Raw genomic sequence first — 57,671 nt, 5'->3', positions numbered from 1 at the left:
GATCATGCCCCAAAGGCACCAAAGGTGAGCAAGGCAACACAAGCTGGAGATGGAATACAATTTGAAATTCACGATCACAAGCAATCAGATGCATCCTATTATGCCATTTATCGTTTTGATGGGAAGAAAAAAGGAAATATAGATGACTCAACGAACTTACTTGCCACAGTGCATAAAGAAAATAAACGTCAATTGTTTAATGACCCCAGTGTAGAAAAAGGAAAGACTTACACATATGTTGTGACTGCCTTAGACCGAACCCACAATGAAAGTAAACAAACTAAACAGATTAATATAAACGTAAAATAATCTTCAATAAATAGCTTTACGGTTCAAGTGGCGCATGTCAGTGAACAATGGACGTAAGATATATATTAAACAATATGTTAGAAATGGTCTTATCTTAGTATCATATACTGTTCATGCTAAATCAGGATTATAAAAGAATCGAAGTAGGTGGAATGATGATGTACATAGTTGGATTAATGTCCGGAACATCATTGGATGGAATTGATGCCGCACTTGTTCGGGTGGATAATAGTGGACTCGAGACTGAACTGGAAGTGATTGAGTTCATGACATGCCCTTTTCCAAAAGATATTGAAAAAGAAATTATGCAGTCTTTATCTGCGGACACATCCAATGTGCAGTTAATATGCAGTTTGAATTTTAAATTAGGAAAATTATTTGCCAATGCGGTGAAGGAAGTTTGTCATAAAGCTAGATTTCCAATTGATAAACTGGATCTTATAGGATCCCATGGCCAAACGATTTACCACCAGCCTTTAAAAGAACAAAATTATATACCCTCCACTTTGCAAATTGGGGAAGCCGCAGTAATTGCTCACGATACAAACACACTTGTAATCTCTAATTTTCGTACGATGGACATGGCAGCTGGTGGACAAGGAGCTCCTCTTGTTCCTTTTACCGAATACATTCTATATAGAAGTGAAGGGAAGGGAAGATTATTTCAAAACATAGGGGGCATTGGAAATGTAACCGTCTTACCGAAGCAAGCTTCGCTTAATGACATGTATGCTTTTGATACAGGGCCTGGGAATATGATCATTGATGAAGTATGCCGCCAATTGTTCAATATAAACTATGATGAAGCTGGTAACATAGCTAAACAAGGAAAAATTAATGACGAACTTTTATCTTATTGTATCAGTCATCCTTATATTATGACCCCTCCGCCAAAATCAACTGGCAGGGAATTGTTTGGCAAGCAATATGTAGTAAAACTATTAAAGATGTTTGAATCACTTCCTAGTCAAGATATTTTAGCAACTGTAACGATGTTTACAGCAAAGTCCATTGTGGAGAACTATCGAAATTTCATCTTTCCAAAGACCAATATTGAAGAAGTGATTATTGGCGGCGGTGGCAGCTACAACAAAACGTTATTAAATATGATTCAATCACTGCTTGGAAATTCCATACAAGTCTTGACTCAAGAAGATTTGGGATACTCTTCCGAAGCGAAAGAAGCGGTGGCCTTTGCATTGCTTGCAAATGAGACCTTCCATGGTAATACAAGTAACGTTCCCAAGGCTACCGGAGCTGACTCCAATGTCATCCTTGGAAACATGACCTTCCCTCCTTTACATCGGATTAGCAAATAAACATAAGATAAATTAGGTTTAATAAAAGCCTCCCTTCCCCCTTGGATTTCTTAGGGGGTTTTTTCATTTGATCCGTCATAAATTCACTATTATGGCAATCACCCAGTATGATAGCGATGCCCCCCGTACATAACGTTAAATGGACCACCCACTTGGTTTATTTATTCTAAAGCAGCTATTTGAAAAAAATAACGTCACGATTGGATTTTCCATTGAAGGTATGTATGCTTTTTAACCATTGGAAAAGAGCAGAAGGCACATCAATATTTGATGTGCCTTCTGCTCTTTTTGAATACCTGAAAATCATGGTGGACTATTCCATTCTATTTATTTACTTGCCTAGCAGCATGGAGACATACTTCACTTCTAAATATTCATCCATGCCGTAGTGTCCCCCTTCCCTGCCTATACCACTTTCCTTCATGCCTCCAAATGGTGCTTGGGCAGTGGATGGGGCACTGTCATTAATACCGACGATTCCATATTCAAGACTATCCGAATAGGCAACTGCCTTATTTAATGACTCTGTATACACATAAGCTGCCAGGCCAAAATTCGTGTTATTGGCCCGATCGATCGCCTCTTGATCGGTTTTGAATGTACTGACCGGTGCAATTGGCCCAAACGTTTCTTCCTGCATGCACAGCATATCATCCGTTACATTGGAAAGTATGGCTGGTGCGATAAAATAGCCTTGTTTTTCATCGACTTTTGAAGTTTTATGGATGATGGCCCCTTTACTTGCAGCATCCTCTAATTGATGTTGGACTTTTTCAACTGCGGCTCCATCTATCAATGGACCAAGGTCGGTCCCTTCCATACCATTTCCAACCTTCAAAGTTAAAACGGCTTCTTTAAAAGCTTGTAAAAACGGCTGTTCAATTGTCTCATGGACGAATATTCGGTTCGCACAAATACATGTTTGTCCCGCATTCCTGAATTTCGATTGAATCAAACCGTTTACTGCTTCTTCGATATTCGCATCTTCAGCAATGATGAACGGAGCCAATCCACCGAGTTCAAGCGAGACTTTCTTTACTGTTTCTGCCGCCTTTTTCATTAAATGTTTCCCTACAGGAGTGGAGCCAGTAAATGTGATCTTTTTAACACGTGAATCATTCATCCAGACGTCTGACACATCTCCCGGTTTTTGTGTTGTCACAATATTTATCACACCGGCCGGAATGCCTGCTTCCTGGGCACTTTCAACTAATAGCAAAGCGGTCAAAGGCGTTTGTTCCGCTGGTTTGATGACCACTGTACACCCTGCAGCAAGGGCTGGCGCCACTTTCCTCGTGATCATGGCAGCAGGAAAGTTCCACGGGGTAATGGCAGCGACGACACCGACTGCCTGCTTTTGCACTAAAATACGTTTTGAAGCAACAGAGGCTGGAATGATCTCCCCATAGTTACGCTTTGCCTCTTCAGCAAACCATTTCACGAAACTTGAAGCATATTTCATTTCACCTTTTGCTTCGGCCAATGGCTTTCCTTGTTCCAGTGTCATGATCGTTGCGATTTCATCCAGCCTGTTCTCAATGATCGTGTACCACTTCTCAAGTAATTCCGCCCTATGGTAAGCACTGGTTTTCGACCAAGTCAGAAAAGCAGCTTGAGCTGCATCCACAGCAGCCCTTGCCTCTTTTTCGTTAGCGTCCGGAACATAACCCACAGGCTCCAATGTTGCTGGATTTTCCACTACAAAATGACGCTCTGTATGAACAGGTTCTCCATTTATATAAATTGGCCATTTTTCCACTACTTTTTTCATCCTGCTTTAATCTCCTCTTCTTCTACATGATCTGTAAAAGTCTTATCATTCTCGCCTTTGAAAAAGTCCTTGCCATATAGAAGGACACATAATAGAATTCCCGCTGCAAACGCCATTCCAGCACCTTTTATAACAAGGATGGCAGCGACGACCCCTGCAATTCCCAGGTCGCGTTGGCTCTTGGCCTGCATCACACCGACCCGTACGCTAACATACCCTTGAACCAAAAGCGTTAGGGCCAAGGCCACACCGAGAATCGGTTCAACCAAGCTGACTACCGGCAATAAGAATAACCCTGTATTCGTACCCCAACGGAACGAGCCAGCACCGCCGAAGAAAGAATTCATCGCTTTCTTGCCATTTTTGAACCGTTCCACAACCACGACCTGCATGGCTGCCCACAACGGACCGCACATTGTTATATCAGGTCCGATAAAACTCATGATCACATTTCGGCCGCCAAAAATTAAATGAGCTCTGTTTGGATTATAGTCCACTTTTTCATCCTCCCTGACCTCATCGGATTCAGAAAGCAACGCTTTTGTTTTCAGCACATCCCCGAATACAACTAAATAAGTGGCAAAAACAGCTGGAATCGCACTTAAAAAGAAGGTCAAGGCAGGGAAACCTAAACCGAACACAGTATAGTCCGACCAAAGCGTAGCAAAGTCCGGACTGCTGAAACCCCATTGAATATCAGGCCATTTTGCTTCACCAAAAATAGGGGCTACAAAAACAGCAAGCAAGATTGCTGGCAATATCCCTAAATTGCCTATGAATACCCAAATTTTATTTCGCATTTTTAATTTCCCGAAATTTTTTGAAAATAGTAAGTAAAAGGCAAATCCGATGCAAATGCTTATTGTATAAGGAAATAAATCGAACTTTCCACCCACTTCGAAAATGGATACGACAGCACCAATTCCTGCCCCTAAAATGATGCCCGATTTAATTGCATTCGGCACTAATCGTACGACCTTACTCGCAAGTCCGGTCATTCCAAGCACTATTGATAAAATACCTAATGTTAATTGAAATGCAACGAGTGCATAGACTCGATCAGGTCCTTCCGGAAATTGCCCGACGAACAATACAAGCAGTGGAACTGCAGGTGTAATCCAACCTGGTATTACTGGGTCCCCGAGTAAATGATGTGCTAAATACAATAACCCATTCAAGACAACGACGGCTAGGGCTACATCAAAAGGCATCCCCAGATGGTCTGCAAGCAGCGTTATCGCTCCAAGGTCAACTGCACACATCAATAACCCTTGAACATAGTCAGGCCACTCAAAACGATAATGGACAAATGGAAGTCTAATCTTAAAAGGTCCCGCAGGTATATACGATGTTTCATCTCCGTAGCGACGGTTTTTCCATTTCATATTGTTTCCTCCACTTAAAAGCCATAGGCTGAACGGTAAATTTTTTCGATATCCCGAACGTTTAATGCACGGGGATTATTGCGAAGTAAACGGACTTGTTTGATGGCCTCAGCAGCCATTTCACTTAAAGCCGATTCAGGAATGTCAAATTCTCTTAGTGACTCAGGTATACCTACGTAACGGCATATTCTGGTCATCGCTTCTATAGCTTTATCCGCTGCCTCATCGTCATTTAAATGATTGACTTTCTCTCCAAGTGCTTCAGCAATGTCTCGGAACCTTTCCAAACATGCAATTTTATTCCACTTCATGACAAATGGCAGTAATAATGAATTGCTGACTCCATGCGATAGATGGAAGCGGCCTCCAAGAGGATAAGCTAAGGCATGGACAGCTCCAACACCTGCATTTCCAAAAGCTAACCCTGCCATTAGGCTTCCCGTGATCATGGCTTCACGTGCATCCAGATTATCTGGTGCAGCATAAGCCTTTGGTAAATTTTTTGCGATTAACTTCATGGCACCAATTGCCAAAGCATCTGTAACGGGCGAAGCAAATTTGGAAATATAAGCCTCCACCGCATGGACAAGTGCATCCACTCCGCTCGCAGCCGTCACACTTGGCGGGCAAGTCAGCGTCATGACAGGCGATACGATCGCTACATCCGGTAAAAGATATGAACTAACAATTCCCTTCTTCACCTGTTCTTTTTTGTCCGATAAAATCGAAATATTCGTCACTTCAGACCCGGTTCCGGCCGTCGTCGGTATGGCTATTAAAGGCAGACCCGGAACTTCAATCAAATTCGTACCGAAATATGTCTCGATGCTACCCGAATTTGTAGCCATGACGGAAGAGGCTTTCGCAATATCCATCGCACTACCCCCGCCTACCGCAATCAGTCCATCATGATTTCCCTCCCTGATAGACCGTACACATAGCTCAACGATTTCAATTTCCGGTTCAGGATTCACATCCGAGAAAATACCGTATGCTGATGAAAGTAGATCCTCAACCTTTTGCACTACCCCGGCATCCAGTAAAATTTTATCTGTAACTATCAACGGATTCTTCATCCCTAATCGCTTGACCTCATCAGTCAGCTGCTGTAAAGAATCTGATCCTGTCACCAATTTGTTAGCCATTGAAAAAATAGAAATATTCATGGTCATCTCCCCTTTCATGTATTTACTAATGCAGGAATCATGCCAAAGTGAAAACGCTTAATATAAAAGGGGGGGTAGCCTTTTTTTCGTGGATAACAATAGAAATCAGAGTAGAAATCAAATCAAAAAAACTAATTCGATTCGTTTTCTAATCGAATGTGAAATTTTTTCATTTTTTGCACTAAAGCGCTTTGACTGATATCCAATGAGATGGCCGCAGCCCTTGTAGTCCCATATTTTTTCATCGCATTCAGGATCAGGGATCGCTCCAGCTCGGAAACGGCATCCTTCAATGAATGTTTTGTAGGTTTTTTTGATATGACCGGCTGGATGAAAGATGGTAAATTAGGCAAATCAATCGTATCGTCATAAGTCGTGACGACCAGTCGCTCTGCAAGGCTCGCGAGCTCACGTATATTACCAGGCCACGAATAGTTCGTCAGCCATTCATAGCATTCCGGTGTCATCTTTTTCTTTTCATTATATTTTTCATTGAATTTTTTCAAATACATTTCCAAAAGTGGGATCGTTTCTTCCTTTCGCTGGCGTAAGGGCGGGACTTCAAATGATACGATATTAAGCCGGTAATATAGATCTTCGCGGAAAGATCCTTCTTGAACGAGCGAGGCAAGATCCCGATGGGTGGCTGTAATTAACCTGACATCCACCTCTTTCATTTCGGTAGAACCTACTCTCATGAACTTGTTTTCTTCTACCACTTTCAAAAGTTTCACCTGTAACTCTAAAGGTAAATCCCCAATTTCGTCCAAAAATAACGTGCCACCATTCACTTTCTCGAAAATCCCCATTTTCCCATTCTTAAGGGATCCGGTAAATGCCCCTGGTTCATATCCAAAAAGTTCAGATTCCACCAAGCTCGCAGGGATCGCCCCGCAATTTAATTCAAGGAAAATCTTTTCCTTCCTGGAGCTTTTGGCATGTATGTACTTGGCGATTAAACTCTTCCCTACTCCCGTTTCCCCCTGTAACAAGATCTTCGCATCCGTTTTAGCTACTTTATCTGCCAGTTTAAATAAGGGAGTTGTTGAAGGCCCAATGATTATTTCTTGTAAATTGACCTGTTCCGAGCCAGGCAATAATTGAGAAATAGGTTGGAAAGATAGCTTTTGACTGTCAATCGTGTGCTTCATCCGGATTAATTCAGTTATATCCCTTACACTATTTATGACAAATATGACTTCGTTCTGTGGCGATAGAATAGGTGTGGCCGAAACGATAATCTTTCTTCCATTTCGGATTCTTTGCGTCAAAGTAACTTGATTCTTCGTCAGGATAGAGTCCAATGAAGCGGATACGGATATCATACCCTGCTCAATTAAATAACTCATCGGTTTTCCGATAATTTCCTCTTCTCTTATTCCGGTAATACGCTGGTAAGCTTGATTGATAAATAATGTCGTTCCAGCACCATCCGTGATATATACGCCATCATACAGGGCATTAAATACAACCCTGCATAAATCACTCTCAAAGAATGCTTGAAATTGTTCATATGGTATGGAGTAATTGCGTAAATTTTGCAGTGGTGCATTCACAGTAATGAAATGGGAAATGGGCTTCGTCAAATCACTCTGTTGCACTGCCGCAGATAACGCCTCTATTGTCAAAAATCCGATGAAAACTTCTGAATCATCCAAAACTTCCACTTCTGTGCTTCCTATGGGAAAACATGATATTGCTTCCTCCACTGTCATATCCGAATAAAACTTAGTCATCAATATCCACTCCTAACTGATCCCTTTATGATACTATGTATAAATGCTAAACCGATAAAACAAATCAATCCATATATGCTATTTCTGATTAAAGCGATAAATATGCACCGGAATGACACTTTAATCATACCAATGGTGTTTTTTATGCTCAAATCCATTTTCCATCGCCAAAGGAAAAATCCCCCTTTTGTTGTACGAAAAAGCCAGTTCCTTTGGATGCTCAACTCTCCATTATTTGATAGAAACCATATCTAAGGAGTTGAAGATGTTAATATGTATTCCGCCCCTCTTTCCACATATGGCTTTTTTACAATTAGTCCGTTGATTTCCGCTCCAGGCGCCCGCTTTCCGCGGGCGGTCCGGGAGCCTCCTCGTCACTTTTGCGCCTGTAGGGTCTCCCTTGGACGCGCTTTTCTAAGCAGGAGTCTCGCACACCCACTCCAATCAACTTTGTTTTAACATTTAGACAAAACTATTTAGACTATAATCTTTTTAAAATAGAAGGATTAAGACCTGAGATGATGAGGATGCTTTTTTAACATATTTCTATTCAGCGAGACCAACTAATGCAAGCGAACCATTTGGTTCGTAATATTTAGGCTGCCATTGATTAACCTAAAGGGGATCGGATTTTTTATTTCCGCACCTTTTTGTTACAAACCAAAAACCTAATCCGTATTTGGATTAGGTTTTTGGTTTGATTAAAGAAAGTAAGTTGCTTCATATCCAATTATGCTTAATTTGGGAACCAGCCTACAGGTTTTACATCGAGATTAATGTTGATTTGTTTAATTTCCTGGTATTCATCCAAGCCGTATTTTCCTAAACTGCGTCCGATCCCGCTCTGTTTGTAACCGCCCCATGGCGCCTCGACATATGTTGGATGATAATCATTTACCCAAGTGATGCCTGCCCGTACTTTCTTGATCACGCGCAATCCTTTTGCGCCATTGTTAGTGAAGACGCCGCCTGCAAGGCCGTAGTCAGTATCATTTGCAAGTTTAATAGCTTCTTCTTCATCTTTAAACTTTTGGATGACAACGACTGGACCGAAGATTTCCTCTTGTACGATGCGCATGTCAGGTGTTACATCGGTGAAGACAGTCGGTGAAATGAAGTATCCTTTGTCAAGGCCTTCATCAACAAGACGGTAACCGCCTGCTGCTAGTGTCGCACCTTCCTGTTTGCCAATTTCAATATAGTTCAAAATGCTATTCATCTGCGCTTCACTGACAATTGCCCCCATGTTGCTGTCTTCTGCAAGGCCAGGTCCTACTTTGATTTTATTTGCGCGTTCCACATACTGTTTTACATATTCATCATAAATACTTTCTTCAACTAGAATGCGGCTACCTGATGAACATACTTGGCCGGCACCGAAGAAGATGCCAAATAATCCGTAATCGACGGCTGTTTCTAAATCTGCATCTGCAAAAACGATGTTAGGTGATTTACCGCCAAGCTCAAGGGAAATTTTCTTTAAGTTGCCCGCGGCCGCTTTCATGATAGAGCGGCCAACATCCGTACTTCCCGTAAATGAAACAATGTCAACGTCCTTGCTTTCTGCAATTGTTTGACCGACAACAGTGCCGCGGCCCATCACCATATTAGCCACACCTTTAGGGATGCCTACTTCCTCTAGGATTTCAAATAATTTCATTGCTGTTACAGGTGTCAATTCAGCCGGTTTATAAACAATGGTGTTACCTGCCGCAAGTGCCGGTGCGATTTTCCAGACACTCATTAAAAGAGGGAAATTCCAAGGTACAATTAAACCGGCTACACCTACTGGCTCACGAACAACCATCGCCTGCACGGGAGCGGGAACTTGGTAAGTTTCACCTTCTGGATGAAGGATTAAGCCAGCGTAGTAACGGAAACACGCCGCGGCATCAGCAATATCGAAACCCGCCTCTGCTTTAAGTTTCCCGTTGTCCATTGTTTCAAGAATCGTTAACTCTTCCGCACGTTCATCAATTTTATCCGCAATTTTATATAGGTAGGAAGCACGCTCCTGTGCTGTTAGGCCTGACCAGATTCCACTTTCGAAAGCTGCTTTCGCAACTGAGATTGCATTTTCTGTATCTTCCTTTGTGGCACGCGGAGCCCTTGCAATGACTTCCTGTGTTGCAGGATTAATTACCTTGATTACTTCATTTGAAGATGCAGACTGCCATTTACCGTTGATGTAATTTTTCAGTTCTAAAACTGCCGTTTCTAAAATTGTCATGTTTTATGCCTCCGGTTTTCATTTTTTTTATTTAACCTATACGGTATCTTTAAAGTTTTAAGACAAGTCTGCCGTCCTTCGCACGTGAGCAGCATGTCAAGATTGACTTGCGTGTTTGACGGTTTTCTTCGCTAAGGAAGTTATCCCGGTGAACCACTTCACCTTCCGCAACATCTACCTCACAACTTCCGCACCCGCCTACTTTACAAGAATAAGGTGCATCAATTCCTTCCCTTAAAAGCGCATCAAGCAGAGATTCACCTTCATGAACGTGAATGGTCCGATCGCTATCTGTAAGGTCGACAATGAAAGGATCTTGAGGCCCATCATTTTTTGTCCCAAATAATTCGAAGTGAATCGCATGTTCCGGATAACCATATGAACTGGCAGCTTTTCGATACTCTTGTACCATCTCGAGAGGTCCGCAAAAGTAAACATGTGTGCCAATGCGATGATCCATCATCGTCTCAGGCATCATTCTGTGTTTGTCTTCTGCCTGCGAAAAATAAAAGGTGCATTGATCAGGATATTTGGCTTTTAACAAATCATAAAAAGCACATAACTCCGGTGTGCGTGCTGCATAATGGAGTTCGAAGGTTTGCCCTTCGGCAGCCATGTCTTCCATCATTGCCAGAAATGGGGTGATGCCGATTCCAGCTGCATAAAAGGCATGATGCTTTGCTCGAAAGCTGAGAGGGAAGTTGTTTTTAGGGAAACTGACTTCCAGCCTGGAATCTAACTGTACATGATCATGCCAGAAAGCGGAGCCCCCGCGTGACGCCCCATCTCGCCGAATGGAAATGGCATATTTTATACGGTCCCTTGGGTTGCTGATAAGGGAGTATTCTCTCTCGAATATCGTATCCCCGGCCGGCATGAATGTGGTCAAATGCGAACCACCTGTAAAAGCAGGCAATGGTTTTCCATCAACTGGTGTCAACTCGAATTGTTTTACGAATGGAGTTTCTTGAATGATCTTGTTTACTTTCATTTGAATATTTCCTACTACCCGCATGACGATCAGCTCCCTACTTCTTCTTTTCCGATTAGGATGAATGGGTAACCAATATAACCTTCCCGTACTATAGAATAAAAAGGTCCTATTTCAAGACTTGCACTGCAATGGTCACATTCTGCAATCTTTGCTTCTTCTTCGACTTCCGACACTTCAAAACATTTCATGCAATATACGTACCGCCGTTTAGGCCCGATAATCACCGTCTGGATCTCAGCTTCAGATAGGCCAGCTTCCACCCCGAGCGAGAAGATCATTACGGCATTGTTCCATGCAGCCGCAATATAAAATTGGGTGCCCATCTTTTGTGCCAAGATGAATCTCTTAATCTCCTCTTTATCTTCCATTCCATTAATGGAAAGACATTCAACAGGCACTGTTCCTGCGATTTCAGAAGTGAAACGTTTCGCCTTTTCATATCCAGCTTGATCAGAAATGATGACAAACTTTCTTCGTTCATTCCGAGGAGTAAATTGATTTACGATCGTAATGGATTTATCAAACAATACTGGACTATTGTACATGCCCTATCCTCCTACTTTTTGTTTAGATTCGCTTTTTGTTTTTCATCAATACGCTTCAAATATTCGACCGATTGCGGAAGAAAAGGGGCAATTCCTTTATATTCAGCCATAGGTTCCGGAATATCCTGCAGTACGCTATATGTCAGATCAAACCACTCCTGGCGCAATGTCAAATCCTCCAGTGGCAGGAACTGTGTATTCAATACGAAAAGAATGGCGTTGCTTCGCGGCATGTTATAAAATTTTTGTTCTTCAACACGCAAACGTACTAGTTTACCTGCATTTTCCGGTGTTATCTCAGAACGTTGCGGTCCCCAGACATCCATCGTTTCATAGTTGACATCCCAACGGTCCGCCATCAGGTTCCAGTTGATGCGCGTCCATGGCTTTCCAGGCTCAATGGATAATAAAAACTTACGAACGCGATCTGCCAGTTCATCGCCTTTCCGCGATACAAATGGAACGGGTGCATGGATCTCATCAAAGGACATGCCTTTATTCCAGTTAGCTGAGAAGAGTGCGGCGTATGAAACTTGCCCCACTTCCAAATAGAAATTACTATCGCGATGAACCATTAAAACAAAATCATTGTGGAAATGGCGGCCTATATAATCCAGCGGCTCATTTGGAAGCGTGGTGGCATCGCCATAAACGAAAGAATCGGATTCCCCGAAAATGTGGTTCTTGAAAGTCCAGTTGTCTCCATCTTTAATGACCTCGAAATGCTCCGGATAGCGATCAGCTGCCATGTCGATGAGCATCTCCAACACTTCCCATTGCATTTCCATTGTGTGTGAAAAAGATTGAAACCTTATATGCGGCTGTTCTTGAAGGAGACGGCGCTTCGTTTCCACTTGGAGTCTGTATTCTGGTGTAACTTCAATACAGTTAATGTTTGAGAGTCTTTTCAAATCGTTTGAATAACGATAGTTACCTGAAGTGAATGGAAATGGGAATGTATCTAAATCAGTTGTTTTGAAATCTAAACTTTGTGTAAACATTGAACAATCTCCTCTCGTTCCCTAGTTTTTTTAAAGTGAGTTTTTATCTATTTAGCTTCCTTTAATTCAACAGATGGACGCTCCATGTCAACTTCAAAACGGAAAATGTATTTAGATGAAACATAGTAGGTGACTAAAGCGACAAAGTATGTTGGAATTCCGGCAGCTGTATGAAGGAAAAAGTCACTTGCTTCAAAAGTCAATGGATTATAGAGTGCCCAGTAAACGATCGTTCCAATGACCACCGTGAGAACGGCCGACGGGTTAATGCCTTTCCAATAAGTATAAGAGCCTTGTGTGTCATACAAATCCCTTATAGAAATGCGTTGGCGCTTTACAAAAAAGTAATCTGCAACGGCAATGCCGCCAAGAATAGCCATAATAAAGGAAATGACAGCAATGAATGAACCAAATGCATCGTAGAACGTCGAGCTTAGAAGTAAGAATATAGCCGGTACGGTTGTTCCCATCGCAACCATCCATGACTTTTTCGGGAATACAGTTTTAAAGCTGACAGCTTGTGAGTACATAAGGAAAATGGCTGCACCAACATTCCCAACCGAAAGTAAAATCAAGCCAATGAATCCGCCCCAACTTCCTGCGATGGAAAACATCCAGTCAGAAGGATTAAGTGAACCAGCGACTAATGCAGCAAGGGCCCCAACTAAAGCAGCGATACATACGATGATTCCATAGCTGTAGAATCCTGCTTTAAATGCTCCTCCTTCTGTTTTAGATAAACGGCTGTATTGCCCAAGGTATGGAAGCCATGAGAAGCCGAGACCGATATTTAATTCCAGGGCTGTCGCGAATGAACGAGAATTCGATTCAAATGGCTCGGAAGGAAGTATATGAGCAACGTTAGTGAAACCCTGGCCAAACAATACTATTGCAAGAAGGCCAAACATGAGAACCATAAATACCGGAACGGCTACTGCGGTATATTTTTGAATCGCTATCGGTCCCCTCACCGTTACAAGGAATGCACAGATGAAGAGTAAAATCGAGAAAAACGGCGCTCCAGTTGCTTGGCTTGAGAAAATGGCGGGCATCCCCATCCAATTAGCAGCCTCTGCTAACGCCTGGCCGGACATGAAAAGCGCAATGGAAATGTAGCCGAGAGTCAGAATAAGAAAAACAAAGAAAAAGATATTGGATCCTAGATACCCCAGTGAACTTCGAAACCCTACAAAAGTATCTATGCCATACCGCGCAAAATAAAGGGTAATGGGAACAATCAACAGCATAGGGAAGGCGTTACCGAATAAAATCGCTGCAAGTGACTGCTTCGCATCAAGCATTGTACCTGTGTATCCACCAGTTAACAGCCCAAAAGATGAGAGGCCAATAACAACCTGTACTAAAATTAAATCCCGAAGGTTAAAAATCCGATCACTTTTACTTGCCGGTAAAAAGCCAAAGGCCACATCCTTTGAAATGGAGGAATTCTCTTTACTCACTCGCTTCTCTCCCAACTATAAAATAATGATTGTATCGCTTGGAAACTAGACTGTATTTGTTTTGGGTGAGCTAAACAAAAAACTACTTTAGAAAAGTGTATAGACCAAGTAAGAGATGATTAAAATCATGAGAAAAATAGAACCTGTCGCATCCTTCCATTTCATTTTGTCAATTTTCACGTCATCTTCCTGTTCATACGCATTGATCCGCTCATTCAAATCTGAATATAGACTTTTAATAAAGGGATCTTCTGAATTGATATTCTGCTGAAACTGATTCTCTTTATTCAAAATAGCTTCTCCCTCCTTTGCATTAGTCCCTTCTCTTTACTTTATTGCAATAACCATGCCAACCAGAAACACTTTGCTAACAGGGGTTCCCAATAGGAAGAATATTCATTCTTGAAACTATTGAACAATTGTGAAATTTCTGTAATATAAAAACTAGGAAGTTAAATGAAAGGCAGGTAGACATAATGGATCACTTCACCTCTGCACTCTTGTCTATTTACGATCAGCTTATTGTGACAGATAAAAATGGCACAATACTGAAATCAACCGGAACAGGGAATTCCTTATTTCATACAGTCAAATCCGCTAATGTCGGCGGTTCCATCAAGGATGTTGAACAAGATTTATTTTCTACAAGCTTGGCAGAAGAGGTAATGGGCAAAAATGAAAAAAGATCTTTCATGCAGTCCTCATGGCAGGGTCCGGAGATGCTGATGACGGCATACCCGATTGAATCTGGCGGATGGGTCTGGGCCTACAAAGAAATTAAAGACTCTTATCCAGATGCATCAAGGACTCAATCGGGACCCTTCTTGGAATCGAAGAAGCCATCTTTTCCATTTGTGATCCGCAGTAAACCCATGCTTGATGTTCTGCATAAAATGCAAATGGTTTGTGATGTCAGCGCAACTGTACTTTTATTGGGGGAATCTGGTGTAGGAAAGGAAATAGCTGCCAGGGCCATACATAATATGGGTAACAGAAGGGACTTTCCATTTATACCTGTCAATTGCGGGGCCATCCCGGAAAACTTGATTGAAAGCGAACTGTTTGGCTACGTAGAGGGGGCTTTTACCAGCGCCAGGAAAGACGGAGCCAAAGGAAAATTCACACTGGCCCATAAGGGTATCTTATTCTTGGATGAAGTGGGCGAGTTACCTCTTAACGTACAGGTAAAACTGCTTCGCGTCCTTCAGGAACGCGTTGTTACACCAATTGGAAGTACGACCTCACACCCTGTTGATATTCAAGTGATTGCCGCAACAAATAAATCGCTCGAAAAAATGGTGAAAAAAGGTGAATTTCGAGAAGACTTATATTATCGTCTTCATGTCGTACCTATCCACCTTCCGCCGCTTAGGAATCGTGTAGATGAAATACCTCATCTAGTTCAATTTTTTTTACAAAAGTACAATACACTGTACAAACGAAAGGTAGCTTTCGCCCCGGATGCAATCGACTTACTATGTATCTATCAATGGCCCGGTAACGTGCGCGAACTTGAAAATACAGTTGAGAGGCTTGTGGTTACAAGCGGAATGCCGGAAGTGGATGTTGATTTGGTTAAAGAGGTCCTTCCTTTTAAAGGGCCCAAGCCCACTTCAATACCTGTTATCGATTTTCTGATGCCCTTGCAAGAAGCAGTCGACCTTGTGGAGGAACAATTGATCAACATGGCAATGGAACAATACAAATCATTAAAACTAGCGGCAAAGGTATTGGAAGTCAGTCAGCCGACGATGAGCAGGAAATATAAAAAATTACGTAATAAAATTGAAGAAGCAAGCTTTTCACCAGTGAATAAACGGGCCATTTTAGAAGAACAAATAAATCAACGGCTTCGTTCCGTTGCCGCTGTAACCGCAGCTATCATTCCAGCTGAAGAGGTTATCAGTCTACAAAAAAATATGAACCGGCAAACTTCCTATTCCCAGAAATTAAAACAAAAACTTACCATGATTCAAGAAAAGGAAGGCGTAATTGAATGGGTCTTTATATTTATCATGACGGAGGATGGACGTCTGATTCACCTCGTTGCAGACAAAGGCTTTGTCATTGAACCGGGGGAAGAATATATTGGTCCCCCGGAGATGGTTAATGTCGCTTACCAGGCTTTTAATGGTAAAGCGGGTGTTACTCCCATATACGAAGACAGATACGGTGAGTGGAAAACAAGCTTTGCGCCAATTATTGATGATGACGGCAATATCGTTGCTATTGTTGGATGCGATTACAGTAAAGCCTATTTCAATTCGGAAATGCAACGTCTCCGCAAGCAGCTTAATATACATGTTTGATTTCAGGGTGCAGCCATACATTATCAAACCGGTTGGAGACTAGGGTAAAAAAAAAAGAAAAGCTGATGTCATGAGCCGTCTTGAACAGGCTTTTGCAGTCAGCTTTTTCATACATGAATGTCATAAAGGATCTAAAATGGCATTAACGCCAGCCAATTTCTAGACCCAACTGATTTTTCGATATTGACCACGCTTATGTAGGGAATATTAAATCCTGTTATTTCCAGGTAAGTCGTTAACACAGTACTTCAACGTTAAATCCTCCAGGCGCTTCTACATAGAAAGTATATCCGTGTAAGTGTTTTGGAGGTTTTACCATGAATCCATCATCTTTCAATCGCTGATTGATCCTGTTAACTTGTTCTTCATTTTCTTGTATGAATCCAACATGAAAGGTCTTGGGGTATTGTACATCGCTTCCTTTCATTAGTGTCAATATGGATCCATCATCATCTCTCATTGCAGCAAACCCATCTCCACGACTTCCTGCACATGTCAATCCAAAGTACCTTTCTAAAAACTCCCTTGATGCTGCAACATCATTAACTGTTAAATTTATGTGATTGATCTTCATTCTTTCCCCCCTATTTTATTATATTCTTTTCCGTCACGCAGTAAAAAAAGTTAATTTTCCACATGCTTCACTGCCCTTAGCAGCTTAAGAAAAAGCGATCCTGCTTAAGTAAGAATCGCATTTCTGATATGACTGAAGCTGTTAAATAGCACCTTTACTTGTTACCCTATCTGCTGAAGCCTTTCAAGAAGGTCGACGAGGCGGTAAAATTGTGAGGCACATCCTTGGACTACACCCAATCCCATCAATTGCTGAAGTCCCTCGACTGAAGCGAATCAAGAACTTATGATAAGTTTTGTATAACTCCCGTTTTCAACAAACGTCATCGTTACCAGTGCAACAGGCATACCACCGGCTGAGTTGCCTTCTTCACCTGCAAATATGTCCGTGTAGACAATCTTCTCCGGTACGATTATTTCTTGATAAAAAGCTTTCCCCCAAGATTCTTGGCCATAAAATTCACCTTGTTTTTCATCTGTGCATCACATGCAATAATGCCATACGTCGTCAGGCTTAAAATTAAACTCCCGATTTTCCGTTTGCCACCCACTCGGTCCCCACCAGCTAGCCAATCGTTCAGAATTCGAAAACGCTTTAAAAACACGGTCCCGCGGCCCGTCAAATATACGTTCCATGACGAGATCCCGCCCCTCTAAGCTCGTTGTGATGTTGTTAGTCACTTTGTTATCTGGCATTCCTCCTTCTGCTTTTTTATTAAGATATTCCTTCTACTTCGTCACAATGTAAGTATTTTCCTTCCGATTCAGTAATAATCATCCAAGTGACCGCAACTAAAAGATAAAAAGGTCAACCAGTAAAATAAACTGGCTAACCTTTTAATACGAACGGGCAATCTTATAGAACTTTATTACAATATTTTTTCATTTTCAAAGTTAGTGTTTGACTCTACTTTCTTAGCCAATTTAAATTTATAGAATAATATACAGGCTACCAAAAATCCTATTCCATAAATCAGTCCAACTCGTTGAGTAGGATCAAAGGCAAGGAATACTAGAATCAGCAAGCAAAAGCCTAGACAAAATAATGGGACAAATGGATAAAAGGGCACTTTGTATTGTAATTCTTCCATTTTCCCACCTGCTTTTATAAATTTCCTTCGAAACATGTATTGCGATAAAGCAATTCCCATCCATGAGATCGTGACGGATATCCCCGCGATTGACATGAGTATCACGAACACAGTATCAGCAGCAATGAAGCTGGTTAATAACGATAGAAGTGAAAAAGATATGGTAAATAGAAGGGCATTCAATGGCACTTTCCTATTGGACAAAATGCCAAATATCTTAGGTGCCATTCCATCATGGGCCATCGACCAAAGCAAGCGTGTAGATGCATAAAGACATGAATTCCCCACAGAAAGAATAGCCGTTAAAATAATGAAATTCATAATGCCTGCTGCATAAGGAACCCCCGCTATCTTCATCAAAGTTACAAAGGGACTTTCCATTAAGCCTAATTCAGTAGAAGGGAATATGGCAGAAAGGATAATAATGGACGCAATGTAAAAAACAATGATTCTAAAAAGTACATTTCGAATGGCTTTAGGTATGTTCTCTTCAGGTTTTTCACTTTCCCCTGCTGCTATTCCTATCAGTTCAGAGCCTTGATAAGAAAAAATTACATTCATCATTGTCACAAAGATAATTGTAATGCCCCCTGCTGGAAAAAGACCAGAAGGAGCTAGATTCTCAAAGAATGGGGTTGGACGATCAGATAAAGAGACAAAACCAAAGATGCCAGCGATGCCAATCACGATAAACAAAATCACTGCAACGATTTTTATTCCGGCAAACCAATATTCCGCCTCTGCAAAACCTCTTGTCGTTAATGCATTCAATGTAAATAAAAGCACAATGAACACAGCACACCAAATCCAGGTGGGACTATGGGGGAACCATTGTTTCATCAATATTCCCGCTGCCGTAAACTCAACTCCTGCAGTTGCGGCTGAACCGACGAAATACATCCATCCTAGCGAAAAACCAGCGGAAGGCCCAATATATTCGGCAGCATATTTTTGGAATGAACCTGTTACCGGCATATGAACGGCTAGCTCGCCAAGGCAGACCATCACCATATACAAAATAAGACCGCCGGCAAGATAACCAAGCAGGGCCCCTCCGGCCCCCGCTTGGTTAATTGTATATCCAGCATTTAAAAAAAGCCCTGTACCAATAACGCCGCCAAGCGAGAGCATAAATAAATGGCGTCTTTTCATTGAGCGTTGCAGCTGATTATTATTTTCCAGTCCATACCCCATAAAATCACGTCCTTATCTTATCTATTAGCCTAGTTCTTCTCCCAAACCACCTTAGAACCTCAATGAGAGACAACTAAGGCCGCCATCTTGTTTTTGAAATTCTGACATTTCCACTTCAATCACTGTGTATCCCAACTCTTCAATTTTTTTCTTTGTTCCTTCAAATCCTTTCGGGACAATAACACAGTCGTTCATTCGGACGCAGTTACCCGAATATCCTTCTTCCTGTTTTACGGTTATTTGATTGAAGCCAGAAAAAGCCTCGTGATTAATGAATTCCCCAGCCACTAATAAATTATTGTCTCCAAGGTAATTGACACCCGTTTTTAAATGAAAGAACTCCTTAAGGGGAATGATGGACGTATCATAACCATACTTACCCATAATATCTTTGAATTGCAGAGCACCTGCTTCATTTGTTCTAGTTGATAGGCCAACATAGAAGTGATCTTCAACTTGCATGACATCTCCGCCATCTAACATACCTGGAGATTGAATATATTCGATTGTGTCATAAAAGTCCTTTAAAACTTCTTTCATTTCATCAATCTCACCATTCCGGCTTTCTGCACCAGGATTGGTTACAAGGGCACATTTTGGCGTCAACACGGCAGTATCTTCTACAAACGTAGAATCAGGGTATCTTTCATCCGTTTCGAGAACGGTCACTTTCACACCGCAGCGTTTTAATGCTTCTACATAAGCCTCGTGCTGTACAAGCGCTTTTTCATAATCCGGGTTTCCTAAATCCGATGTTGTTAAGCCATTTACAAAGCTCTTTCCAATCTTCCTTACAATCGCGTTTTTAAACATATATATTCCTCCTAAATAGGTAGCTTATCTTTTTAAAATGTGGGAAATTAATAGTTTCAACTCCCCTGCTTTAAATGAAATTTCTGTAAGATGTAGGTTAAAACTGTCACTATTACAATTACGATGAACATTAAGACAAAAGGATTTATCCCTTTTTCCGGTAACTCCGTCAGTTGGTTAAGTGGCTTTTTTTTTTGATTAAGCGGCTCGGAAGTGATTTGACCTTCAGGCTGGTTATTCATAGTAGGCCCCCAGTTAAAGTTTAATACTTTATGGGCTGATATCTTCTGGTTTTTCCTGCAGAGGTGCAGGATTCCCTCTTTCACTTTTCAACCAAACACTTAAACATACTCTTTATTAACCTCTCCAGCATAACTGGCGTATGGACGAAGGCGCTATCGATGTGAAGGCGCTCAGTACGCTGGTGTGCATCCTTGCCGAACGGACCCACATTAAGTACGGGTCCCTGAAGTTTTTGCATATCAGCAAAAGGAATGCTGTAAGTATCGCCCCAGACTGGTGTATTTTTTTCAAAAGCCGTCCAGCCATCGGACTCATCACTATATTGAACATAGCTTAAATCGCAAAGGCCATTAAAATAATGAATTTGGCTGACTTCTTCATCAAGCATGCTGGCAGTTTCCTTCATTAATTTCACAGATTCCATAATAAGCGGATCAGCGGACGTATTTACGGCTGGATAATATGGCGGTGCGAACAGCAATACAATGGCGGGTGAAAGCTCCTGACATTGTATCATCAATTTTTCGGCGATCCGCACTGATTTTTCCCGCTCATCCAAATCCATGTTTTCTTTAACATCACTCTTTATTTGCTCAACAAAACTCACGCCAAATTTGCCCTTGGCATATGAAAGTAACTTTTCGTAGCGCAATACTTTCACTTCGCCCACACCTTCGATTTGTTCACGCAGACAAAGCTCTTTATAAGATTCATTGCATTTCATCGCTGCTTCGTTTGCAACTTGCTCGAATAGATCCATTACTTCTGCAGCTGTTCTTTTCATAATGAATACATTATAAAGCGCGGCTGCCCGATAAGGTGTCTGTGTTGAATATTGCAGTTTTAGATCTTTTTGCTGAAGCGATACGGGTAAAGGTGTTTCCTCGCCAAGATCACTTTCCAGAAAAAGAGTGTTCCACTCCATGAGCTGCGTGAGGAACGAGGCTATATAGTTAGCCGTCATGCCCTTTAATGGCTCACCCACATGAGTTTCCTTCCCATAAAAAAGGGCAGCCGGCATGATTTTCCCCAAAGTTCCGGAATAAATATAATGTCTATTATCACCCGGTTTCTGTGAAAAGGACGGCTCACTATTAAAAAACATTTTATAGGATAGGTCATATTTATCGCGTAAAGTCACAAGTTCTTTAACCGCAGCCCTCATACCCGCAGAATTCACTTCCTCATCAGGGACCGTTAACAGCAGGAGATTGATCGGCCATTGTTCACTGCTTGCCTTTTCGATGATAGCCATATGAAGGGCAAGCCCCATTTTCATATCCATCGTTCCTCTACCAAACAGGTACTTTCCCGATTCAAGATCAATGCGCGCTTCTTCCGGTAGTTCATCTTTCCTGTCATGAAGTTTTTTCGTGAGCTCCTCCGGTTGAAAAGCGAGAGTCTCAAGATCACCATATTCTTCAGTATGAACCGTATCAAAGTGGCTAATTAATACAACGGTCTCCTTTGCTGCAGGATGTTTATAGAAGGCAGTGACAAAATTTCTCCCTAAATCAGCTTCATGAAGTGATAAGTGCTCCGGATTCCTTTTAAAATAATCAAGCTCCCTCAATTTATCTTGCAGCTTATACGGAAACATACGTTCCCCTAATGTAAGAGTACGGCTCTCCCAGCTAACAAGTTCACATAACAAGGTACGGAGCGTTTCTGGAGTACCCCATAGTAATTGACTCATTCCAATCCCCCTTCAATATTTGTACGAACCACCGGACAGGTTAAACAGGTTGGACCGCCAGTGCCTTTGTAACTGATTTCTGTCCCTTTATATTCATAAACTGTCGCTCCCTCATCAAGAAGCTTTTGCTTTGTGTAAGCGTTACCAGAAGAAATCACACAAACCCGCGGAGCAATGGCAAGCACATTGCAGCCTAAGTTCACATACTCATCATCCGGAACTTCGATAAGCTGAATGCCTCGTTCAATAAGCAGTTTTCTGAAAAAGACTGGCATAAGCCGAGAATGAACTACCGCTAAATCATGGTCGACCATGCTGATGAAAGACATAAGGTGGAGACACTCTGCCTCACCTTGATCATGCGGAAGCTGAACTACGATGAATTCATCCACTAGATGAGTGGTCATTTCTTTTAATTGCCGAATGGCTTCAGTGTTTGTACGATAACCATGTCCGACAACAAGCGTCTTATCATCAAGCCAAATGATATCACCGCCATCCGCGACCGCTTCACCCGTTAAATACCCAATAATCGGGATGTTCTTTTCTAGACAATATTCCTTATATACATCAGCTTCAGGCTGCCTCAATTCTTTTCCGGACTTTAAAATAATCGCTCCTTGGCTTGTAAATTTGACCGGATCATGGGCATATAAGGAGTCAATGCCGACTAGCGAAGATGCTGGCAAATAATCGATGTTTGGAACATATTTCTCCAAAATGGAAATAAATTCACCATACTCTGTTAGGGCTTCGTTGAAATCTGGCTCTTCCGCAAAGTTGAAGTTCTGCCATGCTTGGCTTAAATGCTCTTGACTAATAAAAGCTTCTTTCGGATGTTTTACAATGACACGTTCCAATGGTTTGAACATAGACGAACAAAATGTCACTGCCTCCCCCTCCTTTTTCCGCACAACGGAAAACGTTTCCGCTAATAGGAATTTTTTCTTTTATTATAAAATTAAATTTGGTATAATGTCAATATGTTTTAAATATTCAAATAAATCAAAGTTTTATTCAACTTGTAATGAAAGATAGGTGGTTTGTTTATGCAATCGATTGACCGTGCCATGAACGTTATAAAAGTGCTAGTTTCCAATTCATCGGAAAACTGGCTATCAATTACGGAACTTTCTCAAGAATGTGAGCTTCCTGTCAGTTCCATGCATCGATTATTAAAAGCAATGTCCAAGCATGGATTAATTCAACAGGATGGACAATCTAAACAATATGGTTTAGGGAATATTTGGCTCGAAAATGGTTTGCGTATGTATGACAAAATGGATTACATCAGTCAAATTAGGCCTGAACTAGAAAGGCTGATGAACAAAGTGGAGGAAAGCGTGTATCTTAGCCAGCCAATCGGTATGGAGTCACTCGTTATCGAACGAATCGACAGTGAAAAAAGCCAAATCCGGGTTTTTGACCAGCTTGGCTCACGAGTACCTATGCATATTGGAGCTGCTAATAAAGTGATGCTCGCATATATGCCATATAATCAAGCTAAAAAAATCGTAGATGCTCTTTTGCCTATTCAAGAAAGAGCAGCTTTTTGGGATATATTGCAAGAGACTAAAAAGAAGGGATATGGAATCAGTCACAGCGAACGTACAGAAGGAACATGCTCTGTAGCCGTCCCGATACTGAACCATTTTGGGGAAGTGCACGGGGCAGTGAGCATTGGTTTTGTGAGCTTTAACCTGACAGAAGATAGACTTGAGTTCCTCATTGAGAATGTGATGGAAACTGGCAATCGGGTTTCGTCAAAATTGGGATATAGGGGTCAATGAATAAAGGTGCTACGGAGGATAAACGGAAAAAGAAGATGAATCATTTCATCTTCTTTTTCGTTTTAAATTAATCGCTGCCTGTCACGAATGAATCTTCTTTAAAATAGGCGAGGACCTCTCCAGCCACAACTGGTTCCCCCTCCATTACCTCCAATGACTCCACCTCTCCGCTGACACCAATATCAATGATTTCCACACCTCCATCTGCCTTCTTTATCTGAAATAACGGTTCCCATTCGTAGAATCTGGAATTTTTGGATATTGAAATTTTTTCAACCGAGCCATCACAAGGGCTAAGAATCACATCAACGTACATTTACATCATTCCTTCCTTCAGTATTCTTCAAAATGAAATGGAGATTGTAGAACTAACTTGAGAAAGTCTTGGAAGTCCGGTATATCTTCTTGTTCAATTCCAAGGGTCGGTGCCCAGTACTGATCTAAATTAATATCATTGGCACACAACAGGATCATTCTTCCGCTTTGAATGGAAGTCACCATTGCTTTACCTAAAAATTGGGCCGAATATACAATGGTCACATCATATCTATAATCTTGTGACAATAAGCAATAATGATGAATGGCCTGGTTTTCTTTATTTTCGGATAGAATATCAAAATTCAAAGGATAGCCTCCTTTCTTGTAAGCCCCAATTCCTTTAGAACCTGACCCACCCCCGAAGCCGGGATGCTTCTGCTATTTTACGAATCCCTTCGATATATGCAGCTACTTTCATGTTCACGGAATATTTTTGGGAAGTATGATAGACATTCAAAAAGCTGGCTGTTATCTTTTCCTTCAATCGTTCATCCACAAGCTCTTCCGTCCAGTAATAACCTTGGTTGTTCTGGCACCATTCAAAATACGAGACTATCACCCCTCCTGAATTCGCCAAAATATCCGGGACTAGCACTATGCCTTTTTCATCGAGAATCTTGATTGCTTCTTTTGTTGTCGGCCCATTTGCTGCTTCGATCACAATTTCACATTTTAATCGTTTTGCATTATCTTTATTTATCACCCCGCTAATAGCTGCGGGAATCAGCACATCACACTCTTTTTCCAATAATTCTTGATTGGATAATGTATCTTTGTATAAATTCGAAATGACCCCAAAAGAGTCCCTGTTCTCCAAAAGGTAAGCAACGTCTAAGCCATTCGGGTCATATAAACCTCCAAGCTCATCTGCTATACCGACAACCTTAGCCCCCATTTCATATAAATACATAGCTAAATGACTGCCGACATTCCCGAAACCCTGAATGATTACCCGCATGCCTTCAATCGGAATCCCCTTTAAATCACTTATCATTTGAAGTGTATATAATACTCCCTTGGAAGTAGCCTTTTCCCTGCCCTTCGATCCACCTAATGTGAGTGGTTTTCCTGTAATAAAGCCGGGTGAATCGAATTCCCTGATGTGATCGTATTCATCTAGCATCCAGGCCATGATTTGAGAATTCGTATACATATCCGGTGCCGGAATATCCTTTGTAGGTCCCACTATTTGACTGACCGCCCTGACATACCCTCGGCTTAATCGTTCTAGCTCTGATGAACTCATCTGTCTGGGATCACACACAATGCCACCCTTTGCCCCTCCATATGGGAGATCCGTTATTCCGCATTTCAAACTCATCCAACCCGCCAATGCCTTAACTTCTTCAGGAGTGACATCCGGGTGAAAACGAATCCCCCCTTTCGTTGGACCGGCAGCATCATTATGTTGGGCCCGATATCCTTGAAACATCCTTGTCTCCCCAGTATCCATTTGAATAGGAATACATACTTCCAGAAAACGCATTGGTGCTTTTAAAAAATCAAAAACCAGATCTGGATAGTCCAAAACTTGAATGGCTTCTTTTAAAATATCCTGGAATTCTTGCAGTGGATTATCCAATTGACGTTTTTCAATCATCTTAATTTCTCCTGTCATTTTGCACCTCACTTTTATTCTTATAAATTTATTAAGCAATTTTCATGCCAGCTTTGAGGATATAGTGTGTATAGCAATAGACCGCCATTTGCAATCATCAACACCATACATTCAATCATTAAGCATATGTATTAATTCATAAGCAATTCAGGTTTGCATATGTAAAAAACGATGATTAAATACCTCATTCCTGATGATCACAATTAAAGAAAAGTCCGTACACGTCGATTTCTCCTTATTCCAACAAAACCCAAAAGAGCACCCGGTAAATGTAAAAACATTCATTGGGTGCTCTTTTTTTGCTTATCCTGATAAAGAGTCGTTGATTTTTATGTAGCAAATGCCAGGCGATGGTACCGACTAATCAAAAGGCAGTCAGTCAGGAACCGACTGTTAAACTTAAATACTCAAAATATATTATATTGAAACTTCTATTTTTCAGCCAACAGGTTTAACTCATCTACAAACCTTTTTGTGATAATTTCAGGGCGAGTAATGGCCGTTCCTACCACGACAGCAAAAGCACCACTTTCAATAGCTTTTCTAGCATGATCTTTAGTATGAATATGCCCTTCAGCGATGATGGGAATTTTTAAGGCAGAAGAGAGTTGTCGAATAAGGTCATAATCAACCTCCTTCACGTATTTTGTTTCCTCTGTATACCCACACAATGTGGTTGCTACTATATCAGCACCGAATTTTTCTGCGATTAGTCCCTCTTCAAAAGTCGCACAATCTGCCATCACTAAAATATTTGGATGCTCACTATGGATTTTTCCTATGATACTTTCTAGCGTTTCTCCATGAGGGCGCTTTCGTTGAGTCCCATCTAAAGCTACTATAGACGCTCCAGCCTCAATGATGCTTGTTGCACTTTCATAGGTAGGAGTAATATAAACTTCACATTCTTTTATCCATTGTTTATGAATACCTAATACAGGCAATTTTGTTACCTTTTTAATTGCTTTAATATTTTCAGGCCCGGTAGCCCTAATACCAACGGCGCCTCCTTTTTCTGCAGCCTTGCTTAATGCGCCCATGATATCCGCCCCGTACATCGGCCATCCTATTCTAGCCTGGCACGACACTATCAATCCATTCTTAATGGCTTCCAATACGTTTTTTTCATCCATAATTACCACCTAAAGAATTCCTAAGAATTTACCAGCTAATCCTATAATAAAGGAAAGTAAGATTAACCAGTAGATAGCCTTTTGATATTTAAACAATGCCCATAAGAAACCAAGTGTTAAGAGGAGGGGCAAAAGCCCAGGTAAGATTGAATCAAGAAGTTCTTGCAAATTTATTTCTTTGCCTCCAAAGTTCCATTTAGCAGCCACGCTTACTTTAACAAAATTAACTACCATAGATCCTGTTACCATTAATCCTACGATGGTAGCTCCCTGAACAAACTTATTCAGAATATCAGAGTCTTTCATTTTTAGAATTAGGCTTATCCCAAACTGGTACCCATAGACAATGCCGTAGTAACGAGAGAAAATATTTAGCAAGACGTTTGGTACGATAAATATAATGGGTCCAAGTAAATTTCCATCCAACGCCAAACCAGCGCCGATTGCTGCAAAAATAGTCATAAAAGTTGCTTTAAAAACAGAATCACCAATTCCAGAGAGTGGTCCCATCAATGCGGCTTTCGTAGAAGAAATTGTTTCTGAGGTGATAGGGTTTCCTAGCGCACGTTGTTCTTCAAGTGCAAGAGCAACACCTATGATGGCATTAGAAGTATAGGGATGGCAGTTAAAAAACTCATTATGACGAACAACTGATTCTTTTAAATCCTGATTTTTTGGATAGAGTTTTTTGAGTGCCGGCAATATCGCATAGCAGAATCCTAAACTGCCATAACGCTCATAATTTATAGACGTCATACTGAAGAAAGAACGTAAGAATGTTTTTATTAAATCTTTCCTTGTCAGGATCGTCGTTTTAGCTTCACTCTGTCGGGAGGAATGACGGGAAATTTCACTATCATTTCCTTTCGTTCCCACTGTTGAAATGCTAATCGCGATTCCAAGACCCAACAAGGCTATTGAAAGTACATTCTGTTCCAAGTAGACTGCCAGAACAAATCCAATTAGGAAAAATGACCAAAACTTCTTGAGGTTCATCATTTTTAGGAGCATGGCCATCCCTATTGCAGGTAGAATTCCTGCAGTAAGCTTTAATCCTTCCATAAACCAAGAAGGCATTAAGTCTACAAGATTATTTACAAATCCACTACCAAAATAAATGGCTAAAAAAGTGGGAATGAACATAACTGTAAAAAAAACGATTATTCCAGAAAGGTGTAGCCGTTCTGCCCTTTTTAGATTAAGTTCCTGTAAAGCATTGTCTGCCCGATGCACTAGATAAATATTAAAATTCCAAGCTAGCATGATTAAAAGTTGCGCTAAAATACCGATTGGTAATGCCAGTGCAATTCCAACTTCAGGCTTACCCCCAGCGCTAATCGCAAATATAGTCCCTATTAGACCAGCAATTTGTGCATTAGGAGGAACGCTGCCTCCAATCGGTAACACACCCATAAACATCAATTCCACACTGGCCCCTACAATTAATCCGGTTTGTAGGTCTCCCATTATTAGCCCCAATAATGGCCCAGCAAAAATGGGACGGCTAATCATCCAATATCCATACCCATAATTTTCGGTCATGAGAACTGCAACAAAACCACTTAACAAAATCGCTGATATTAATTCAACTTCCACTTTTCCTCCTCCTTTTAACTTTGACTACCTTTTCGGCTTCTAAATCTTGGTAAATAAATTAATAGACTTATCATTAGGCGAGGTCCTGATTTCACAAGGGATTCCGTGATCCTTAATCTTGAGAAAAACAGCTTTATCTTCTTCATCCATAAAGACGGTTTTACTAATTTCCTGTTTTCCTTCTTTATAGTACATGCCACCTACATTTATTGAAGGTAGAATGATCCCTTTTTCAATGAGAGATAAAAGGACTCGAGGGCTTTTTACTACGATAAATGTTTTTTCCAGATCTGACTGCTCATCTAAATATTTCACTGCATCTTCGACAGATAGGATAGCATGTCTTTTTCCTGAAGGGACTGCCATGCTAAGTAACAAAAGTTGTGTCGGGTCGTTTGCGACGCCATCATCAATTACAATAAATTCTGTGACTTGATAAGCAACACTCCATGAATAAGCAACTTGCCCATGTATAAGGCGTTCATCGATACGGGTTACAACGATGCTCATTACAATTCCTCCTTAATATTTATGGGGTTAACTGTAGAGTTTATATAGCAAATACTCCGGGAAGTATTATCCAAAAGCTCTTTGGGACTTACAGGTGAAAGGCAAGATTCAATAACTAAACCTAAATGGAAACCAGCGATTACTTGTACCCGGCTATTTTTCAACACTTGAAGTGTAGCTGCATTGCATGGGGTTCCCCCCTTAATATCTGCCAGAATGATTATTTCTTTGTACCGATCCAACAATTGATTGACTGCTGCTTCTAGTTCTCTTGAAAATGAATCTAACGTTACTTGGTCACCCATACTCAATGCAAAGAGTTGCTGTTGTATCCCTGCTATAAGCTCTACACTTTCTTTCATAGTCGAAGCTAAATTCCCATGACTTACAAGTAAAATGGCCCGATTCAAACTATCCCCTCCTGATAACAGAATTTTTTGAATATTTTCATAGACTTATCTTATTAAAAAAGAATTAATAAATCAAGGTTTAATTAAAAAAATAAGAAATAAAATTTCATAATTGGTATTTTTTTTTGCTAAATGTGCAAAAAACATTTCATTTATGATATAAATGAAACAATAAGAAGTTTTCATGCAGTTATTAAAATCTTTAATAAAGGGGACATACTATGAGCTCAACTTTATTACAAAAAATCAAAGAAAAAGCCGATTCCTTATCACGTGCTGAACGGCAAGTAGCCAAATATATATTGGATCATGCAGATTTGGTGCAAACTTACACGATTCAAGAAATATCAATCAACGCTAATGTTTCCCAAGCCAGTGTTGTCCGTTTTTGTAAAAGAATGGGTATAGAAAGTTTTAAAACCTTTCAACATACATTGGTGAAAGAAATGAGTTCAAATAATGCCAACATTAATGATCTTTCTTTATTACGGGAAAATGATACTCCATATCAGCTTTTCCAAAAAGTAACAATGAGCAATAAATTTGCTTTAGACTCCTTAGGACAAACTCTGAACAAAAAAGAGTTTGAAAAAGCAGTAGAATGCTTAAGCAAGGCAAAGAAAATTGCTTTTTTTGGTGTCGGGGGCTCCTCTACAGCTGCATTAGATGCCAGTAATAAATTTGCTAAACTTGGCGTTACTACAGGAATGAACACTGACTTTCATACAGTGATTTCCTATGTTTCCAATTTCACATCAGAAGATGCATTAGTCCTTTTTTCCACATCCGGAAAAACTAAAGATGTATTGGAGATGGCTTCATATGCAAAAAAGATAAACGTACCTGTATTGGCAATAACCGCTTATACAAAGTCTCCTTTATTGAAAATAGCTAGTATACAACTTTGTTTTCCTGACATCGAACATGATCACCGAATCGGCAGTATAGCATCTAGAATCTTGCAACTTAACATGGTTGATGCTCTTTTCTTAAGTGTTTTTCATCGAATCGATAAACAAACCATAGATAATTATCAAAAAGCACGTGAAGAGATTCTTCGTCTTAGAAGATAGCCAGGACAAACTCATCCTTGTATTGCTAACTTTAGAACGTCATGTAAACAAGCAGTCGTCCGACATTCTCCCTATCTATCACCCTACTAATATTTGGTGACCGCTTTGAACACTATTGCTGGTTGTTACTAGCCGCTGCAATCATGGTTAAAGATACACTCTTCCAGACATATGAATTCATTCATAAGCATCCATTTGCATATGGAAAAAATAAATACAAATAGTAAAAAAAAGCATCCTTTTTAGGATGCGTCAGTTTGTCGACAAAAGGGGTTCAGAATTAAACCATTCTGAACCCCTTTTGAAATTCCCTTTGAATTTTGCTCAACATTAAGGAATTGGGTCTGATTTTTACTCGCGATGCCCTCTTTATTCGTCGTGGAGTATTTAAAAATCTCTCCCGATGGGCAAAGGTGTAACAATCAAAATGTTCATCGTAAACTTAGTTATGTTTAAAGCCGGTGTTATTTTATGACCAAATAGATAACTTGTAATCGCCTGTTTTTTATAAGCTGCATATGCGGTAACAGCTTCTGGTTTCCCATCTTTTTCAATTACTTGTCAACCATGCGTAAAACGATTGAAGAAGTTGAAACAAATATAGCTTACCGTTAGTTCTTAGGCTATGGTTGCCATGATAAAGTGCCTCTTTCAACGTTCGGGAAAAATTATGAAAGATACAGACTTATTTACAGATTTTCTATCGCATCTTAATGACAGCTGCTTTTAGAAAGTTAATCAGCGCAGAGCACATATTTGTCGATTCCACACATGTGAAAGCCATTGCAAATATTCGAAGATTCGAAAAGAAAATCGTTCGCTAGGAAACACGTGCGTATCAAGGACGACTTCAAGAAGAAATAAATCAAGACCGTGAAAACCATAATAAAAAACCTTTTCCACTGGATAAACTTAATAAGGAAGAATACCGATTGTATATTGAATGAATGTCAGTTTAAATAAAATAACTGGATCAATACTTGGGCGTCCTACCTCTGAAACATACCTTTCTCCAAGTCATATAGGAATGAGAAGTCAATGGCGGCCTCCATTTTTCGGACCAAATGGTTCGCTGGCACCAGTTGATCTAAAGTAATCATTTCAAGTTTATCTCGCTGAATATATATGTTTAGAAAGCATCCTCATCACCTCAAGTTTTAATACTCAAAGTTCATTGGAGCGAGTGTGCGAGACTCCTGCGGGAAAAGCGCGTCTAGGGGAGACACCAAAGGCGAAAGCCGAGGGCCGACCGCCCGCGGAAAGCGAGTGCCCTACGTTCAAATCAACGTTCAAATTGTACAAGCAATAAAAAAACACCCCATAAATGTTAGTTTGGCCTCTAACATTTACGGGGCAGTTCAAGGTTTGTCTACAGTCTGACGCATCCTTTTTAGGATGCGTTTTTCCCTGCGAGTCTCATAGCTGAATCTCTTCAACTTGATATTGAGGCGGGGCCGTTCGGAATGCCTTTGTGATATATAATAAATAACAAAAACCAATAATAAACCACCCTGACCCCATTATTAGTGAACTTGTCTCAAGATTGATCCAGAGAATGCCAATTGATATAGTTCCGATTAAAGGCATAATTAAGTAATTGATATATCCCTTTATAGTACGATGCTTTTTTTCCCGAATGATAAAATGGCTGACCACTGACAGATTTACAAAGGTAAATGCCATTAATGCACCAAAGTTGATCAGTGATGCAGCTGTGACTAGATCAAAGAATAAAGCCGACAATGAAATGACTCCAACTATGAGAACATTAATGGCTGGCGTTTTCCACTTAGGGTGAATAAACCCAAACCATTTTTCCGGAAACACTTTATCACGACCCATGACATACAAAAGTCGTGAAACGCTGGCATGTGATGCGAGTCCTGATGCTAGCGTATTGACGAGAGTCGTGCACAGAAAAATGGATTGGAATAGCTTTCCACCTACATAAAGGGCGATTTCCGGCAACGCAGCATCAGGTTCTTTAAAACGCGATATATCCGGAAAAAAGAGCTGAATAAAGAAAGAAGAGGTAATGAAGATGATTCCACCCCAAAGTGCAGTTAAAAATATCGCTTTTGGAATCGTTTTTTTCGGATTTGGCGTCTCCTCAGATAGTGTCGTTACCGCATCAAACCCCAAAAAGGAAAAACAAAGAATCGTGGCTCCGGTTATAATAGCCGAATAGTCCATTCCTTCATTTATGAAAGGCATTATTGTAAACACTTCCCCTGTACCTTCTCCATTGTGCAAACCTTTGATAACAAGAATGATGAACACTGCCATGATGGCAATCTGAATTAAAACAAAAAGAGCATTAAAGTTAGCAAGTACATTAACGCTGCGGAGATTGAGAATGGTGACAATTGCTACGAATAATACTACCCATAGCCATGATGGAACTTCTGGAAATAAAGCAGTTAGGTAAATTTTGGTCAACAATGCATTTACCATAGGTAAAAATAAATAGTCTAACAACGAAGACCATCCTACCAGGAATCCTAAATGTCGGTTAATGGCCTTTTGCGTATAAGTATAGGCAGAACCTGCAGCGGGAAAAACCTTTACTAGTTTTCCATAGCTTGCAGCTGTAAAAAGCATCCCTACCAACGCGACGATATAAGCAGTCGGCACATGGCCCCCCGTAATCCCAGATACAATGCCAAATGTATCAAATACGACCATGGGTGTCATATAAGCTAACCCCATCATAACAATTTGCCATAATTTCAGCGTTCTTTTCAATGTTACCTCATTTTCCACCTATCATTCCTCCTTGAAACCGTTTTCAAATTGTAGGATCAATATTTTTTAAATTGATAAATTTCAATGCCTCCCTCTTTATAAAAGTTTCAACTGTATACCTTAATGCAAGTTTTGTGCCATCTGATTTCGGTTTACTTCGATAAATGAATTACGCTAAAAATGTTTCTTATTCCTGCATTCTTACCTGCATTGGATTGATTTATAGGAATAAAAATCGTTCAGCATCTTATAATTGGCGATTCAATTTCCCATAAATTATTCGCACTTGCATATTCCATTCAAATGATATCTGGTTAGAAGCCACAAAAAACCACTTACTGTGACTTGGCATGATAATTGCATAATTAATCATCCATAGGAATTCATTTATATGAGTTTCAAAACTACTATAGTTATAAGAAAATGGAGGAATAGAAAAAATGAAATATCCTTTATCACCTGATGTTAAACCAGAGTTTTGTACGACCGGTTCATTTATGCGCTTACCTTCTTCAAGGGAAAATGCCAAATTGGCAGTGGTAGGTGTGCCTTTTGATACAGCTGCTTCATTCAGGGTAGGAGCCCGGTTTGCTCCACAGGCAGTCCGCCAAGCATCCATGACGTTGTTTCCTTATCATCCCATTCACAAGGTATTTCCTTTTGACGAATGTAATGCAATTGATATCGGGGACGTTTCGGTGATTCCCCATAATATACATCGAAGCTATGAGTTAATTGAAAAGGCTATGTCAGACTTGATGAAAAACGGGATCATTCCAATAGGCATCGGAGGAGATCATTCAGTAACATTGGCTAATTTAAGAGCAGCCGCAAAAATCCACGGTCCTGTTGCACTTCTTCATTTTGATTCACATACAGATACTTGGGATACTTATTATGAAGAAAAATACTGGCATGGTTCCCCGTTTATCCGTGCATATGAGGAAGGCTTACTCCAAACGGATAAAGTTTTCCAGATTGGCATCAGAGGTACGCTCAATCATCCAGGAGATTTAGATTCCAGTACAGAACTAGGGTACAATGTGATAACTACGCCCGAGCTGAAGAAGAGAGGAATCGAAGATGTCGTGAAGGAAGTTAAGAAAACCATTGGGGATACACCATGTTTCTTGACATTCGATATTGATTTTGTCGATCCATCCTGCGCTCCTGGGACTGGCACATTGGAGGTCGGCGGTCTAAATAGCTTTGAAACCCTAGAAATGATACGCTCTCTGCAAGGATTCAACTTTATTGGGTTCGACCTGGTGGAAGTCCTCCCGCCGTATGATCCAACACAAATTACATCACTACTGGCAGCCACCATCATTCATGACTTTGCCAGTCTAGTAGCCTTACAACTAAAAGAAGAAGAAAAAAAGGAGAATTCAGCCGAAAAAAGTTTATAGAAGTAAATGAAGGGGCATTTCAGATCCAAACTGTAATCGTTCAAAAAGGCATCTGCTAACGGTTAAAGCAGATGCCTTTTTTCTATGTCATCTCTTATCTTGTCCTATAAATATGAGCAAGTTTGAGCTTCTATGGTATGCGGAAATTTTAAAAAAACACATCCCAGAATGGGATGTGTCATCATTTTATTCGTCTGATTCTCCCCCAGAACGATTCGTTTGTGTTGGCAGGGTGTCCCAAAAGCTTGCATCGACAGTTTCAATTGAATCATCGGCAATAGCTCTGACAGCTGCATCCAAAGTGGTTACCGTTTGCTTTATTAGATAGCCATTACTTTTTTGTCCAAGCGCTACTGACTCGACATTGTGGTCCGACATACCGCGCATCTCAAAGAGCAGTGTGGCAATATCATAGCGAACGGCTGCACCATTACGGCCTATATTTTCTCCAGAACCGCCATCATATTTACCAATATGCCCCCAACCAGTTGGTTCAATGGAGTTATATACGACAGCACCCAGTTTTTTTGAGGCTTCTAACACTTCAGGCTTTACATTTGCGTTTGTAGGATAAAGAATTGAACCTGAAACAAGTTCACCGTCCGTTTCGCTTAGCGTCCCTTGATGATGTAAATCTATCATGTAATCTATATCGTATTTCGCAAATACATTTTCGTGTAAAGCCTTTACCTCTACTTGCATGTTATCAGTTTTTTTATCATGCTCACGGTTCAAGTCGATCCCATTTGCATTTGCCCGTGTAAGATGCCGATCACCTTTTGCTAAATAGTCATCAAGAGGGAAATTAACATCTCCCATTGCCCCATCTGCGTTTAACATTGGAATAATAAGAATGTTAACATTCTCCAATATCCCTTTAGTCTTATTCGTTCCTAAATGTTTAATGAACTCCAGTGCACCCTCAGTAGTCAGCTGTTCATTTCCATGCTGTTGAGTTAAAAATAGTATAGTTGGGTTTTTAGGATTGGAAATATATTTCGCAAGATAAATATCTCTTCCTTTTACCGTTTCCCCGATTACTTCCAATGCCAACCTTTCTTGTTTAGCATCCTGGGTTTTTAGATAACTTACCAAGCTTTCGTATGTATGCAGATTTGAAGTTGTCACTTGACCATTTCCAGCAGTGGGGCCATTTCCAACCGCTCCGACTGGTAGCGCAACAGCTGTTACAGCGCTTAAAGACATTAAACTAGATAATGAAACTGTTAGAACTTTCTTCTTAAAATTCAAAAAAAAACCTCCCTTTTCATTTAATAATCATAAAAATAACTATTACTAATATTCTGACATTTTTAGCACTTTGTGTTAATAGTGAAAAATACCTATGTTTGCAAATAGTTTTCTTCTACGCAATATAACTTGAAAAGAGTTACAAAGGCGACATTCAAAAACCACTTTTGTTCCCGATGAAGAAAACCAGACGGACACCAGTCTGGTCAGACTGTAGACAAACTTGATGAAAATCGAGTTTGTCTATTTTTATGGCCTGTACAATTTGGACGTTGATTGGAACGTAGGGCACTCGCTTTCCGCGGGCGGTCGGGGGAGCCCCCTCGGGCTTTCTCCTGCGGGGGTCTCCCCTAGACGCGCTTTTCTAAGCAGGAGTCTCGAACACCCGGCTCCAATCAACTTTGTCTTACTTTTAGATAGAACACTTTTGCCTAGAGTTCCGTCTGGTTCCTTCAATATAGGCTGGAATTTATAAAACTATCTTTTCCTCACTTTTATTATTGCCTGCCCTCCGTCAGTGGAATTGACTCGTATTGTTCCGGATTGATTTTATATACAGAGCCATCAGTAACTCCATCAATTATTCCATATAGGCCTCTTTCAACTGATTTAATGAGCATGCCTTTTTTCTTTTGGCCAAAAGACTGTGTTTGACCTCTAACTTCAAAGAGTACTGTCCCGATTCCGTTTAAAGCAAAGGCTCCTAAAGCCGTTCCAGGAAGGTTTTGATTTTGCGGATACAAGGATATATTCCCATATGGAGAATTACCTTGTGCTTTCATGGCATTATATACCGCCACATTCAATTGTCTGGAAAAATCATAATTATAGTTTTTTGCATATTTTGCATAATCCTGTCCTGAAGGCGAGCTTGGATCAGGAACAAATTGAGCGGAAATCGAGTAGGTGACTAAATCATCCGTTCCATCCACTTCATAATAGGGAGCTTGGTGATGCAGGTCCACAAAAATCTCCACCTTACCGTATTGCTTCAGTAGAGATTTGTAAACATCACGTGTTGTTTGTGATTCAGGTGTTATGAACCAACCAGGGGTGGATGATTTTCCAGGGAAGTCTTTAGCTTGGGGAATATAATTTAAATCAGGATTAAAGTCACGATTAACATCGAAACCTGGTTTGGACTCATAATCGAATGATTCATTTTTGTATGTATAGTAGTTCCATGATGGATTCGCTCCTGCTAACTGCGGAAACTGTTCCACGACCTCTGCCCAAGTCATATCATTTCCCCGACGGTTCAATTCAGCGGCATCGGGATTCACTTTAGGCAAAGCGACCAAGGTAATTTCCTTACGAATTTTTTCCGCTTCAGGAGAGCTGGTTCCCAAAAACCTCAAGATATTCAAGATGGCATCCGTACCGGTTTTCTCATTTCCATGGATCTCACTTTGAATGAAAACGACTTTGTCGCCAGTTCCCACGGTTGCTTTATAGATTTCTCTATGTCTATTGGAATATCCAGCTACCTCCACTTTTACTTTACCTTGGCTATCACTCGCAATTTGTTCTAGCTTTTTCCCTAGTTCAGCATGATCTGTAAAACCTGAAACCGAATAAGTTTGTTGAATGGGTGTTCCCGGGGATGTTTCATTAGCTGCAAATGTTGGTGCCGCAATACTTGCCGATAAAACGGCAACTCCTAGAGTTGAAAATAATTTTCCATTTTTTAACATTGCAACAATCACTTACATAAAATATTTTTCTATCTCATTAGACAAAATGGCAAAGTAGAAATATGTTGGAATTTGGTGTCGTATTATGGCTATTTTATGATGCGGGCACCAGCTTTAGCTAAAAGTTGGGTGCTGCCCTAATTTATACTCTTTTTAGGTTAGCTGTGCAAAAATGCATATTTTCCCACAACAACGATCCCCGACATTGTTATCTCGGATCGTTGTTGCCGGATGCCTTTAACCATATATATATTGGCTATGCATTTAGTCGAATTGAAGATTTGTACTATAACATCACATTACGTTATAATAAAAGGAAAAATACGAGAAAGGGGAAAACATGAAACTCAACACAAATAGTTCTACACCATTATACATACAATTAAAACAATCTATTATCGAAGATATAAACAAAGGGATTTACTCTCCTGGCGAAAGATTACCAACCGAAACAGAATTATGTGACATATATGGAGTAAGTCGCATTACTGTCAGAAAGGCGGTTTTGGACTTGGTGGAAGAGGGTCTTCTAATACGCCAACAAGGAAAGGGAACATTTGTCCAATATCCTAAAGTAAAAAGGGAATTATTTGCTGTTAATGGTCATGCTGAATATATGTCAGAATTAGGGAAGATACCTCAAACAAAAATCCTTTCATTTGGGATCATACCTGCATCGGCTAATATTTCCAAATCCTTGGAGATTACCCCTGAAAGTGATGTTCTTGAATTACAACGGATCTTATACTATGATAATCAACCTCTCACCTTAGAAATTTCTCATTATTCCTTAAAGGTCCTGCCTGATTTAAATCAACATGTCCATAACTCTGTTTCCATGTATGATATCATAAAGCATAAATATAATATAACTCCTGTTCATAACACGAAACTTTTAAATATGGTTTTGGCAAATGCCGATGAAGCAAAATATTTAGAATGCGAAGTGGGAGACCCCCTTTTCAAAGTGGAGAAAGTGGCATATGACGCTAAGAAGCAACCTATCCATTCATCCTTCCTCTATTATCCTGCTAATCGAGTGACTTTTACGATTGATAGTTCCATATCACAAGAAAAAGGTAACGAATCCCCGTCCTAATCCGGGATCTCGTTACCTTTTTCCATCTAAATCATTTTAAACCATCATATGGTCAGGATGATATTCTTTACCATACCCGAAAGCACCATAGTCCTGACAGGTTTGGGAGGCCACTAAAGCTCCTTTTTGTAAAGCTTTATATACATCTTGACCCTGGACGTACGATGAGAGAAAACCAGCAATAAAAGAATCTCCCGCCCCCAACGTATCTACAACTTTGGTTTGGATAATAGCTTGTTCATATAATTGATTTTCAGTTGATAAAATTGCTCCCTTTTCCCCACGAGTAACACATATCACTTTTGTGCCGAACGAATGCACCTTTTGAATCAGTGCATTGCACTCTGCCTCGTTCAAATTGCTTCCGGAAAAAAATGCATATGTCACATACGGACAAGCCTTTTGTAAATAGTGATCCTCTTGATTTGTCGAAAAATCAAAAGAAATGTCAATGAATTGGCTTAATATTGGAAGATTATGCTCTATTCGGCTATATACACTTGTATGAAGAAGGTCGTGTTGCCGAATATAATCCAAATCCTTGTCATTCAGTACAATCCCCAATCTAGATTGAATTCCCCCCTTATTGGAACCAACAAAAATTCGGTCCCCGTCCTTATCCAACGCGACGACGGCCATCCCATTCTCTCCTACTGCTTGTCTTACTCTACTAATCTCCATCTTTTCCTTTTGCAATACCTCTAACACATGGTCTGCCGCCACATCATTACCTACAATGCCAATATATGAAGATTGCTCATCATTTAAACGATTGCACATGACTGCCACGTTTAATGAATTGCCGCCAGGATATATCTTTCCTTGGTCTTTATAAAAATCTACTACGTTATCTCCAATTCCAATTAACTTCATGCCTGTTCCCCCTGTTATCATTTTACACTTCCACTCGCAATTCCACGGATAAAATACTTCTGCATGAATAAAAATAAAATGACGATAGGTGCCGCTGAAATAGTTAATCCAGAAAGTAACACACCCCAATCGGTTTGCAGTGCATCTCGGAATTGCATTAGACCGGCTGGTATCGTACGTAAACTATCATCGTCTATGAAGATGATGGCGAACATAAATTCATTCCATGTATAGTAAGCTGTTAAAATTGCCGTTGTTAATAAAATAGGCTTACTCATAGGGATGAAAATCCTAAAAAGGATTCCAAGATTCGTACATCCATCCAACCGGGCAGCCTCTTCCAGTTCTTTCGGAATGGACAGGAAGTAAGCCCGAATCAACAAGATGGTTAGCGGAATTCTGTATGCTACATAAGGTAAGATTAGCGCCCAGTGTGTGTTATATATACCTAGCTTCTGAATGATATTATACAAAGGGATCAGGCTTACTTGGGGAGATAGCATCAAACCGCCTAAGCATATGACCAAAATGAAAGCCTTTCCACGAAAATCAAAGCGAGATAATCCGTAGGCACCCAACGCACTTACTAATACCGTTAGAATACAAGTCATGCCAGTAACCATGACACTATTTAAAAAGTAGGAAGAAATCCCACTATTCCAAGCTGTAACATAATTTTCAAACAACCATGTATGAGGGAGTGACCAACTATGGTTGAAAATTTCCTCTGTGCTTTTGAATGAACTGATGACCATCCATAATAAGGGATATGCAACAACAAGAAAGTAGACGATCAAACCTGCATAAACAAGGGCTAGTCTCATATTATAGGTTTTTCTTTTCCTTGCATACTCTAGATCTTCCACAACTAATTCCGGTAGTCCGATCGTTGATTTAGGCATCTCCATTATTAGTCCTCCTTTCCCGTTTTAAATATTTTCATTTGAACAAGAGAAATAAGTAACGTAATAATTAAGATAACCGTTGCTATGGCAGAAGCATATCCCATCATATCTTTTGAAAAAGCCGTTTTATATAAATAGGTACTCAGGACTTCAGAAGAAGTTCCCGGTCCCCCTCCGGTTAAGATATATGGCTCATTAAACACTGTAAAGGCACCAGTCAATGTTAATATTACGGCGACGAATGTCATTTCCTTTGTTGCTGGAACCGTAATGTGAAAAAACGTTTTTATTTTATTCGCTCCATCCATTTCAGCTGCTTCATATAGTTCAGGTGAAATTTTTTGAATGGATACGATATATAGCATGGCTATATAACCAATCGATTGCCACTGTGAGACAGCAATGACTGCATAAATTGCCGTTTCACTATCACCCAACCATGGCAGTGCTAAATTATTCAATCCAATCATTTTAAGAAACTGATTTAATAATCCCACTTCCGGGTTGTAAAAAAATGAAAACAGCAATGCGATGACTGTCATTGAAACGACGACCGGCAAAAAATAGACTGTGCGAAAGATAGGTGAAAATTTACGGATTAATTTATCTTCTAAAACAGCTGCAACAATTAACCCTCCAAAAACCTGGAAAACAATTGAAATGACAGCATAAAGAATATTATTTTTTAAAGCTTCATAAAATACGGGATCTTTAAATAAAGTAAAGTAGTTATCCATCCCTACAAATGCTTTATCTGGTGAAAATGTACTCCAATTATACATACTATCGCCAATATTCTGGAAAATGGGAATATAAACAAGCAATAAAAAAACTAAGGCTGGAAGAAGATATAGATAAGGTACAAATTTATCGGGTTTTATCATTAAAATATCACTCCCTTAATAAAACGGAAAAATGAATTCCCTTATTTCCCCGCTTCAGTTCTAACAGTATCAGCAGCTTTTTGAACATCACGCATAATTTGTTTAGGTGTTTTATCTCCATTTAACATCATTTGTGTTCCGGTTAAATAGGCATCTGCAATACGCGCATCAATGCTCATGTCAAACCATGGGGCCATTTCTTTTGTGTTTAATATGCTTTGGACCGCTTCCAGCTGTTCCGGGGAAGAATTATTTTCATTCACCGTTCCTTTAACTGCACTATACTTGCCCACATCAGTGACTAGTTTCTCTCCCATCTGTTTAGTGGTTAGAAACTTTAAAAACTCCATCGCTTCTTTGGGATGCTTTGTCTTAGAAGAAATCATAAAGCCTTCAGGTGATCCCGTTAGATTTGTTTGATTACCCTTTCCTCCTTCCACTTCAGGAAAGTTAAACATTCCAAGTTCAAACTTAGTAGGTCCAAATAACTTGATCTCTGCCGTTTCTGCATAAAACATAGGTGCTTTACCATTTGAAAATTGCTGCCTTGCATATTCATGATCTATTGAATTAGTATTCTTATTAAAGTAAGGTAACAACTCTTGGAATTTCTCAAGCGCTTTTATGTAGTCGTCATCCTTAAATTTTCCGGTTTTTCGATTATAATCCATTGCCAGCACTTCCGGACTAACCAGACGTTGATTCAATGTGCCCACATAATGGGAAATTGTCCAAGTATCTTGACTGCCGAATTGAATGGCTGTGTAGTTATTCTTTTTTAACACTTTTAATACATCGATTAATTCATTCCATGTTTTAGGTGGGTATATGTTCAATTTTTCGAAAACATCCTTGTTATAGAAAAACATTTTCCCATCCATTGTTACGGGGACACCATACACCTTATTATTAAATGTATATGGTTTGACTTGGGATGGAACGAGTTGAGAAGACCATGTCGGATCGTTTTTATAATAAGAAGTTAAATCCAAAGCTTTATTTCCTCGCACAAACTGACTGGCAAATTCATCACTCCATGAGAAATAAACATCAGGTGGATTATTTGTACCAGTCATTACTTTAATTTTGTCTTTATACGAATCGTTTAGCACTGCTTCGGTTTTAATATGGATATCGGGGTTTTGTTTTTCAAATTCTTTTACAACTTCATTAAAGTAAGTTTTTTCCGGTTCCTTTGGCCACCTATGGAAAAATGTTAAGGTAGTTTTTCCAACATCTGATTCTGAAGCTGTTTTTTCACCAGAACATCCCCCAAGCATTAAAGATAAACTTAAAAATGATGCAAATATAAGTTTTGTTTTTCTCATGAATACCCTCCTTTTTATAAATGCTTTTAATATCAGGAAATTATACTATAATGTTATAAAACATTATAGTATAATTCGTAAATAAAATATACAGAATATTAAGTTTTCTCCAGCTATTAGTATTCTACTTTCCACATATAACGTCTCTTGCTTAAAGGATGATTACGCGCTTCCGCTAATTCTTCTGCATATTGACGCAATACACGATTTAAGATTAGCGGCGCAATATATCCTTTTACTTCTTCATCGATACCACCAAGATCATACTGTTTTGCATCTAACACAGTTAGCTTTTTGCCATAACGCTGAGAAAAAGATAACGCTCTTTCTTCTAACGGTCTTGTTTCATCCAATCCCAATAGAATGATAAACGGTACATTTTCGTCAATAATTTCGAATGGTCCATGGAAGTACTCACCAGCATGAATGGCATGTGAGTGTATCCATTGCATTTCCATTAAGATACAAATACTGAAAGAATAGGCTGTCCCATAGTTGGAACCACTGGCCATTGTATAGATAACAGGTTCTTTTGCATGAGATTGGGCGAATACTCTTGCATTAGAAGCTTCTTGCTGTAGAGCTTTTTCATACACTGGCTGTAAGTTCTCTAAACTTGATACTAGTTTTCCAAACTTCTCATTGTTTTCCGCTATATGAAGTACACCAAAAACTAGTTGATATAAAACACTGAGGTTTGTATCAAAGGCATTTACACCGTTACCCCATTCATATTTAATATAAAGGTCCGAATTTTGGGCCAATGGTGATGCTGGTTCGTTCGTTAATGCCACTGTAAACGCACCTTTACTTTTTGCAAACTTAGCCGCTTCTGCTGTTTCAGGAGTTGTTCCAGACATAGAGCATAAAATTACTAAAGATTCCTTCCCTAATTGTTGTGGATTACGATGTATAAACTCATTTGAACTATATAGATCGGAAGTTATATTTTTAGCTTCACGATCCAGTATATACTTAGCTGAATACATAATGGCAGAAGATCCCCCGCATGCTACAAAATAAATATTGTTAATTTTCCTACCCTTTAATTGATCCAATACTGTTTTTACATTACTTTTTACATTAATAACAGATTTACTCATTTTCCCACTCCTTCAATATTTGATATACAACATTATGTAATGTTATATATTGTTATATTAATTCATAGTCTTTCTTTAGTCAATATATTTGTCAGAATATTTCATTTATCCTTTACATTGCAGTTTCTTTTGTTATGAAACGCCCACTTTAACATCAAATGTGATGCAAGCCACCTTTCGATTCACCTAATATTACTAATAATTACCAAACTGGAAATGAAATTTGATAATGCACTATATCGTGATGTTAAAAAATTGTAGGTTAATGAAAAAAAAGGATTTTTGTAACATTGCAAACCTAGCAATTGAACTAGTCCTAAGGCGAGTCCATAAAGGGCGACAGTTACCTCATCTAATCGTTTATAGGCATCCTGAATCACAATCTCAATCAAATTCATTGGAAGTTTATGTTTAAAAGTCTCCTATGAATAAATGCATAGATTGCCAATATGCGCATAATCTATTATATTTTTGAGATCAACGACTTCAATTTTCCCTTGTTGTACTAAGTGGCAAAAAGTTGGATGGTTTAGGGTCACAAAAAAGATAAATGAAGAAAAACCCTGCAGAGATTCCTCAATGCAGAGTTTGTATAAGCTTTCAATTAATTTTTGGATGGCAGGGCACCCATTCCTTTGAATAGGTGCATGGATTTTTTCTCCTTTAACTTGTTCTGATGTATGTTTCATCCCAAGTTTATTTGTTTTTCCAACCTTAACTTCATAATGGTTTTGTCCTCCATTTCCCCTTCAATCTAGAAGTCGTAAAAATTCATCCTATGTACGAAAAAAAATCTACACCCAATAGGTACCTTCCCCATCCTAAAAAAATTGTACATTTTGGCGTCAAGGCGCCGAATTCAAGATTCCAATGTAATATATTCAGCTCCATATTCTTTTGCCCAATTATGTATATAACTGAGCAGACTATATCCAAGGCCACTAGGACGATGATTTACATCAGTAACCAAATCTTGTACATAAATATAGCGTTCATTATATGGATCTTCACGCCAGCTAACACCTGCTAATGCTACGATACTTGTATCATGATATAAAGCAAATAACTGTTTACCCTCCTTACGCATATCATTTACTAATTCTAGATATTCCATTAAAGTCAAATCAGGACGTAACTGACTAAATATAGGATAAGCCTGTAAGAATTGATGTTCTACAGTTAACTCTACTATATTTTCCACTGGTATTTTCATACTAATTTACTCCTAACCTTTTTAAGTTTAATTGCTTCGCTTTCCCTTTATGAATCAGGATTAACTTTCTGACATATAAACCATTCCAATATGCTTGATAACCAAGGGCTTAAATGTTTTTCATTAATTATGTGTCTAACAGTTTCCTACTCTCTTCCTTTCTCCTATATATTCGATATACCAACAATTATATGCAAGAATCGTGCCACTCAAAGGAACTATACAAATGGAGTGTCATTTTAAAAAAACAAGCGAACATAATACATATCTGAGTACTACACTTTTTTTCCAAACCAGGTTGCGATTTTGTTTCTTGAATAAGAGTAATATGAAAACAGCAATATATAATTCGTAATGGCAATTCATTGTTTTTCTTTTAAAGCGATTTCGCGATAGATTCCATACCTTCACCAATGGAATCGGTTCTAATGAATATATTGGGATTTTTAGGAAAAAGACAGAAAAATTGAGACCGAATGAAACGGTGATGAATTGTTGAAGAAGGGCAATTAATTTCTGTATGAATAACTTGAATATGAATGGCCAAAAATAAGAAGTATTAAGAAGGAAGGAACAAAAAAAAGGTGAATGCCTGATCGTTTCAACATTTAATCCTTTGTATTTAGTTGGAAAGGCTGTTTTACATACCCCTTCTCCTTTAGCTGTAGTAGTTGTTGTCTTGAAAGTAAGGTTGGACATTTCCTTCATATTACTTACTATTTTTTAAAAATTTCTAGCATCCTTAAGCCATATACAAAACATCCAGCTCATTTTGGTAAATCTAACTAAACCTGTTATATATTTAATGATTTTCCCTTCAAAGTTCACTAAAGGAATAAAGCTTTTTTACCTGATATTGATCGGAGGAATCATTTTAATTCTGGTTATCATTCTGGATATCTTGGTTCTTGGGCCCACTATAAAGAAAGCACTTATAGTAGCAAAGTAATTATAATAATGCGAGTTGGCGGCAAATAAAGATCATCATAAAAAAAGGCTGGAAATTCGAAAAAATCCATTTTCACCGTTGCATTTTGGTTGAATACAATAGGATGATCCAATGAATGTTATGAATGAGGTGGTATGTTGAAACACAAAATAATCATTATTCTTAGTTTAGTTTTTGTAGTATTTATGACTGTTTTATTCATCTTTTACCTCATTAAAGATGATTCTTCCCGATGGATGGTAGCTCTTGGGGGTATATTGATAAGTGCCTTGCCCATTTCATTATTATTTGTTAAACATAATCCCTTTAACATTCCGATCATTATTGGTTTTTATGTTTTTGTTTTCTGTACGACATTTTTAGGGTCAATCGCAAATTTTTATGTGGATTTTAAATGGTGGGACTCCACCCTTCATTTCTACAAGGGCATTTTTATCGGTTTTGTTGGAATTGCTCTCTATAAATTTTTAATCCCTCAAGKGGCGCGAAAAGATATTTCAAGTTGGGTCATCTTTCTATTTGTTCTCTCACTTTCAGTCACTGCCACTGTTCTTTGGGAAGTCTATGAGTTCGCAGGAGACCTGACTTTTACTCAAACCATGCAGCGAGGCGGTAATAAAGATACTATGTACGATATGATTTTCGGTCTTACTGGCGGTCTTCTTATCTCCATTTATTCTAGTGTACAAAAAAATCATGATAATTTGCAGAGGTAATCATATGAATCGTAAGTTAGTTATTTCATTTAGTTTGGTCTATGTACTTTTCATGGCAGCTTTATCTATCTTTTACTATACAACTGATGAAACTTTCAAATCCCTTGTTTCGATAGGTGGTGTGGTTTGTGGAGCAATTCCCCTGCTATTGGCCCTATTTACTAAGCTTCAATTCAATTTGCCCATTATCATTTCCTATTTAATCTTCTTGTTCGGTTCACAATATTTAGGATCTATTTTAGGCTGGTATGGACTGGGGTGGTGGGATACATTCTTACATTTTCTAAGTGGATCCCTTCTTGCTTTTACTGCAATTGCTTTATATGAACGTTTGGTACACAGAAATGCAGGTAATGGGATATCCCCCTGGTTTGTCTTTTTGTTTACCCTCTCTTTCGCAGCACTTGGTGGTGTTATATGGGAAATCTACGAATTTAGTTCTGATCAATTATTCGGAATGACATTACAAGGCGGAGGAAATAAAGATACAATGACAGATTTAATCGCCGATACTGTTGGAGGTCTCATTATTGCAATGTGGGCCGGAGTTCGGACAAAGGTTAAGGTAAGGAAAACATGAAAAAGTTCACATGTTTTAACAATCTTCCATTTCATCTCATCTTAATTGTTAAAGGTTTATGCAAAAATCGGCTAATCAAATCTTAAGTATTGAAATGGTAATATTGAGTTGACTGCATATAAAAACCGGCCATCACATGGATGGCCGGTTTTTATGGTCATTTAAATATGATGGATATGATCTTATCCGTCGTCATCTCACTATCTACCACATATGTTCCAGGTCGTAGTCCGTTGGCCTTGCCTTTCTTTTCAACCTCGTCTGAAAACTTATTGGCATTCTTAATGACTTTTGCTTTTTGAAGGGTTTTACCCACATCGATACTTGTCGAGCCTTTAGACACTCTCAGAACTGTGCGATATATGACTTTCTCTGTTGGTTCTTTTACATTTTCTTTTTCAGCTTCCGCTTTATCTTTAATCGACTTTGCTTCAGCAATCTCATCTTCCCATTCTTTTTCTGTATGTATGACATACCCTTCAGAAGCCAGAGATTCTTTCATCTCATCTTCTGTTAGTTTCTCTGGAGTGCCCGTCGCTTCACTTGGACCAAAGAAATACACTGCACCGCACAAACCTGCCGCAACAATAAGGCCACCGGCAAAGCTGCGCATTGATTTAGATGTCATTGGCCACATTTCTCCTTTCACTCTTCGTTTTAATGTAAGGAGTAAGCAAGCCTTCTATCTCATTTTCCGTCTGTTTTGTTTTCAGTGCGATGCTTTCAAATGAATAGCCTCGCTTATGTAGGTCGAGTACTTCACGCAACAAGTTCCGCTTTTCGGAAGACATTGCAAGAATGCCTGCCTCTTGCACCGTAATTTCAGCATCTATCTCGATGTTCCTGATTTTTTCCTGTAATACATTCATTTCATTTCCAAAAGTGATAGCAAGCTGTTCCAATTGACTGTCCACTTTTACAGAATCCTTTTTAATAAACGATAAAATGAACAGTAAAACTGCTACACCAAACAAAATGATTAGAGCCCATTCCATCATTCTATGTCCCTCCTTAATAAATTTAAATCTATTATCTCGCTTTCTAATTATATATTGATTTGTTCAAAAACTCGATTTAAAAGTACTAAATACGATAATAGTCACGTAACAAATATAAAAAAGGAATAATTAGCATGTTTTCAGGTTTATCAATAGCTAACACACTCCTTCTCTGTAACTATTATACCATATAAGGACAATATTACCATAAAAAAAGGACTCGCTATTTAGGGCCAGTTAGGTCAAAATGATGAAGGTTTTTTATAATGTTAGTATTTGGCCCACGCTAACAGCACAATCCTGTAAGCAGGAAAAATTTCCTTTGATAAGTTTATGAAAATTGAAGAATACTTTACTAATATTAGTTTCCCCAGATTGATTCCTTAATATTGAAGTATAATAAATGACAAATCAGTATCTAAGCGATAAGATATAGACAATTAGGTTCCTTTTCCTGATTCCTTAAAAAATTCGTGTAAAATATACCGTACCGACCATGAAATGAAACAAAAGGTAACCAATACAAATTTCATATTTCAAGAATGCATATTAAGGAGGAAACCATGAATATTAAGATAAATAATATACCGCGTTTCATGCAATCCGAAATCGAAAAACTTCAATCAAAACTGTCCCCATTATTGAAGAAAAATATGAAATACAGTTTTTTTTCAACCGTAATGATAGGGTTTTCCATCATAAATCTATTTTTTCTTTTATTTAAAAACGACTCATACCCAATCTCTAAAATTGCTCTTGCAATATATGCATTAGTGGGTGCTATTGGATTTGCCCTTTTAAAGGAAAACAAACACAACCAAAAAGAAATAGTGAAAATGAGCCAAAAGCATATGCTGGAGAGAATGAAAGAAAGCAACTACTTAACCGATGCCAGGAAAAGTAATTACTATAAAAAGGTAAATGAGCAGCCGCTATCTGCAATGAATGTCTTTTTGGAGTTTCTTGCGGAAGAACAACAAAGGAAGAATAAATCTTTCCATAATGAATAAAGAAGGACAAAAAAAATCCCCTTATGAGAGGTCATAAGGGGATTTTTCTTACGATATTCATTTACTTAAAACGGGATCTGCAATGACAAGGATTTTTCCGGACTTGATATCTTCCACATATCGATCGACTTCAGCTTCCTCCAGTCCAATATTCAATAATGGCTTCCTCAATCCGCCTGCTCCTGAAGCTGCCCCGGCAGCGGCTCCGCCAAAAGTGGCGAAAATCGGGCCTGCTGCCAAAATCGGACCAATTCCAGGTATTGCCAATGCACTCATTCCAATAAGTAAGCCTGTCAAACCGACAGCTCCGCCGGCCGCTGCCCCTGCTACGAATCCATCAGGCTTTGTTGGGCTGACTTCCTCGGCTTCATTTGGTAATTTATCAATTTTTTTGGCAACTACTGATATTTGATCGGATGTATATCCTTGTTCCTTTAAATTTTCGACTGCTGAAATTGCTTCATTTTCATTCTCATATATTGCTATAAACCTATTGTCCATGGTATCTGCTCCTTTAAAAGTAATGTATTATACAATACCCTTAATTGAGTTTTAATAACCTACGATGGAAAAATGAATTTCACTCCCTGGTTTGCCCCTGACCATAAATGAAATACTTGCTTGATGTTAAGGCCGGTAAACCCATTGGTCCACGTGCATGGAGCTTTTGTGTGGAAATGCCGATTTCTGCACCATAACCGAATTCAAAACCATCGGTAAAACGGGTGGAAGCATTGTGATAAACTGCTGCCGCATCTACTTTATTCAAAAATATGGAAGCGTTTTGTTCATCTCTCGTTAGGATTGCTTCAGAATGCTTGGAACCGTATCGGTTAATGTGTTCAATTGCATCCGATACACCGTTTACAATTTTCACGCTGATTTTTAATGCTAGGTACTCTGTTGACCAATCATCCTCCGTTGCTTTTTTCGCTCTCGGAAAAGCGCTGCAAACCACTTCGTCTCCATATACTTCAATACCCTTTTCATCCAGGATTTCCAAAATCAGCTTTCCATTTTCTTCAAACCATTTTTCGTGAATAAGAAGGCCCTCAATTGCATTGCATACGGAAGGTCGCTGTGTTTTACCGTTTAAGACAATTTTCTCGACCATCGTGACATCTGCTGTCTGATCGATGAAGATATGGCAATTGCCTGATCCCGTTTCAAGGACGGGAACAGTGGACTCCTTAATGACCGTTTCAATTAAATTCTTTCCACCACGAGGAATCAAAACATCTAAATACTCATTAAGATGAAAAAGTTCCTTAGCGGATTCCCGACTCGTATCCTCGATTAACTGAATAGCCTCTACAGGAATTTCCGTATTCTCTAAAGCCTTATGAATGGAAGAGATCAGTGCCATATTGGAGTATTTGGCTGAAGAGCTGCCTCTTAAAAGGACCGCATTCCCCGTTTTCAAGGATAATGTAGCTGCATCGATGGTCACATTTGGCCTTGCTTCATAAATCATTCCGATTACACCGATCGGCACTCGTAACTTTTTAATCAATAAACCATTTTCTTTTTCGATAGTCTCCAATTTTTCTCCAATTGGATCTTTTAAATCGATTAAAAGCCTAATTGCAGCTGCCATGTCATCAATACGATTAACATTTAACATTATTCGATCTAATATCGACTCACTGAAACCTTTTTTCCTGCCTTCTTCTAGATCCTTTTGATTTTCTTTTATCAAATGATCTTTATCGTTAACAATTTGCTTAGCAATTTTTCCAAGTGCCTCATTCTTCTTTTCCGTAGTCAATCCAATTAGCTGATAACTGGCTTTTTTGGCTGCCTTTCCTTTCGCAGTCACTTCACTCATTTTAATGCCCCCTTTTCTTTCTCTAAAATTGATTACCTATGCTCTCACCCATTTATCGCGATGGATCACTTCTATGGAAGTGATCACAAGCTCGGTTGTCCGCTTGCCCATAGCCTGCTTTAATTCTTCGTCGGAATAAAGGACCTCACCCCTGCCCAATAACCCATTTGCACCAAAGACCTCGACGACATCCCCCTTATTGAATACTCCTTTAATTTCATAAATTCCAGCTGGTAGTAGACTGCTCCCATTTGAAACTAAAGCCCTTTCGGCACCTTCATCAACGAAAATTTTTCCGGATACTTGTGAATGAAGGGATATCCACTGTTTGTTTTTCGTTACCGTCGTCAAGACATCATTCCCAATATATGTGCCATCACCATTGCCTTCAAGGATAGTTAGTAGTTTTTCGCTCCCCACACCAGAACCGATGAATACTTTCACTCCAAGAGACAACGCAGTTTGGGCTGCAATCAGCTTCGATTTCATTCCCCCGGTTCCAACATTAGATCCCGCACCTTCTGCCATTTGCAATAAATCCGACGTTACTTCGGAAAGCTTTTCAAATCGTTTGGCCCCTGGGTTTGTCTGTGGATTGGAATCATAGAGCCCATTAATGTCCGTTAAAATGATCAAGTTGTTGGCGTGGACTAACCCGCTTACTAAGGCGGATAGCATATCATTATCACCGAAAGTCAACTCCTCGACTGATACTGTATCATTTTCATTAATAATCGGGAGGATGCCGCGTTCAAGCAATTCCATCAATGTTGCATATGCATTTTTATATCTTTCTTTTTTCGAGAAATCTTTCCTTGTTAATAAAATCTGAGCCGGAACGATTCCAAAGTGCCCTAATTGTTCCATATATGATTGAATCAATAGGCTTTGCCCTACAGCTGCAGCAGCTTGTTTTCCTTTGAGAGTGACAGGTCTCGTAGGATAACCGAGCTTGCGAAAACCTGTCGCTACAGCACCTGATGAAACAAGGACAACTTCATGTCCCGCCTTCCTTAATGCTGCCACTGCCTGGATATGATCGGAAAATTTTGTTTGGTCGATTTCACCTTGTGTGTTGGTTAAAGAACTACTTCCTATCTTTACAACGATGCGTTTCTTTTCCATCGATTTTTCCTCCAATAAATATCTTAGACATGAAAAAAAGCCCTTTTCATCCTCGAAATAAGGACGAAAAGGGCTGCTCTCCGTGGTACCACCTTCATTGAATGCAAGTACATGCATTCCACTTTGCCTGATAACGCCAGGATTTGCGCCTATGTTTTGCATAGGACTCAAGAAGCAGGTTCTGCGCTTTCCTGTCGCGGGTCTTCCAGCAATTGACCCCGCTCTCTGTCACAGTGATTTTCGCATACTAATCTTCTCTCAACGTTCATTGTTTTAATATAGTATGCAAAAAAATCTTCTTGATGTCAATAACCTTCCTAACATGAATAACATTAAAGCGCCATTGCCGGGCCGAAGAACTCATAGTGAATTTTATCCGTATCTATCCCCAATTCTTTCAGGTAAGTGATGATCGCCTTCATGAAAGGAACAGGGCCACACACATAATAATCAGCTTCAGGTTTAACAAAACTGCTCACTAATTCCTTATCAATATACCCTTCTTTTTCAAAATTCGGGAGGTTCTTATCATCCTCACTCGGATTTTTAAAGACAAAGGATAATTCATAGTTGGTAAGCTTGTGTCCTAGTTCTGTCAGTTCCATTCTGAACGGCTGTAAATGGCCATTATCGGTTGCATGAATGAATTGTACATCACGCTCAGGTGTTTGTTCAGCTACCGCATGGACCATGCTCATGAAAGGCGTTATGCCAACGCCCCCGCTCAAGAATACTGCCGGTGTTCGTTTATCCAAGTCGATGGTGAAATCACCTGCAGGAGCCGTTACGTCAATACTGTCACCCATCTGAATGGATTCATGCAAGTAGTTAGAGACTCTTCCATCAGGTGAGGTTCCCGGCTTTTCTTTTTTAACGGAAATACGGAAATAATCTTTTCCCGGAACATCAGATAAACTATACTGACGGTTGAATAAGTACGATTCACCCGGTATCTCTATCCGAACGGTAATATATTGTCCCGGAAGAAATGCCGGAACCTTATCTCCATCTGTTGGCTTTAGATAAAAGGATGTGATTACGTCACTTTCCCGTACTTTTTCCACCACTGTGAATCGTTTGAAATCAGACCATCCTCCGACCTGATTGGAAGCTTCGTCGTACATTTCCTTTTCGATGCTAATGAAAACATCCGCAATGACTCCATACGCCTCTCCCCAAGCTTGAAGGATTTCTTCTGTCGCCGAATCTTGTAATACTTCCTTGATTGCACCTAATAGATGTTCTCCTACAATGGGATAATGTTCAGCTTTAACTGCGAGACTTCTATGTTTTTGTGCTATTTGCTTCACTGCAGGTAAAATCGTTTCAAGTTGATCTATATATTTGGCTGCTGCCAAAACCGTGTTGGCTAGTGCATTTTGCTGGCGCCCTTTTTTTTGATTGGCATGATTAAAGACATTTAATAATTCAGGATGTGCTTCGAAAAGATTTTTATAGAATACAGTTGTTATAGTTGTACCATGCACTTCTAAAACAGGTACGGTTGATTTTATAATATCGATCGTTTTCTGGGATAGCATAAATAAACCCCTCTTCTTAAACAAGTATTTTTAATACATGTTTATATTAGAACTTAATTGCATTAAAAGCAATATTTTTAATACATCTTTTTAGAAATTATGTTTTCATGTTTATAAAATGTTCACATTTATGATATAGTCAAATGGGGATAGAATGTGAGGCGATAAACATGAGGTTGACGAGTTATTCCGATTACTCACTTAGAGTGTTGATTTACCTGGCTTCCCACGACCAAAGCAAATTATCAAATATAAAAGAGATTTCTGAAGTTTATCAACTATCTAAAAATCATTTGATGAAGATTGTTCATAATCTAGGTAAACTAGGCTATATTGAGACGATACGCGGAAGAAATGGCGGTTTCCGGCTTGCAAAATCACCTGCTGACATAAATGTAGGGGAACTGGTGCGGAAAACCGAAGAGGACTTTTATCTAGTGGAATGTTTTAAAGATCACGATAACTGTGTGATTTCTCCCGTTTGTTCATTGAAATTTGTCCTTAATAATGCCTTGGATGCTTTTCTACAGGTCCTTGATCAATATACGATTGCAGACTTCAGCGAAAATAAAGTGATGCTCAAAGCCTATTTCGATTCGGTAAAGCAGAATGATGAAGAGCCCGATTTTTTATAATCGGGCTCTTTTTTCATTAACCGATGATCCGTTCGATCCGCCATTCCTTTTCCACCCGCAAATCAATGATCCCTTCACTGGTTTTTATTAAAACTTTAAGGGGATCGTACGGATTGATCATAATGATCGTCCAGGTTCGTTTATTAGTAAGCATGACTTCTTTTTCGACCAAGGTGGTCATTAATCGGATTTTAAACTCCAGCAGGATTTCAGGATTGAATTTACCGAACATATCACTTTTCATTTGCTCAATCACCCTAAAAACGGCATGGCCTATAATACTATATCCTCCATGACTTTGTGTGATGATGAAAGCAATTTTCGCTACTTACGAAGGGTCACTAAGTTCATTTCCCAGCTGTTTTAATTTTTCACCAACTGTACACTCTGAAATACAGAACTGATGGGCATATGAACGCCCCTTCTCTTTTCGAAAATGCTTTCGTAAAAAACAATCTTGGCAAAATGAAGCGAGAACATCTTCCACTTCTTCATATATTTTTTTCCTGTTCATTGTTGTTATGTCTCCTTTGACCCAGCAATTTCTATTTTGCTGAAAATGGCTTTTCCCTGAAGAGCAAGTGTTGCCAGGCGATCGGCTTCCTGGTTCTCTTTTCGGGAAATTGGCTTATAGACCGGAATGATCTTTAACTCATCCAGTTTCGCTTCAATGCGGTCCAGCCATTTATTTAAGTTTTCTTCCATACATGGCCATTCACCGGAAAGTTGATTTAAGACAACTAGGGAATCCCCTTTAAATACACAGCTTTGATGGTGGATTCCAAGTTCGTCCATCTGCCTGACCGCTTCATGAAAGGCCGCATATTCCGCTTCATTATTAGATTCGAATTGCTCCAATTTCACGTTGGTGCGTACCCTCCAGAACTTCTTACCTTGACGAAAATAAATGGCAACACCGATCCCTGCCACCTTTTCATCTTTTTGAAAACCGCCATCAAAAAAAACCGTCACATCCTGAGGCTCCTCCTCAACTTCAGTCAGGAGTTTTTTTAGCTCCTTCTTTGTCCATACTGTATCGAATTCATCCTTGAATTCCACTTCTTTCAGCCTTCCTGCCTTTTCAAGGTCTTCCGTAATGACCAGTGCAGTCCCGGCATCAAGCCAATCCGAAACGAAATCGGCAGATGGTTTTTTTGAAGCATGATATGTCCATTGCATAATTACCTTCAAAGATTTCCAGCTCCTTATCCATTCACCATTCATGCAGAACAGCTTACAATTTTCATACCTTTTTTTCGGTATACCATTTATAATATAATGTAAGCAATTGAATCATCTTTTAATTATAGTTCCCATACCAGGCTGAAATTCTCATGTTTCAATTTTAATTTTATATGAAATGTTTTTTTATCATAGTATATTAACTGTTAAACTCGAGGAGGAGCACATCTTGATCGAAGTGTATATTGATGGTGCCAGTGCGGGCAATCCAGGGCCGAGCGGCGCAGGTGTTTTCATTAATAATAACGGTGTGGTTGAGCGGCATTCCTTTCCGCTTGGAAATATGGAAAACCATGAAGCGGAGTACCATGCTTTAATCAAAGCATTGGAAATTTGTGTAGCCAATAAGTATCAAATCGTTTCTTTTCGTACTGACTCCCAAGCCATCAACCAGGCCATTGAAAAAAGATTTGCAAAAAATAAGTATGCCATATTGCTGGAAAGGGCTCTAAAGCTTTCCGACGAGCTTGAATTATTTTTCATAAAATGGATTCCAAATCTCGAAAACAAATCCGCGGATGAGTTGGCAAGACGGGCCATTCGCTTGAATAAAGCTTTAGGAAATTCATGAACAAGACAGCTGATTTTTCATTATTATTCGTTGTATTCATCTGGGGCGTCACGTTTGTAATGGTTCAAAATGCCCTATCTTTTCTTGAACCATTCACGTTCAATGCCGTCCGTTTCTTCATGGCCTTCGTTTTCTTGCTTATCCCTTATATATCGACTTTACACAAAAAGGGAAAAACCTGGAATAAGGGCCTTTTTAAAGCTGGGTTTCATATCGGAGTTTGGCTTTTTATAGGCTTTGGGCTTCAAACAATCGGATTGAATTATACTACTCCTGCGAAGACAGGCTTCATAACGGGATTAAGTGTCGTCATGGTACCGGTTTTTTCTCTGCTTCTTTTAAAACATAGGCTTTCCCGTAATACAATTATAGGTGTCACTGCCGCAACCGTTGGGCTTTATTTAATGACGTTCGCTGACCGGTCCAATTTGAATATCGGTGATTTATTGGTATTTTTATGCGCAATAAGTTTTGCCATGCAGATCATTACGACTGCTAGATATGCCAAGACCCTTCCCGCATTACCGTTGACGCTGATTCAGATTTCCACCGTATCTTTATTATCCTATGTTTCAGCCTTCATTTTCAATGAGAATCATTCTATCATCTTCAGCTCAGAGGTCATGTTACAGAAAGACGTATGGACTGCTTTATTGGTTACGGCAGCCCTTGCCACTGCGTTCGCCTTTTTCGCACAAACCTTCTTCCAAGCCTATACGACACCTACGAGAGTCGCATTGATTTTTTCAATGGAACCGGTTTTTGCTGCGTTATCCTCATACATATTGATAGGGGAAAAATTGACTTCCGCTTCCATCATTGGCTGTGCATTCATTTTCTTGGGGATGATACTTGCTGATCTGCCTGCTAATAAAAAGAAACCGATAGCAAAGGAGTTTTCTTGAAAAGCCATAAAAATAAATCGGACTTCAAAGTAACGAAGTCCGATTTATTTAAGCAGCCCCTGTTCTTTTGCAAACGATACTGCTTCACTGCGGGTTTTAATACCATTTTGTTTTAAGTTTTCCAAAAAGGAAATATAAAAGCTGCCATCAAAACTCTTTTGAACCTTCAAAGTCAATTCTATTGCTGCATTGACTAAAATATCACTTGCTTCCGTGTAGCGCTTACCAAAATAAATAAAACCAATATCGTCGCTACCAAAAGTGAATCCCTTACCCTCTAAAAAACTAACATACTCTTCAGTTGATCTCGCCACTTTTGCATCCACTCCATACTTCATGCCTTATTTTCATCTTACCGTATATCAAAGATTTTGACTATCCATTTTTCGACAAAAAATTCACCGTATAAATTAAAGGAGCTCCCATTGGGGAGCTCCGCAGTTTGTAGACAATAGGGGTTCGGAATTAAAAAATTCCGAACCCCTTTTTGAGATTCCCTTTGAATTTTTGCCTGAAGGTAAGAGATTGGGGCTCTATGAGCCCACTATGTTAKGCCATTTTTGGACCTCCCCATGTCCAATTGGCCATCTTCTTTAAATTAATGGCAGCGAAAGTAAGCAWCGCCTGCATCGACAATTTTTTAAGTCCCCTTAAAGTTGTCCAACGCATACCATGCTTTTCTTTTGCATCTGCGAATACACGCTCAATCGTTTCTTTACGTTTCGCATATATAGTTTTTACATCTTGATGATGACGCAGATGATCTGCTTCTTCCACATGTGTT

Annotated in this window: 56 protein-coding genes, 3 pseudogenes and 1 other annotated feature (1 of these 60 running past the window's edge); of the genes and pseudogenes, 14 read left to right on the top strand and 45 right to left on the bottom strand. The window is 39.5% G+C overall.

Annotated features, from left to right (window positions below; all coding sequences use genetic code 11):
• Together AC1DVK_RS17785 and anmK are read left to right on the top strand one after the other, a co-directional pair.
• Nucleotides 1-309: part of a cupredoxin domain-containing protein coding region (locus AC1DVK_RS17785; protein WP_477627036.1), annotated on the top strand (this coding region is incomplete at its 5' end). 134 nt of the annotated region lie to the left of the window's left edge; the window shows 309 of its 443 annotated nt.
• 158 nt (nucleotides 310-467) lie between these two features.
• Nucleotides 468-1,628, top strand: a complete 1,161-nt coding sequence (gene anmK, locus AC1DVK_RS17780; protein WP_477627035.1) for an anhydro-N-acetylmuramic acid kinase AnmK — start codon at nucleotides 468-470, stop codon at nucleotides 1,626-1,628.
• 331 nt (nucleotides 1,629-1,959) lie between these two features.
• Here anmK and AC1DVK_RS17775 read toward each other — a convergent pair whose 3' ends face one another.
• The 10 genes from AC1DVK_RS17775 to AC1DVK_RS17730 all read right to left on the bottom strand — a co-directional run bounded on the left by AC1DVK_RS17775 (nucleotide 1,960) and on the right by AC1DVK_RS17730 (nucleotide 14,207).
• On the bottom strand, nucleotides 1,960-3,399 hold the full coding sequence (locus AC1DVK_RS17775; RefSeq protein WP_477627034.1) for an NAD-dependent succinate-semialdehyde dehydrogenase: 1,440 nt from the start codon (nucleotides 3,397-3,399) through the stop codon (nucleotides 1,960-1,962).
• Nucleotides 3,396-4,784 carry a hypothetical protein gene (locus AC1DVK_RS17770; RefSeq protein WP_477627033.1) on the bottom strand — a complete coding sequence of 463 codons (1,389 nt, stop codon included), beginning with the start codon at nucleotides 4,782-4,784 and terminating at the stop codon, nucleotides 3,396-3,398. The genes AC1DVK_RS17775 and AC1DVK_RS17770 overlap by 4 nt, the downstream gene beginning before the upstream one ends.
• 14 nt (nucleotides 4,785-4,798) lie before the next feature.
• Nucleotides 4,799-5,950 carry an iron-containing alcohol dehydrogenase gene (locus tag AC1DVK_RS17765; RefSeq protein ID WP_477627032.1) on the bottom strand — a complete coding sequence of 384 codons (1,152 nt, stop codon included), beginning with the start codon at nucleotides 5,948-5,950 and terminating at the stop codon, nucleotides 4,799-4,801.
• Nucleotides 5,951-6,081: 131 nt separating this feature from the next.
• The gene (locus AC1DVK_RS17760; protein ID WP_477627031.1) at nucleotides 6,082-7,686 is read right to left on the bottom strand and encodes a sigma-54 interaction domain-containing protein; all 1,605 of its coding nucleotides are present in this window, start codon (nucleotides 7,684-7,686) and stop codon (nucleotides 6,082-6,084) included.
• Between the two features lie 736 nt (nucleotides 7,687-8,422).
• The gene (locus AC1DVK_RS17755) at nucleotides 8,423-9,916 is read right to left on the bottom strand and encodes an aldehyde dehydrogenase family protein (RefSeq protein ID WP_477627030.1); all 1,494 of its coding nucleotides are present in this window, start codon (nucleotides 9,914-9,916) and stop codon (nucleotides 8,423-8,425) included.
• A gap of 49 nt (nucleotides 9,917-9,965) precedes the next feature.
• Nucleotides 9,966-10,907, bottom strand: a complete 942-nt coding sequence (locus AC1DVK_RS17750; protein ID WP_477627029.1) for a PDR/VanB family oxidoreductase — start codon at nucleotides 10,905-10,907, stop codon at nucleotides 9,966-9,968.
• 29 nt (nucleotides 10,908-10,936) lie between these two features.
• The gene (locus AC1DVK_RS17745) at nucleotides 10,937-11,455 is read right to left on the bottom strand and encodes a hypothetical protein (protein ID WP_061463761.1); all 519 of its coding nucleotides are present in this window, start codon (nucleotides 11,453-11,455) and stop codon (nucleotides 10,937-10,939) included.
• Nucleotides 11,456-11,466: 11 nt separating this feature from the next.
• Entirely contained in the window at nucleotides 11,467-12,456 is a 990-nt protein-coding gene (locus AC1DVK_RS17740; RefSeq protein ID WP_410861727.1) for a heme-dependent oxidative N-demethylase family protein, read from the bottom strand.
• Between the two features lie 47 nt (nucleotides 12,457-12,503).
• Complete coding sequence (locus tag AC1DVK_RS17735; RefSeq protein WP_089363470.1) at nucleotides 12,504-13,916, bottom strand: purine-cytosine permease family protein; 1,413 nt, start codon at nucleotides 13,914-13,916, stop codon at nucleotides 12,504-12,506.
• An 87-nt stretch (nucleotides 13,917-14,003) separates the two neighbouring features.
• Nucleotides 14,004-14,207: a hypothetical protein gene (locus tag AC1DVK_RS17730; protein ID WP_477627028.1), complete on the bottom strand. Its 204-nt coding sequence runs from the start codon at nucleotides 14,205-14,207 to the stop codon at nucleotides 14,004-14,006.
• Nucleotides 14,208-14,416: 209 nt separating this feature from the next.
• Here AC1DVK_RS17730 and AC1DVK_RS17725 point away from each other — a divergent pair, with 209 nt between their 5' ends.
• The gene (locus tag AC1DVK_RS17725; protein WP_477627027.1) at nucleotides 14,417-16,225 is read left to right on the top strand and encodes a sigma 54-interacting transcriptional regulator; all 1,809 of its coding nucleotides are present in this window, start codon (nucleotides 14,417-14,419) and stop codon (nucleotides 16,223-16,225) included.
• 235 nt (nucleotides 16,226-16,460) lie between these two features.
• Here AC1DVK_RS17725 and AC1DVK_RS17720 read toward each other — a convergent pair whose 3' ends face one another.
• The 7 genes and pseudogenes from AC1DVK_RS17720 to AC1DVK_RS17690 form a co-directional block, all read right to left on the bottom strand.
• A complete protein-coding gene (locus AC1DVK_RS17720; protein WP_061463771.1) occupies nucleotides 16,461-16,799 on the bottom strand; it encodes a VOC family protein in 339 nt (112 codons plus the stop codon).
• A gap of 275 nt (nucleotides 16,800-17,074) precedes the next feature.
• A pseudogene (locus AC1DVK_RS17715) lies at nucleotides 17,075-17,434 on the bottom strand (SRPBCC family protein).
• Nucleotides 17,435-17,667: 233 nt separating this feature from the next.
• A complete protein-coding gene (locus AC1DVK_RS17710) occupies nucleotides 17,668-19,083 on the bottom strand; it encodes an amino acid permease (RefSeq protein ID WP_477627026.1) in 1,416 nt (471 codons plus the stop codon).
• 51 nt (nucleotides 19,084-19,134) lie between these two features.
• Nucleotides 19,135-19,896 carry a dimethylarginine dimethylaminohydrolase family protein gene (locus AC1DVK_RS17705; protein WP_477627025.1) on the bottom strand — a complete coding sequence of 254 codons (762 nt, stop codon included), beginning with the start codon at nucleotides 19,894-19,896 and terminating at the stop codon, nucleotides 19,135-19,137.
• Between the two features lie 56 nt (nucleotides 19,897-19,952).
• Complete coding sequence (locus tag AC1DVK_RS17700; protein WP_477627024.1) at nucleotides 19,953-20,138, bottom strand: hypothetical protein; 186 nt, start codon at nucleotides 20,136-20,138, stop codon at nucleotides 19,953-19,955.
• 80 nt (nucleotides 20,139-20,218) lie between these two features.
• Nucleotides 20,219-21,835, bottom strand: coding sequence for a M20/M25/M40 family metallo-hydrolase (locus AC1DVK_RS17695; RefSeq protein ID WP_477627023.1), 1,617 nt, complete (start codon nucleotides 21,833-21,835; stop codon nucleotides 20,219-20,221).
• On the bottom strand, nucleotides 21,832-22,707 hold the full coding sequence (locus tag AC1DVK_RS17690) for a dimethylarginine dimethylaminohydrolase family protein (protein WP_477627040.1): 876 nt from the start codon (nucleotides 22,705-22,707) through the stop codon (nucleotides 21,832-21,834). Before AC1DVK_RS17690 ends, AC1DVK_RS17695 begins: the two co-directional genes overlap by 4 nt.
• A gap of 177 nt (nucleotides 22,708-22,884) precedes the next feature.
• On the opposite strand from AC1DVK_RS17690, the gene AC1DVK_RS17685 reads away from it, so the two are divergent.
• The gene (locus AC1DVK_RS17685; protein ID WP_089363480.1) at nucleotides 22,885-23,625 is read left to right on the top strand and encodes an IclR family transcriptional regulator; all 741 of its coding nucleotides are present in this window, start codon (nucleotides 22,885-22,887) and stop codon (nucleotides 23,623-23,625) included.
• 67 nt (nucleotides 23,626-23,692) lie between these two features.
• On the opposite strand, the gene AC1DVK_RS17680 is transcribed toward AC1DVK_RS17685, so the two are convergent.
• The 7 genes from AC1DVK_RS17680 to AC1DVK_RS17650 form a co-directional block, all read right to left on the bottom strand.
• Nucleotides 23,693-23,941, bottom strand: a complete 249-nt coding sequence (locus AC1DVK_RS17680; RefSeq protein WP_089363481.1) for a biotin/lipoyl attachment domain-containing protein — start codon at nucleotides 23,939-23,941, stop codon at nucleotides 23,693-23,695.
• Nucleotides 23,942-23,958: 17 nt separating this feature from the next.
• Nucleotides 23,959-24,249 (bottom strand): SAV0927 family protein, encoded by a 291-nt coding sequence (locus AC1DVK_RS17675; RefSeq protein ID WP_061463788.1) that lies wholly within the window; start codon nucleotides 24,247-24,249, stop codon nucleotides 23,959-23,961.
• A gap of 34 nt (nucleotides 24,250-24,283) precedes the next feature.
• On the bottom strand, nucleotides 24,284-25,543 hold the full coding sequence (locus tag AC1DVK_RS17670) for a Glu/Leu/Phe/Val family dehydrogenase (protein ID WP_286140960.1): 1,260 nt from the start codon (nucleotides 25,541-25,543) through the stop codon (nucleotides 24,284-24,286).
• 449 nt (nucleotides 25,544-25,992) lie between these two features.
• The gene (locus tag AC1DVK_RS17665) at nucleotides 25,993-26,694 is read right to left on the bottom strand and encodes an N-acetylmannosamine-6-phosphate 2-epimerase (RefSeq protein ID WP_477627022.1); all 702 of its coding nucleotides are present in this window, start codon (nucleotides 26,692-26,694) and stop codon (nucleotides 25,993-25,995) included.
• Between the two features lie 9 nt (nucleotides 26,695-26,703).
• Nucleotides 26,704-28,290: a PTS system mannose/fructose/sorbose family transporter subunit IID gene (locus AC1DVK_RS17660; RefSeq protein ID WP_477627021.1), complete on the bottom strand. Its 1,587-nt coding sequence runs from the start codon at nucleotides 28,288-28,290 to the stop codon at nucleotides 26,704-26,706.
• A gap of 39 nt (nucleotides 28,291-28,329) precedes the next feature.
• Nucleotides 28,330-28,800 carry a PTS sugar transporter subunit IIB gene (locus tag AC1DVK_RS17655; RefSeq protein ID WP_089363484.1) on the bottom strand — a complete coding sequence of 157 codons (471 nt, stop codon included), beginning with the start codon at nucleotides 28,798-28,800 and terminating at the stop codon, nucleotides 28,330-28,332.
• A complete protein-coding gene (locus AC1DVK_RS17650) occupies nucleotides 28,800-29,210 on the bottom strand; it encodes a PTS sugar transporter subunit IIA (RefSeq protein ID WP_377382106.1) in 411 nt (136 codons plus the stop codon). The genes AC1DVK_RS17655 and AC1DVK_RS17650 overlap by 1 nt, the downstream gene beginning before the upstream one ends.
• 221 nt (nucleotides 29,211-29,431) lie before the next feature.
• Here AC1DVK_RS17650 and AC1DVK_RS17645 point away from each other — a divergent pair, with 221 nt between their 5' ends.
• Both AC1DVK_RS17645 and AC1DVK_RS17640 read left to right on the top strand, forming a co-directional pair.
• Nucleotides 29,432-30,283, top strand: coding sequence for a MurR/RpiR family transcriptional regulator (locus tag AC1DVK_RS17645; RefSeq protein ID WP_477627020.1), 852 nt, complete (start codon nucleotides 29,432-29,434; stop codon nucleotides 30,281-30,283).
• A gap of 558 nt (nucleotides 30,284-30,841) precedes the next feature.
• A pseudogene (locus AC1DVK_RS17640) lies at nucleotides 30,842-31,209 on the top strand (transposase); the annotation flags it as partial.
• Here AC1DVK_RS17640 and AC1DVK_RS17635 read toward each other — a convergent pair.
• Nucleotides 31,208-31,383 (bottom strand): annotated as a pseudogene (locus AC1DVK_RS17635) (transposase); the annotation flags it as partial. The pseudogenes AC1DVK_RS17640 and AC1DVK_RS17635 sit on opposite strands and share 2 nt — an antisense overlap.
• 316 nt (nucleotides 31,384-31,699) lie before the next feature.
• The gene (locus tag AC1DVK_RS17630) at nucleotides 31,700-33,046 is read right to left on the bottom strand and encodes an APC family permease (RefSeq protein ID WP_477627019.1); all 1,347 of its coding nucleotides are present in this window, start codon (nucleotides 33,044-33,046) and stop codon (nucleotides 31,700-31,702) included.
• 422 nt (nucleotides 33,047-33,468) lie between these two features.
• Between AC1DVK_RS17630 and speB the strand changes: the two genes are divergently transcribed.
• Nucleotides 33,469-34,437 carry an agmatinase gene (speB, locus tag AC1DVK_RS17625; protein ID WP_413022489.1) on the top strand — a complete coding sequence of 323 codons (969 nt, stop codon included), beginning with the start codon at nucleotides 33,469-33,471 and terminating at the stop codon, nucleotides 34,435-34,437.
• Between the two features lie 186 nt (nucleotides 34,438-34,623).
• On the opposite strand, the gene AC1DVK_RS17620 is transcribed toward speB, so the two are convergent.
• Both AC1DVK_RS17620 and AC1DVK_RS17615 read right to left on the bottom strand, forming a co-directional pair.
• Nucleotides 34,624-35,643, bottom strand: coding sequence for a M14 family zinc carboxypeptidase (locus AC1DVK_RS17620; RefSeq protein ID WP_477627039.1), 1,020 nt, complete (start codon nucleotides 35,641-35,643; stop codon nucleotides 34,624-34,626).
• 542 nt (nucleotides 35,644-36,185) lie between these two features.
• The gene (locus AC1DVK_RS17615) at nucleotides 36,186-37,382 is read right to left on the bottom strand and encodes a M14 family zinc carboxypeptidase (RefSeq protein ID WP_477627038.1); all 1,197 of its coding nucleotides are present in this window, start codon (nucleotides 37,380-37,382) and stop codon (nucleotides 36,186-36,188) included.
• A gap of 340 nt (nucleotides 37,383-37,722) precedes the next feature.
• Here AC1DVK_RS17615 and AC1DVK_RS17610 point away from each other — a divergent pair, with 340 nt between their 5' ends.
• The gene (locus AC1DVK_RS17610) at nucleotides 37,723-38,481 is read left to right on the top strand and encodes a GntR family transcriptional regulator (RefSeq protein ID WP_089363224.1); all 759 of its coding nucleotides are present in this window, start codon (nucleotides 37,723-37,725) and stop codon (nucleotides 38,479-38,481) included.
• A gap of 36 nt (nucleotides 38,482-38,517) precedes the next feature.
• On the opposite strand, the gene AC1DVK_RS17605 is transcribed toward AC1DVK_RS17610, so the two are convergent.
• From AC1DVK_RS17605 to AC1DVK_RS17580, 6 genes are all read right to left on the bottom strand, one after another.
• On the bottom strand, nucleotides 38,518-39,354 hold the full coding sequence (locus AC1DVK_RS17605) for a PfkB family carbohydrate kinase (protein WP_477627018.1): 837 nt from the start codon (nucleotides 39,352-39,354) through the stop codon (nucleotides 38,518-38,520).
• Between the two features lie 17 nt (nucleotides 39,355-39,371).
• Nucleotides 39,372-40,178 carry a carbohydrate ABC transporter permease gene (locus AC1DVK_RS17600; protein WP_477627037.1) on the bottom strand — a complete coding sequence of 269 codons (807 nt, stop codon included), beginning with the start codon at nucleotides 40,176-40,178 and terminating at the stop codon, nucleotides 39,372-39,374.
• A gap of 86 nt (nucleotides 40,179-40,264) precedes the next feature.
• Nucleotides 40,265-41,143 (bottom strand): carbohydrate ABC transporter permease, encoded by an 879-nt coding sequence (locus tag AC1DVK_RS17595; RefSeq protein WP_034307788.1) that lies wholly within the window; start codon nucleotides 41,141-41,143, stop codon nucleotides 40,265-40,267.
• Nucleotides 41,144-41,184: 41 nt separating this feature from the next.
• Nucleotides 41,185-42,471, bottom strand: coding sequence for an ABC transporter substrate-binding protein (locus AC1DVK_RS17590; protein ID WP_477627017.1), 1,287 nt, complete (start codon nucleotides 42,469-42,471; stop codon nucleotides 41,185-41,187).
• A 116-nt stretch (nucleotides 42,472-42,587) separates the two neighbouring features.
• Nucleotides 42,588-43,574, bottom strand: coding sequence for an SIS domain-containing protein (locus AC1DVK_RS17585; protein WP_089363220.1), 987 nt, complete (start codon nucleotides 43,572-43,574; stop codon nucleotides 42,588-42,590).
• 859 nt (nucleotides 43,575-44,433) lie between these two features.
• A complete protein-coding gene (locus AC1DVK_RS17580; protein ID WP_477627016.1) occupies nucleotides 44,434-44,787 on the bottom strand; it encodes a GNAT family N-acetyltransferase in 354 nt (117 codons plus the stop codon).
• Nucleotides 44,788-45,870: 1,083 nt separating this feature from the next.
• Between AC1DVK_RS17580 and AC1DVK_RS17575 the strand changes: the two genes are divergently transcribed.
• Together AC1DVK_RS17575 and AC1DVK_RS17570 are read left to right on the top strand one after the other, a co-directional pair.
• Nucleotides 45,871-46,452 (top strand): DUF2238 domain-containing protein, encoded by a 582-nt coding sequence (locus tag AC1DVK_RS17575; RefSeq protein WP_477627015.1) that lies wholly within the window; start codon nucleotides 45,871-45,873, stop codon nucleotides 46,450-46,452.
• A gap of 4 nt (nucleotides 46,453-46,456) precedes the next feature.
• Entirely contained in the window at nucleotides 46,457-47,032 is a 576-nt protein-coding gene (locus AC1DVK_RS17570) for a DUF2238 domain-containing protein (RefSeq protein WP_061463799.1), read from the top strand.
• Between the two features lie 157 nt (nucleotides 47,033-47,189).
• On the opposite strand, the gene AC1DVK_RS17565 is transcribed toward AC1DVK_RS17570, so the two are convergent.
• Entirely contained in the window at nucleotides 47,190-47,660 is a 471-nt protein-coding gene (locus AC1DVK_RS17565) for a hypothetical protein (RefSeq protein ID WP_318683090.1), read from the bottom strand.
• Nucleotides 47,650-48,030: a hypothetical protein gene (locus AC1DVK_RS17560; RefSeq protein ID WP_250211678.1), complete on the bottom strand. Its 381-nt coding sequence runs from the start codon at nucleotides 48,028-48,030 to the stop codon at nucleotides 47,650-47,652. Before AC1DVK_RS17560 ends, AC1DVK_RS17565 begins: the two co-directional genes overlap by 11 nt.
• A gap of 563 nt (nucleotides 48,031-48,593) precedes the next feature.
• Between AC1DVK_RS17560 and AC1DVK_RS17555 the strand changes: the two genes are divergently transcribed.
• Nucleotides 48,594-49,040: a DUF5392 family protein gene (locus AC1DVK_RS17555; RefSeq protein ID WP_284470365.1), complete on the top strand. Its 447-nt coding sequence runs from the start codon at nucleotides 48,594-48,596 to the stop codon at nucleotides 49,038-49,040.
• A 57-nt stretch (nucleotides 49,041-49,097) separates the two neighbouring features.
• Here AC1DVK_RS17555 and AC1DVK_RS17550 read toward each other — a convergent pair whose 3' ends face one another.
• The 4 genes from AC1DVK_RS17550 to hmpA all read right to left on the bottom strand — a co-directional run bounded on the left by AC1DVK_RS17550 (nucleotide 49,098) and on the right by hmpA (nucleotide 53,534).
• Nucleotides 49,098-49,541, bottom strand: a complete 444-nt coding sequence (locus AC1DVK_RS17550; RefSeq protein ID WP_477627014.1) for a general stress protein — start codon at nucleotides 49,539-49,541, stop codon at nucleotides 49,098-49,100.
• Nucleotides 49,542-49,620: 79 nt separating this feature from the next.
• The gene (locus tag AC1DVK_RS17545; RefSeq protein WP_089363209.1) at nucleotides 49,621-50,868 is read right to left on the bottom strand and encodes a glutamate-5-semialdehyde dehydrogenase; all 1,248 of its coding nucleotides are present in this window, start codon (nucleotides 50,866-50,868) and stop codon (nucleotides 49,621-49,623) included.
• 36 nt (nucleotides 50,869-50,904) lie between these two features.
• Entirely contained in the window at nucleotides 50,905-51,993 is a 1,089-nt protein-coding gene (proB, locus tag AC1DVK_RS17540; protein ID WP_061466127.1) for a glutamate 5-kinase, read from the bottom strand.
• A gap of 56 nt (nucleotides 51,994-52,049) precedes the next feature.
• Nucleotides 52,050-52,264 (bottom strand) — a binding site (T-box leader).
• A 61-nt stretch (nucleotides 52,265-52,325) separates the two neighbouring features.
• Entirely contained in the window at nucleotides 52,326-53,534 is a 1,209-nt protein-coding gene (gene hmpA / locus AC1DVK_RS17535) for an NO-inducible flavohemoprotein (protein ID WP_477627013.1), read from the bottom strand.
• Nucleotides 53,535-53,704: 170 nt separating this feature from the next.
• Between hmpA and AC1DVK_RS17530 the strand changes: the two genes are divergently transcribed.
• On the top strand, nucleotides 53,705-54,169 hold the full coding sequence (locus AC1DVK_RS17530) for an RrF2 family transcriptional regulator (protein ID WP_061463806.1): 465 nt from the start codon (nucleotides 53,705-53,707) through the stop codon (nucleotides 54,167-54,169).
• Nucleotides 54,170-54,185: 16 nt separating this feature from the next.
• Here AC1DVK_RS17530 and AC1DVK_RS17525 read toward each other — a convergent pair whose 3' ends face one another.
• The 3 genes from AC1DVK_RS17525 to AC1DVK_RS17515 all read right to left on the bottom strand — a co-directional run bounded on the left by AC1DVK_RS17525 (nucleotide 54,186) and on the right by AC1DVK_RS17515 (nucleotide 55,360).
• The gene (locus AC1DVK_RS17525; RefSeq protein WP_410860495.1) at nucleotides 54,186-54,413 is read right to left on the bottom strand and encodes a hypothetical protein; all 228 of its coding nucleotides are present in this window, start codon (nucleotides 54,411-54,413) and stop codon (nucleotides 54,186-54,188) included.
• An 84-nt stretch (nucleotides 54,414-54,497) separates the two neighbouring features.
• Nucleotides 54,498-54,683, bottom strand: coding sequence for a zinc-finger domain-containing protein (locus AC1DVK_RS17520; protein ID WP_477627012.1), 186 nt, complete (start codon nucleotides 54,681-54,683; stop codon nucleotides 54,498-54,500).
• Between the two features lie 5 nt (nucleotides 54,684-54,688).
• Nucleotides 54,689-55,360, bottom strand: coding sequence for a reverse transcriptase-like protein (locus AC1DVK_RS17515; protein WP_410860494.1), 672 nt, complete (start codon nucleotides 55,358-55,360; stop codon nucleotides 54,689-54,691).
• Between the two features lie 220 nt (nucleotides 55,361-55,580).
• Between AC1DVK_RS17515 and AC1DVK_RS17510 the strand changes: the two genes are divergently transcribed.
• A complete protein-coding gene (locus AC1DVK_RS17510; protein WP_061463809.1) occupies nucleotides 55,581-55,982 on the top strand; it encodes a reverse transcriptase-like protein in 402 nt (133 codons plus the stop codon).
• Nucleotides 55,979-56,887, top strand: a complete 909-nt coding sequence (locus AC1DVK_RS17505; RefSeq protein WP_477627011.1) for a DMT family transporter — start codon at nucleotides 55,979-55,981, stop codon at nucleotides 56,885-56,887. Before AC1DVK_RS17510 ends, AC1DVK_RS17505 begins: the two co-directional genes overlap by 4 nt.
• Nucleotides 56,888-56,931: 44 nt before the next feature.
• On the opposite strand, the gene AC1DVK_RS17500 is transcribed toward AC1DVK_RS17505, so the two are convergent.
• Both AC1DVK_RS17500 and AC1DVK_RS17495 read right to left on the bottom strand, forming a co-directional pair.
• Nucleotides 56,932-57,225, bottom strand: a complete 294-nt coding sequence (locus tag AC1DVK_RS17500; protein WP_477627010.1) for a DUF6123 family protein — start codon at nucleotides 57,223-57,225, stop codon at nucleotides 56,932-56,934.
• A 211-nt stretch (nucleotides 57,226-57,436) separates the two neighbouring features.
• On the bottom strand, nucleotides 57,437-57,671 hold a 235-nt coding region (locus AC1DVK_RS17495), incomplete at its 5' end, for a transposase (RefSeq protein WP_477627009.1).

Source organism: Peribacillus sp. P4_B1, assembly GCF_056402395.1.
The sequence above is the reverse complement of the archived record's forward strand: the minus strand, read 5'-3'. Positions and strand labels throughout refer to the sequence as shown.

Bases quoted from the DNA above. Each gene is read 5' to 3' on its own strand.
- AC1DVK_RS17585 (WP_089363220.1), bottom strand. From the start codon at position 43,574: ATGAGTAAATCTGTTATTAATGTAAAAAGTAATGTAAAAACAGTATTG.
- AC1DVK_RS17615 (WP_477627038.1), bottom strand. From the start codon at position 37,382: ATGTTAAAAAATGGAAAATTATTTTCAACTCTAGGAGTTGCCGTTTTA.
- AC1DVK_RS17775 (WP_477627034.1), bottom strand. From the start codon at position 3,399: ATGAAAAAAGTAGTGGAAAAATGGCCAATTTATATAAATGGAGAACCT.
- AC1DVK_RS17595 (WP_034307788.1), bottom strand. From the start codon at position 41,143: ATGATAAAACCCGATAAATTTGTACCTTATCTATATCTTCTTCCAGCC.
- AC1DVK_RS17740 (WP_410861727.1), bottom strand. From the start codon at position 12,456: ATGTTTACACAAAGTTTAGATTTCAAAACAACTGATTTAGATACATTC.
- AC1DVK_RS17665 (WP_477627022.1), bottom strand. From the start codon at position 26,694: ATGGATGAAAAAAACGTATTGGAAGCCATTAAGAATGGATTGATAGTG.
- AC1DVK_RS17705 (WP_477627025.1), bottom strand. From the start codon at position 19,896: ATGTTTAAAAACGCGATTGTAAGGAAGATTGGAAAGAGCTTTGTAAAT.
- AC1DVK_RS17505 (WP_477627011.1), top strand. From the start codon at position 55,979: ATGAACAAGACAGCTGATTTTTCATTATTATTCGTTGTATTCATCTGG.
- AC1DVK_RS17700 (WP_477627024.1), bottom strand. From the start codon at position 20,138: ATGAATAACCAGCCTGAAGGTCAAATCACTTCCGAGCCGCTTAATCAA.
- AC1DVK_RS17765 (WP_477627032.1), bottom strand. From the start codon at position 5,950: ATGAATATTTCTATTTTTTCAATGGCTAACAAATTGGTGACAGGATCA.
- AC1DVK_RS17605 (WP_477627018.1), bottom strand. From the start codon at position 39,354: ATGAAGTTAATTGGAATTGGAGATAACGTAGTAGATTTTTATAAAGAC.
- AC1DVK_RS17690 (WP_477627040.1), bottom strand. From the start codon at position 22,707: ATGTTCAAACCATTGGAACGTGTCATTGTAAAACATCCGAAAGAAGCT.
- AC1DVK_RS17710 (WP_477627026.1), bottom strand. From the start codon at position 19,083: ATGGGGTATGGACTGGAAAATAATAATCAGCTGCAACGCTCAATGAAA.
- AC1DVK_RS17745 (WP_061463761.1), bottom strand. From the start codon at position 11,455: ATGTACAATAGTCCAGTATTGTTTGATAAATCCATTACGATCGTAAAT.
- AC1DVK_RS17620 (WP_477627039.1), bottom strand. From the start codon at position 35,643: ATGTCTTTAAGCGCTGTAACAGCTGTTGCGCTACCAGTCGGAGCGGTT.
- AC1DVK_RS17750 (WP_477627029.1), bottom strand. From the start codon at position 10,907: ATGAAAGTAAACAAGATCATTCAAGAAACTCCATTCGTAAAACAATTC.
- speB (WP_413022489.1), top strand. From the start codon at position 33,469: ATGAAATATCCTTTATCACCTGATGTTAAACCAGAGTTTTGTACGACC.
- AC1DVK_RS17560 (WP_250211678.1), bottom strand. From the start codon at position 48,030: ATGATGGAATGGGCTCTAATCATTTTGTTTGGTGTAGCAGTTTTACTG.
- AC1DVK_RS17530 (WP_061463806.1), top strand. From the start codon at position 53,705: ATGAGGTTGACGAGTTATTCCGATTACTCACTTAGAGTGTTGATTTAC.
- AC1DVK_RS17720 (WP_061463771.1), bottom strand. From the start codon at position 16,799: ATGAAGATCAATCACATAAATTTAACAGTTAATGATGTTGCAGCATCA.
- AC1DVK_RS17545 (WP_089363209.1), bottom strand. From the start codon at position 50,868: ATGAGTGAAGTGACTGCGAAAGGAAAGGCAGCCAAAAAAGCCAGTTAT.
- AC1DVK_RS17755 (WP_477627030.1), bottom strand. From the start codon at position 9,916: ATGACAATTTTAGAAACGGCAGTTTTAGAACTGAAAAATTACATCAAC.
- AC1DVK_RS17655 (WP_089363484.1), bottom strand. From the start codon at position 28,800: ATGAGCATCGTTGTAACCCGTATCGATGAACGCCTTATACATGGGCAA.
- AC1DVK_RS17525 (WP_410860495.1), bottom strand. From the start codon at position 54,413: ATGAAAAGTGATATGTTCGGTAAATTCAATCCTGAAATCCTGCTGGAG.
- AC1DVK_RS17760 (WP_477627031.1), bottom strand. From the start codon at position 7,686: ATGACTAAGTTTTATTCGGATATGACAGTGGAGGAAGCAATATCATGT.
- AC1DVK_RS17520 (WP_477627012.1), bottom strand. From the start codon at position 54,683: ATGAACAGGAAAAAAATATATGAAGAAGTGGAAGATGTTCTCGCTTCA.
- AC1DVK_RS17670 (WP_286140960.1), bottom strand. From the start codon at position 25,543: ATGATTGAAAAACGTCAATTGGATAATCCACTGCAAGAATTCCAGGAT.
- AC1DVK_RS17695 (WP_477627023.1), bottom strand. From the start codon at position 21,835: ATGAGTCAATTACTATGGGGTACTCCAGAAACGCTCCGTACCTTGTTA.
- AC1DVK_RS17550 (WP_477627014.1), bottom strand. From the start codon at position 49,541: ATGGACAATAGGTTTATAGCAATATATGAGAATGAAAATGAAGCAATT.
- AC1DVK_RS17770 (WP_477627033.1), bottom strand. From the start codon at position 4,784: ATGAAATGGAAAAACCGTCGCTACGGAGATGAAACATCGTATATACCT.
- AC1DVK_RS17565 (WP_318683090.1), bottom strand. From the start codon at position 47,660: ATGACATCTAAATCAATGCGCAGCTTTGCCGGTGGCCTTATTGTTGCG.
- proB (WP_061466127.1), bottom strand. From the start codon at position 51,993: ATGGAAAAGAAACGCATCGTTGTAAAGATAGGAAGTAGTTCTTTAACC.
- AC1DVK_RS17580 (WP_477627016.1), bottom strand. From the start codon at position 44,787: ATGAAAATACCAGTGGAAAATATAGTAGAGTTAACTGTAGAACATCAA.
- hmpA (WP_477627013.1), bottom strand. From the start codon at position 53,534: ATGCTATCCCAGAAAACGATCGATATTATAAAATCAACCGTACCTGTT.
- anmK (WP_477627035.1), top strand. From the start codon at position 468: ATGTACATAGTTGGATTAATGTCCGGAACATCATTGGATGGAATTGAT.
- AC1DVK_RS17570 (WP_061463799.1), top strand. From the start codon at position 46,457: ATGAATCGTAAGTTAGTTATTTCATTTAGTTTGGTCTATGTACTTTTC.
- AC1DVK_RS17600 (WP_477627037.1), bottom strand. From the start codon at position 40,178: ATGAGACTAGCCCTTGTTTATGCAGGTTTGATCGTCTACTTTCTTGTT.
- AC1DVK_RS17590 (WP_477627017.1), bottom strand. From the start codon at position 42,471: ATGAGAAAAACAAAACTTATATTTGCATCATTTTTAAGTTTATCTTTA.
- AC1DVK_RS17685 (WP_089363480.1), top strand. From the start codon at position 22,885: ATGCAATCGATTGACCGTGCCATGAACGTTATAAAAGTGCTAGTTTCC.
- AC1DVK_RS17500 (WP_477627010.1), bottom strand. From the start codon at position 57,225: ATGAAGTATGGAGTGGATGCAAAAGTGGCGAGATCAACTGAAGAGTAT.
- AC1DVK_RS17680 (WP_089363481.1), bottom strand. From the start codon at position 23,941: ATGTACGTTGATGTGATTCTTAGCCCTTGTGATGGCTCGGTTGAAAAA.
- AC1DVK_RS17610 (WP_089363224.1), top strand. From the start codon at position 37,723: ATGAAACTCAACACAAATAGTTCTACACCATTATACATACAATTAAAA.
- AC1DVK_RS17555 (WP_284470365.1), top strand. From the start codon at position 48,594: ATGAATATTAAGATAAATAATATACCGCGTTTCATGCAATCCGAAATC.
- AC1DVK_RS17645 (WP_477627020.1), top strand. From the start codon at position 29,432: ATGAGCTCAACTTTATTACAAAAAATCAAAGAAAAAGCCGATTCCTTA.